Genomic DNA, 45,564 nt, shown 5'->3' on the forward strand with positions numbered 1-45,564 from the left:
TCAAGCAGAGCGAGGTGGTCGGCAAGGTGTTCGGCCAATTGTGCAGCGCCGAGGGCGGCACCGTGCAGCGGCGCGAGACCGTCACCGAGCAGGGCGAGGCCGTCAGCCGAGAAATCTGCACGGCCGGCACGACAGAGCCCTTGCGGCTGCAGCGCAGCGAGTTTGTCGGGCCGCAAGTCGGCTCCGAACTGGCACGCGACGGGGCGCTCGCACTCGCGGCGACGATCGCCGGCATCATGCTCTATTTGGCGTTCCGCTTCGAATGGAAGTTCTCGGTCGCCGGCATCATCGCCAACCTGCACGACGTCGTGATCATTCTCGGCTTCTTCGCCTTCTTCCAGTGGGAGTTCTCGCTCTCGGTGCTGGCAGCGGTGCTCGCGGTGCTGGGCTACTCGGTCAACGAGTCGGTCGTGATCTTCGACCGCATCCGGGAATCCTTCCGCAGGTTCCGCAAGATGACGACGCCCCAGGTGATCGACCACGCCATCACCAGCACCATCAGCCGCACCGTCATCACGCACGGGTCGACGCAGATCATGGTGCTGTCGATGCTGCTGTTCGGCGGCCCGACCCTGTACTACTTTGCGCTGGCCCTGACGATCGGCATCCTGTTCGGCATCTACTCGTCGGTGTTCGTCGCCGCGGCGGTGGCCATGTGGCTGGGCGTCAAGCGTGAAGACTTGGTCAAACCGACCCGCAAGGAAACCGATCCGGACGACCCGAACGCGGGTGCCGTGGTGTAGAGTGCCAGGAATTTCGCACCGCAGGCTACCTCCCAACCATGGCGATTTCCGCCGATCCGAAGGCACTCGCAGCCCAGGCGCGCAGAACTTATCTGAACGTGCTGCTCTACGGGGCGCCGAACGCGCTGGCGGCGGTCGAAGAAGGCGCCAAGGTGTTGGCGTCCCAGCCGGCACCGCCTGACCTGCTGCTGCGTCGCCGTGATGCCTGGTCGGACCTGCAGCGCTGGCGCGCAAAGTGGCAGCAGTCCCTGGCCGGGCGCCTGCAAGGCCGGCAGTCCAGCAGCCTGCAGGACCCGGGGCCCAGCGGCCCGGGTGCCCTGAGCCACCGCGGTGGTGAACTGTCACTGGTCGACGACGACACCATCGAACTCGAGATTCTCAGCTCCCGGCTGGCGCTGGCGACCATGGATCAGGCGTCGTCGGAGTTCACCGATCTGCGTTCGCGCATGACCGTGATGGAGCGGCGCGACGAGTTGTCGTCGGCCGACGTGCTGCGCCCCCATGTGGTCGCCCGCGAGGTACTGGAAGCCTGGCGCGCCGCCGCGCTCAGCGTCGAGGCGTGGCGCGCACTCCAGCCGGTGCTGCATGACGAGATCGGCCACCTGGTGGTGCTGGCTTATCACGAGACCAACAAGTGGTTGATCGCCCACGGCGTATTGCCGGAGATCGACCTGCGGCCGTTGATCCGCCGCACCCGCGATGTCGGCGTGTCGGCGCCCAGTCCCGCAGCCGGCACGCTGGCCGGCGGGGCGGCGGTGTCCGGCAGCCAGCATTCCGGGCCGGGCAGCCTGCGGCATTCCGTGGGCGAGGAAACGCGCCTGATGACACGCGCGTCCAATCTGTTGCGGGCCTCCGAACAAGCGCAGGCGGTGCTGGGCCGGCTGAACCGGCTGGTGGGGCGCCAAGTGCCCGACTTCGAGGCCACTACCAGCTACCATGCCTCGCCCAAGCTGGCCGCCGCGATCGCCGAGGCCGAGCGTGAGGTGGTGCAGCGCCTGCGCAGCACCCGGCCGGACCAGTTGGCGGTGCCCAGTGCACCGGCCCTGCTGGACAACCTGCAGGAGCAGAAGCAGGCGCTCAAGCGCGCCACCGAATCGCCGATCGAGCGGGCGACCATCGAAATCGTCGCACTGTTGTTCCAGAGCATCCTCACCGAAGACCGGCTGCCCGCTTCCGTGCGCGTGTGGTTCGCGCGGCTGCAGATGCCGGTGCTGCGGGTCGCGATCGGTGAGCCCGATTTCTTCGCGACGACCGACCACCCGGCGCGCAAGCTGATCGACCGCATGGGCGCCTGCGTGATGGGTTTCGACGCCATGACCGCCGGCGCGATGGGCGATGCGCTCGAAAAGGAAATCAAGCGCGTGGTGCAGGTGGTCGAGGCCTACCCCGACACCGGCCGCCGCGTGTTCCAGACCGTGCTGGTCGAGTTCGAGAAGTTCCTGGAGCACTATTTCACGAAGGAAAACGAGACTTCCCGCAAGGGCGTCTCGCTGGCGCAGCAGGTCGAGCAGCGCGAGATTCTCACCATCCAGTACACGATCGAGCTGCGCAAGATGCTCAACGAGGTGCCGGTGCAGGAGGGGGTGCGCGAGTTCCTGTTCCAGATCTGGGCCGACGTGCTGGCGATGACGGCCGTCAAGACCGGCGGGCAGAGCGACGCCACCAAGGCGATGAAGCGCGCCGCGGCCGACCTCATCTGGTCGGCCAGCGCCAAAGTGTCGCGCGAGGAGCGCGCCGAGGTCATCCGTCGCCTGCCGCCGTTGTTGAAGACGCTGCGCGACGGCATGGCAGGAGCCGGTGTGCCGGCCGACAAGCAGGACGAACATCTCCAGGCATTGAACAACTCGCTCGCAGCCGCCTTCACGGCCAAGGCTGCCGCCATTCCGACCGAGCGCCTGGATGAGCTGATGCTGAGGCTGGAGACGCTCGAAGAACTGCTGCCGGACACCGAGGTCGAGATCGACGAATCCATGGTGCTCGATCTGTCCGGTCGCGAAACCTCCGGCCTCGAGGTGGTGGCCGAAGGCGGTTCGATGCCCAGCCCCGCGATGGTCGCATGGGCGCGGGGTATCCAGGTCGGCAGCTGGTTCAAGCTCGACTACCGCGGCCGCAACGAGCCGGTGCAGCTGGCGTGGCAAGGGCTGCGCAAGCAGCTGAGCCTGTTCTCGTCGCCGGCGGGGCGTTGCGTGCTGTTCCAGCAGCACCGGTTGGCCGCCTTCCTGCAGGCCGGCCTCATGGTTCCCGCTGAAGAAGAGGCACTCACGGTGCGGGCGACGCGCAATGCGCTGGCCAAGCTCGACGCCGACCCGACTCGGCTGCTGAACTAGGACCACCCCCTACGCGCCTGCGGCGCGCCCCCTCAAGGGGGCGCCACTGGCGGACCGGCGGAGCCGGACCCGCGGTGGCACTCGATGTGTGGGGCAGTGGCGTGCTGGTCGGGAAAGCGCTGCACGCGGTGAAGGCTTCTGCAGGGGCGCGAGGTGCCGCCTCGGCTGCTGAACTAGGGCCACCCCCTACGCGCCGCAGGCGGACCGGCGGAGCCGGACCCGCGGTGGCACTCGATGTGTGGGGTAGTGGCGTGCTGGTCGGGAAAGCGCTGCACGCGGTGAAGGCTTCTGCAGGGGCGCGAGGTGCCGCCTCGGCTGCGAGTCAGTCAGTGGATCAGGCGGTCGGCGGCGTCGACGAAGAGTTCGTCGAGGATCAGCGCGTCGGGTTCTTCGCCCAGGCTCCAGAACACCATCAGCACAATGATCTTCAGGTCTTCGAGCGACATGGGGCTGCCGTCACTGACCATCGCGCGGTCGATCACGATCTCGCGCATTGGAGCGGGCAGCACGCCGGCGCTTTCGAGGAAGCTGATGAACCCCATCGATTCCTCGCCCAGTTGCTCCTGCTCGGCCTGCGTGAACACGCGCATGCTGTCGGGGCTCTGGGTGCCTGCGTGGGAGTTGGCTGCGTGACTGAGGCCTTCGAGCCAGGTCAGCGCTTCCTGTATCTCGTCGTTCTCGAACCCGACCGCAGAGAGCTTGCGCGTCAGTTGCGCATGGTCTGGGCAGGCGTCCGGCCGCCAGTAGTTTTCGTACAGGTAGACGAGCACATCGAACATGTGTCCGACTATACCCGAGCGCGCAATCCCCACAGTGATGAAAACGAGGGGTGGGCGCGGGGACGGTTTTCGGCCGTCCCGGACTGCTCAGCCGTGCGCTATGCGCTGGAACAACTGCCCGGGCAGCCGGGCCACCCGGCCTTCGAGCTCCAGTTCGAGCAGGCGTGCACTCAGCTCGGCCGCCGGCCAACCCGTCCGGGCCATCAGCGCGTCCAGCGTGGCAGGATCGTAACCAAGTGCGTCAAGAACCGGATCGGCAGGTTCGGCGGCTTCGTCTTCGGAGGACGGCGCCGGGGCGGCCGCGGCCGCGAGTGCGGGTTGCAGTTCTTCCAGGATGTCCCGCGCGCTTTCGACCAGCTTCGCTCCCTGCTGAATCAATGCATGACAGCCGCGTGATTGCGGCGAATGGATCGATCCGGGGATGGCAAACACTTCGCGGCCCTGTTCGGCGGCCAGACGAGCAGTGATCTGGGAGCCGGACTGCAGTGCGGCTTCCACCACCAAGGTGCCGCGTGACAGGCCCGAGATGATTCGATTGCGTCGAGGAAAATGATCGGGGAGCGGCGGCGTCCCGAGCGAGTATTCGCTCAGCAACAGTCCCTGCTCGCCGATGCGGCGCGCCAGCGCAAGATGCCGCTTCGGATACACGCGATCGAGTCCGGTGCCCACCACGGCCACGGTACTGCCCGGCCCTTCGAGCGCCCCTTCGTGCGCTGCGGCATCGATGCCCATCGCCATCCCGGACACGACGGTGAGACCGTCGCGGCTCAGGTGGGCGGCGAACGCACGGGCGTTGTCGATGCCCTGCGGCGTCGGGTTGCGGCTGCCGACGATGGCGATCGACGCCGCCTGCAGCAACCGGAGATGGCCGATCCCATACAGCACGAGCGGCGGGTCGGCGATGTCGAGCAGCAGGGACGGGTAGGCCGCGTCGCCGAGCGTCAGCACGTGGCGGCCGTCTGCATCCTGCAGCCATCGCCAAGTGGTCTCGACCAGGGAGGACAGGGTGTCGGCCGGGCGGCTCAGCGCTGCTGCCTGCGGGGCAGGCACCACCTCGCGCCAGGCATCCGCAGGGCACGCGAAGACGGCCTGTGGTGAGCCGAAGGCTGCCAGCAATTTGCGGGCGGAATCGAGCCCGAGCCCGGGCGTTTCGACCAGCCGCAGCCAAGCGGCCAGTTCTTCTCGGTCGATCACCGCCGCCGTGCCGGCGCCGCTCAAGGTTGCGTGAAGCGATCGCCGACCTGCACCGGCTCCTTCACGTTGAGGATCAGCGCGTAGGACATGCGGTCGAAGACACGGAACACGAACAGCAGGCCGTGGCGTTCGTCGGGCAGTTGGATCTTCTGCTTGCTGCCGTAGGTGGTGTCGGTCGCTTCCCGGCCTTGACGCCAGAGCGCCAGCACATGGCCGCGCTCGACGCCATCACGCGAGCCGCGGTTCAGGGCGACGATCTGGTTCTGGCCGGCGGTCAGCGCTTCACCATAGATCGAGGCGATCTGGCCATCGAGCGCGCCCTGCGGCGCGTGCGGCACGTAGCTGATGAACTCGCGGGCCGGCACCGGAGAGAGCCGGTCGCCGACACCGACCTCGAGCCGCGTCGATTGCACCTGGAAGCTGGCGGGAATGATTTCGCCGTTTTTGCCGGTGGCGCCCGGGCGCGTGTACTCGGCCGTGCCGAGGTAGGTCGCCTCGTAGCCGAGCACTTCCTTGGAGGCCGGATCGACCAGCGGCTTCGGGTTGCGGAACAGGCGCCAGTCGCGCAGGTTACCCAGCTCGCCGCGCACATAGGCGGTTTCGCCGCGCGACAGCAACACGCGGCCTTCCTGCGTGGCGACGACACGCGGCGCCTGCTCGAGCTCGTTGCTGTTGAAGATCACGGCCTCATTGAGGAAGGGCTCGATCAGGTGCAGCGGCACCGAGGCGATGGCGCCGTCGTCGAGCGCCTCGCTGCGCACGCGCGGCGAGACCTTGATCGTGCCGTTGCCCACCGGCTGGCCGAGGCGCAGGCGGGCGCGGCCGTTCACCGTTTCAAGGTAGAGGATCTGCCCGGGATAGATCAGGTGAGGGTTGCGGATCTGGTCGAGGTTCATGCCCCACAACTCCGGCCAGCGCCACGGGCGCAGCAGGAACATCGCGGAGATGTCCCACAGCGTGTCGCCACGCTTGACGGTGTAGGAATCGGGGGCGTTGGGCGACAGCTCCGACAGCGGGACACCGGCCTCGGCGACCTGTTGCGCGGTGGTGCGCTGCTGCTGGGTGATCGGATAATTGACAGCCGACGCTGCGGTGCCGAGCGCGATCAGGGTCGCTCCGACGAGCGCTTGCGAGCCGAGGGAAGCCAGGGTTGCCTTGGGACGGGCTCGCCACAACGCGGTTCTTGTCATGCAGGGTCTCCGCTCGCCGGACATGGCCTGGAAACTCGCGGCCATGACGCTATATGGTTAATGAGTTCTCGGCTCGCCGGGCAGCAGCAGTTCGGCGAGAATCCTCACATAGTTTCACAGATTCTGCCCCTAAACCCTTGATGCCGCAACGAAATTTGCTGGAGGTTACCGCGGCAGCGGCATTGCGTCACGGTTCACGCGTTGCCGTGCCTCCACAGGTGCACCGGGGCTTTGCTTCGACATGGCCAAACTGAACATCCTGCGTTATCCCGACCCGCGCCTGCACACCGTCGCCAAGCCGGTCGTGAAGGTCGACACCCGCGTCCAGCAACTGGTCGACGACATGCTGGAAACGATGTACGAGGCCAATGGCGTGGGCCTGGCTGCCACCCAGGTCGACGTGCACGAACGCGTGATCGTGATCGACACCTCCGACGAGCGCGACGACCCGCGGGTGCTGATCAACCCGGAGCTGGTGGCCACGAGCGACGAGATGATTCTCTGGGAAGAAGGCTGCCTGTCGGTGCCGACCTTCTATGACAAGGTCGACCGCCACGCCCGCGTGACCGTCAAGGCGCTCGACCGGGAAGGCCATGAGTACAGCTTCGACGCCGATGGTCTGCTGGCCGTGTGCGTGCAGCACGAAATGGACCATCTGGTCGGCAAGGTGTTCGTCGAATATCTGTCGCCCCTGAAGCGCAACCGCATCAAGACGAAGCTGCTCAAGCGCAACCGCGACGACGAGCGCCCCTGAGCGTGGCCGGCATGAAGGTTGTCTTCGCCGGGACGCCGGAGTTCGCCGAGGCGGCCCTCGCCGCCCTGCAGGCGGCGGGCTTCGAGATCTCGCTCGTGCTGACCCAGCCGGACCGCCCGGCGGGTCGCGGCATGAAACTGCACGCCAGCCCGGTGAAGCAGTTTGCGCTCGCTCGCGGCATCGCCGTCGCTCAGCCGCGCAGCTTGCGCCTGGATGGCAAGTACCCCGACGACGCCCGTGCCGCGCAGGAAGCGCTGCGCGCTGCCGCGCCCGATGTCATGGTCGTTGCCGCTTACGGCTTGATCCTGCCGCAGTGGGTGCTGGACCTGCCGCGCATGGGCTGCCTGAACATCCACGCGTCGCTGCTGCCGCGCTGGCGCGGTGCTGCACCGATCCACCGCGCGATCGAGGCCGGTGACGCCGAGACCGGCATCACGATCATGCAAATGGATGCTGGGCTGGACACCGGCGACATGCTGCTGGTCGAGAAGACACCCGTGGCGCAGGGCGACACCACGGCCTCGTTGCACGACCGGCTCGCGGCGCTTGGCGGGCGGTTGATCGTCGAGGCCCTCGAGCTCGCCGCCTGCGGCGGTCTGACGCGCACGCCTCAGCCCAAGGAGGGCGTGACCTACGCCCACAAGATCGAGAAATCCGAGGCCGAGATCGAGTGGACCGGGCCGGCCACGGGGATCGAACGCCGCATCCGCGCCTTCGACCCGTTTCCGGGGGCCGTCAGCCTGCTGGCCGGAGTGCCCGTCAAGTGCTGGGCCGCCGAGTTGGCGCCGGGCGAGGGCGCACCCGGCCAGGTGCTGGCCGTCGACGAAGCGGGGCTGCTGGTCGCCTGCGGCGAAGGAGCGCTGCGCCTGACGCAGTTGCAAAAGCCGGGGGGCCGACGCCTGGCGGCCCGGGATTTCCTGCAGGGCCATACGGTGATGCCGGGTATGGTTTTTGATCGCGGCACCGCTTGAATTACAAACGCAAGGCCGCAACTTTGTGGCGTTGTCGACTCTTGTAACGAGGCCCGCACGATGTTCAACCTGCTGAAGACCGCTGTCCTGATGGCGGCCATCACCGGCCTGTTCATGGCCATTGGTTCCCTGCTGGGGGGGCAGCAGGGAATGATGATCGCGTTGATCATCGCGCTCGGCATGAACTTTTTCAGCTACTGGTACAGCGACAAGCTGGTGCTGAAGATGTACAACGCGCGCGAGGTCGACGAGACCACGGCCCCGCAGTTCTACCGCATGGTGCGCGAACTCGCGCAGCGCGCCGAGCTGCCGATGCCGCGCGTCTACATCATCGAGGAAAACGCGCCGAACGCCTTCGCCACCGGCCGCAACCCGCAGAACGCCGCCGTCGCGGCCACCACCGGCATCATGCGCGTGCTGACCGAGCGCGAACTGCGCGGCGTGATGGCGCACGAGCTGGCGCACGTCAGGCACCGCGACATCCTGATCAGCACGATCAGCGCGACGATGGCCGGTGCGATCTCGATGCTGGCGAACTTCGCGATGTTCTTCGGCGGGCGCGACAGCGAAGGCCGCCCGGTCAATCCCATCGTCAGCATCGCGGTGATGATTCTGGCGCCGCTGGCGGCCAGCCTGATCCAGATGGCGATCAGCCGTGCCCGCGAGTTCGAGGCCGACCGGGGCGGCGCCGAGATCTCCGGTGACCCGCAGGCACTGGCTTCGGCGCTCGAGAAGATCCACCGCTACGCGCGCGGTATTCCGATGGAAGCGGCCGAACGCCACCCCGAAACCGCCCAGATGATGATCATGAACCCGCTGTCCGGCGGCGGGCTGCGGGGGCTGTTCAGTACCCATCCGAGCACCGAGGAGCGGGTGGCCCGCCTGATGGCCATGGCACGCGGCGCCGTGGCGCCCTGACCGAGACGCTTTCCGGCACCTGCCCAGCCGCAGCGAACAGGCACATATCGAGTGACGCCGCGGATCCGGCTTCGCCGGTCCGCTGGCGTCGCCCCTCGAGGGGCGGTCGAAGACCGTAGGGTGGACCCGTTTATTGCTCAAGTCGCACGGCGATCTGCCGAAGACCATGCACGGACTGTTTATCGTGCCATGCGTCACTCGTCTTCCATCGTTGCCGTTCTCTTGCTGATTGCCACGCTCGCGGGCTGCGATGCGCTGGGCCTGGAGTCGGCCGAGGCGGTCGCCGAGCGCCGGGACGCCGAGGGCCGTGCGCTGGGCGGCGCCTGCCGGCACGCCGGCCGGGCCATCGAGGACTGCTACACGCTCAACCCGCGTGCCGACAAGGCCGCCGTCTTCGCCGGCTGGCGCGAGATGAACGACTACATGCGCGAGAACCAGATCGAGGAAGTCGCGCCGCAACTGGCACGGGCGCCTCGCCGCACCACGCGGGGCCAGACGGCCGCGGAGCCAGAGGGCGACCCCAAGGTCGAGTGAAGCCCGCGCCGACGGCCTACACTGCCGCCATGACGGCAGCGCCCCATTCCCCTGCACACGACTACGCACAGCATTGCCTCGAGCTGCTGCACACGCTCGGGCATTGCAACGCCCGCCGCATGTTCGGCGGCTATGGCATCTATCTCGACGGGCTGATGTTCGGCCTGATCGCCTTCGAGCGCCTGTACCTGAAGGTCGACGCTCAGAGCGAACCCCGCTGGCAGGATGCCGGGGGCGAGCCTTTCGTCTATGACGGCAAGGGCAAGGCGGTGAAGATGAGCTATTACACGCCGCCGGCCGAGGCGCTGGAATCGCCCGAACTGATGCGCCCCTGGGCTCGCCTGGCCCTGGAGGCCGCACTGCGCGCCCGCGCGGCCAAGCCGGCCGGCGCGGGACGCAAGAAGGCGGTCAGGAGCAGCACTGCGGCGCCGGCGCCGCGGAAGACCGCGAAGCGCTGAGCGTACGCACCAGTCGCTGCAGCGATGCGATGGCGCCGGCTGCGTGCGGCACGGCGACCAGTTCGAAGCGGGCGCTGGGCCAGCCTTCGACGACGATCTCCTGGCCGGCCGCCAGCGGCAGTTGCTCGCCGGCCTGCAGGAACACGTCGCGCGAGGCGTGCGCGGCGGTGCTGGTCGGCGTGACCCACACGCGGCCCGCGCTGACCCGCAGCAGGCCTGCCGAAGCGGCGCGCAGCGTCACGGCCTCGCCCTTGCCGACACGGCCCGCGGTGCGGCTCGATTGTTGCGACGAGGGCATGAATGAGAGAGAGCTGGCGCGTTCCATGATGTCTTCCTTTCTGCTGAATCCGTAGGTGAATCCTAGGGTTCTCCCGGAACATGGTCCAATGAGACGTTTGCGCCAGATTGATGAGAGATCGGCATGAATCAAAACATCCGGCAGCGGCCCTTGACGGTCGGCCCGCTGCGCGCCTTCGAGGCGGTCGCCCGCCACCTCAATTTCCGCCAGGCGGCCGAGGAACTGCACCTGACCCAGTCGGCGATCAGCCGGCAGATCCAGGGCCTGGAAGAGGATGTCGGCGCGCCGCTGTTCTTGCGCGGCACCCGGCACGTCGAGTTGACGGGCGCCGGTGCCGCGTTGCTGCGGGCGGCGGCGCCGCTGCTCGACCGGCTCGACGCGACGGTGCGGCAGATCCGCCAGGCGCGCGGGCGCCGCACGGTCAGCGTGACCACCTTCGCATCTTTCGCGTCCCTGTGGTTGATTCCCCGGCTGGAAGCCTTTCAGCGCGAGCACCCCGACCTCGACATCCGCGTCAGCGCCAATGACGCGATGGTCGACGTGGACGGCGGCGAGGTCGACCTGGCGCTGCGTTACTGCACCCCCGAGCAGGCGCCGCCGGGCGCCGTGCGCTTGTTCGGCGAAGTCCTGACAGCGGTCGCCAGCCGCTGGCTGATCGAAGCCGGCGCCAGCGGCAACGGCAAGCCGTTGCAGTGCCCCGAAGACCTGGCGCAGCATGCGTTGCTCGAAGAAGACGATGGCCACCCCGGTCACGGCGTGCTCGGCTGGCGCTATTGGCTGACGTCGCACGGGCTGAAGGACTTCCAGCCGCAGCGCTGGGTCTATTTCAACTACACCTACCAGCAGGTGCAGGCGGCGCTGGCGGGCCAGGGCGTCGCGCTCGCGCGGCTGCCGATGGTGGCCGAAGCGCTCCGTGCCGGCGAGCTGGTCGAGCCTTTCGACCCCGCCCGGTACCGCGCGCCGCGTGAGCATGCGTACTGGTTGGTGGCGGCCCCTGCTGCGCGCCAGCGAGATGAGGTGGCGCAGTTTTGCAGCTGGGTGGAGCAACAGGCGCAGCTGACGCGCCAGGCGATCGGCGAAGTGCCCCAGGTCGAGGACACCCTGGGCGAGTGGGATTGATTCAGTCGCTCGGCGTGACGATCCCTCGCTCCGTGACCACCAGCATCAGGGGCAGGTCGTGCGGCAGCGGCGTGAACGCGACTTCGCTGTCGGCCCAGGCGATGCCCACCGCGGTCACGTGGGGGTGGGCGGCAAGCCAACGGTCGAAGTAGCCACCGCCGTAGCCCAGCCGATAGCCCTGCGGCGAATAGCCCACGCAAGGCACGAGCACCACGTCGGGCACTGTCACCGGACCTTCGGTGCAGGGAATGCCGCACTCGTCGCAGCTGTCGGGCTCGCCGCCGTCCCAGCGCCGGTACTCCATTTCGCGCGGGGTTTTCCGGGCCCATGGCAAGGCAAGCGCCACACCGGCCGTGGTCTTGTCGTCGCGCAGTGCAACCGCTGCGTTAAATTCAGATCGAATCGGCCAGTACACGCCGAGCAACTGCGGCTCCAGCAGCGCGAGCACCTGGCGCAGGTGGGCAGCGAGCGCGTCGTGCGCTGCCTGCCAGGCGCCGGATTCGGCAGCGGCTGCTGCCCAGCGCTCTCGCTCGGACAGCAGGTGGCGGCGCAGTGCAGCACGGTCGCGGGCCTCGATGGGTGGGGTCCAGGCCATCCGGAATACCAACAAGAGAACAAGTTGAAATCAGTATATCGACGCACCTTGGCGGCCCTGGTGGCCGCAGCGGGGCTAGGCCTGGCCTTCGTGCCACCGGTTGCGCACGCGCAGGCCGACCCGATCCTCGAAGCCCGCGACGCTTGGCAGCGCAGAGACGCGAAGCGGCTCGCGGCGGCCAAGGCGGCAGCCGTCGCGCGCAGCCACCCGCTCGCCATGTGGGCCGACTACTGGGAACTGAACAGCCGCCTGCCCGTGGCCACGCAGGAAGAGTTGAGCGCCTTCTTCGCGCGCTGGCCCGACACCTACGTCGAAGACCGGCTTCGCAACGACTGGCTGCTCGAACTCGGCCGGCGTCAGGACTGGGTCAATTTCGCGGCCGAGTTTCCGCGCTTTCGCATGCAGGACGACCGCGAGGTGGCTTGTTACGCGGTGCTGGTGCGGCACCAGGCGGGCGACGACGTGCGCGAGGCCGCACGCCGCGCCTGGATGGCGCAGACGGCCGCCGACCAGGGCTGCCGCCAGATGGCGAGCACGCTGCATCAAGCGGGCCGTCTGGCGGCCGCCGACCTGTGGCGCAAGGCGCGCGTGATGGCCGATCTGGGCCGGCGCGCCCAGGCGCAACAGGCGGTGGCGGCGATCGGCCCCGAGGCCGCGCAACGCTTCGACGAGATGTACGAGAGCCCGGTGCGCTACCTTGCACGCCGCGGCGGCAGCGGCAATCGCACCGATGCCGAACTGACCACGCTGGCGCTGGTGCGGCTGGCGGCGGCCGACCCTGAAGGCGCAGCCGTGCAACTGGAGGCCTGGTCGAAGCGGCTGCCGGCGGATCTCGCGTCCTGGGCCTGGGCCAGCGCCGGTCGCCAAGCCGCGCTGAGGCTGTTGCCCCAGGCGCCGGACTACTTCCAGCGCGCGGTCAAGGGTGCCGATGAAATCAGCTGGGCCGACGACACGCTGGGCTGGAAAGCCCGTGCGGCGCTGCGGGCGGGCCGCTGGCAGCAGGTGACACAGGCGATCAACGCGATGAGCCAGGCCGAGCAGGCCGAGCCGACCTGGATTTATTGGAAGGCGCGAGCGCTGCAGGCGGTCGCCCGCGATTCGCAAGATGCGGAGAAGCTGCGCCTGGAAGCGGCTCAACTGCTCGATTCCATCGCCGGGCAGCAGCACTTCTACGGCAAGCTGGCGGCCGAGGAACTCGGCCGCACGCTTGCGCTGCCGGCACGGCCCGCGCCGCTGACCGACGAAGAAAAAGAACGGGTGCGCCGCAATCCGGGGCTGATCCGGGCGTTGCAGCTGATCGAGATGGGCCTGCGCAGCGAAGGCGTGCGCGAATGGAACTGGACGCTCAACTTCACGAGCCAGGGGCGCATGAGCGACCGCGAACTGCTGGCCGCGGCCGATCTCGCGTGTGAGCACGAGGTGTGGGACCGCTGCATCAACACCAGCGACCGGACCCAGGCCGAGTTCGATATCGAGCAGCGCTTCCCGATGCCGTTCCGGCGCGACGTGGTTGCTCGCGCCCGTGAGATCGGCCTCGACCCGGCGTACGTCTACGGCCTGATCCGGCAGGAGTCGCGCTTTGTGATGGATGCCCGCTCGCATGTCGGTGCGTCCGGGTTGATGCAGCTGATGCCGGCGACCGCACGCTGGACGGCACGCAAGATCGGCATGCCCTTCACGCCGTCGCAGATCACCGACCGCGACACCAACATCGCGCTCGGCACCAGTTATCTCAAACTGGTGCTCGACGACATGGGCGGCTCGCAAGCCATGGGCGCAGCCGCCTACAACGCCGGCCCGGCCCGCCCGCGGCGCTGGCGTGACGGCCCCTTGCTGGAAGCGGCGATCTGGGTCGAGAACATCCCGTTCACCGAGACGCGCGACTACGTCAAGCGGGTGCTGTCGAACGCGACCTACTACGCCGCGCGGCTGAACGGCCGCATGCCGTCGCTGAAAGAGCGGTTGGGCCGCACGATCGGGCCGCGTCCACCCGATGCACCGTTGCCCGAGGCGGACCTGCCATGATCGGCAACATCGTGGTGCTCGGCGGCACCGGTTTTGTCGGCACGCACGTGTGCGAAAAGCTGGTCGAGCGTTCCGGCGGTGCCGGCGCCCTGGTGGTGCCGACGCGTCGCATCGGCCACGCGCGTCACCTGCAGCCGTTGCCCTCGCTGGTGCCGGTGCAGGCGGACGTGCACGACGACGCGCAACTCGAGCGGCTGCTGTCTACCGCCGATGCCGTGATCAACCTGGTGGCCGTGCTGCATGGCAGCGAGTCGCAGTTCCAGCGTGTGCATGTCGAGTTGCCGCGGCGGCTCGCACGTGCGTGCGCCACCACAGGTGTGCGGCGGCTGATCCACGTGAGCTCGCTCGGCGCGGCGCCCGACGCGCCGTCGCGCTACCAGCGCTCGAAAGCCGCCGGCGAAGCAGCGCTGCGCTCGGCGCCCGGACTGGAATGCACCATCCTGCGCCCGTCGGTCATCTTCGGCGAGCAGGACCGCTTTCTGAACCAGTTTGCGTCGCTGCAGAAGCGGTTGCCGCTGATGCCGCTGGCACGCGCTGCGGCGAAATTCCAGCCGGTGTGGGTTGAAGATGTCGCGCGCGCGATCGTCGCCTGTGTGGACCGGCGCGACAGCGTCGGTCAGACCTATGAATGTGTCGGCCCGCGCGTCTACACGCTGGCCGAACTGGTGCGGTGCGCGGGGCATTGGTCCGGTCATCCACGTCCGGTGCTGCCGCTGCCCGATGCACTGGGGCGGGTGCAGGCCATGCTGCTGGAGCTGCTGCCCGGCGAGCCGCTGATGAGCCGCGACAACCTCGACTCGATGCACATCGACAACGTCGCTACCGGGGGCCTGCCGGACTTGCACGCGCTCGGCATCGAGCCTATGCCGCTGGAGGGGATCGCGCCGCTCTATCTGGGCCGCGTCGGTTCGCGCAGTCACCTCAACCTGTTCCGCATGGGCGCACGCAGAGGCTGAACCTCACTTGCGGGCGGCGCATCAATGCGATGCAAAAACTGCAAAGCGCGCGCGGCCGGCCACGGCTAGCATCCCATTCCGTTCAAGACGTGCAGGAAGAAAGATGCAGCTCTACATCGGCAACAAGAATTACTCGTCCTGGTCTCTGCGGCCCTGGCTGCTGATGACGCACGCCGGCATTCCCTTCGAGGAAATCAAGCTGCGCCTGAGCTTCACCGAGGGTTCGGAATTCAAGAACACGCTGAAGAAGCTGGCGCCCACCGGCAAGGTGCCGCTGCTGGTCGACGGCGGCCTGGTGGTCTGGGACACGCTGGCCATCGCCGAGTACCTGGCCGAGAAATTCCCGTCCAAGCAACTGTGGCCAGCCGATCGCAAGGCGCGCGCGCATGCGCGCAGCGTCTGCGCCGAAATGCACTCGGGCTTCGGTGCGCTGCGCAGCCATTTCCCGATGAACATCGAGGCTTCGCTGCCGCACGTCGGCGCCGACGTGCTGCGCACGCAGCCCGAGGTGGTGCGCGACGTCGAACGCATCGTCGAGATGTGGACCGAGCTGCTGGTCCAGCACGGCGGCCCCTTCCTGTTCGGCGAATTCAGCGTCGCTGACGCCTTCTATGCGCCGGTGGTCACGCGCTTGCGCACGTACGGCGTGCCGGTGCTGGAAGCCGTCAACGGCTACATCGACCGCATGCTGCAGCTGCCGGCGATGCAGGCCTGGACGAAAGACGCACTGGCTGAGCAGGACTTCCTGGACTTCGACGAGCCCTATCGGACCGCGCGCGCCTGAAGCTGCGCCCCCACGGAAAAAGCGAGCCGAGGCTCGCTTTTTCTTTTCGGAGCTGAAGACCCCGCGTTGCGTTTACTGCTTGCGACGCCGGCGGGCCACGAAGCCGACCGCCCCGAGGCCGGCGAGCATCAGGGCATAGGTCTCGGGCTCCGGGATCGGTGCAGCGGTGAAGTCGACCGAGTAGGTGGTGGAGCCACGTGCGACACCTGTCACCGACAGCGTGTAGTCGCCGGCAACCAGCGTATCGGCCCCGGCCGCCCATTGGAAGCCGAGCGTGCCGCCGGACGAGAAGGCTTCCCAGCTGGCCATGTAGCCGCCGGGGCCGGTGAGTGACACCATGAAGTCGTCGATGAAGCCGGTGCTTTGCGTGTACACCGAGCTGACGAGGCCGGAGAAATCCGCCGGCAGGGGGCCGATCGAGAAGAACCAGTTGTCCGAGATCGATTCGCCGGGCGCGAACAGACCCGAGCCGTCCGAGAACGACGGGATCTCCGAGAGGTTGCCGATGTTGTAGTCAGCCGCAGAGGCGGTGCCGGCCAAAGCCGTCAATGCCACCGCGGCAGCCAATGCCTTCAATTGCATAAGGACTCCCTAAAGTAGGTCACGAAGGAAAGGAGGGCGACCGGGACGCAGCGGCACTGCGTCGTCAGCCGCCCACCGGTTGTACCGATGGCGAAGACGTGAAGTAATCCCACGCGCCAGGGGGCTGGCGGGCATGCCGGCTGCTAGACGCGCCGCCTCTGTAACCCCGGGCCAGGTACCGAAGGGCCGATACACTTGCCGGATGAAGGTCTACATGGTTGGGGGTGCCGTGCGGGACCGCCTTCTCGGGCTGCCGGTGCAGGACCGGGACTGGGTGGTGGTCGGTGCGACGCCCGAGGCGATGATCGCCGGCGGTTACACGCCGGTCGGCAAGGACTTCCCGGTTTTCCTGCACCCGCAGACGCACGAGGAATACGCGCTGGCGCGCACCGAGCGCAAGACCGCGCGCGGCTACCACGGCTTCGAATTCAGCACCTCGCCCGACGTCACGCTCGAACAGGACCTGCAGCGCCGTGACCTGACGATCAATGCGATCGCGCAGTCCGAGGACGGCGAGCTGATCGACCCTTATGACGGGCTGGCCGACCTGCGGGCCAAGGTGTTGCGCCACGTGTCGGATGCGTTCGCCGAAGACCCGGTGCGCATCTTGCGGCTGGCCCGCTTTGCCGCGCGCTTCGTCGAGTTCAGTGTGGCCGCCGAAACGCTGGTGCTGATGCGCCGCATGGTGGACAACGGTGAAGTCGACGCGCTGGTGCCGGAACGGGTGTGGCAGGAGCTGTCGCGTGGGCTGATGGAGCCTCGGCCGTCGCGCATGTTCGAGGTGCTGCGCAGCTGCGGCGCACTGGCGCGCGTGCTGCCCGAGGTCGACCGGCTCTGGGGCGTGCCGCAGCGGGCCGAATACCACCCCGAAGTCGACACCGGCATGCACCTGATGCTGGTGATGGACATGAGCGCCCGGTTGTCGGCCAGCTTGCCGGTGCGTTTTGCCTGCCTGGCACACGATCTCGGCAAGGGCACGACGCCGGCCGACATCCTGCCGCGGCACGTGGGGCACGAGGCACGCAGCGTCGAGCTGGTGCGTGAGGTGTGCCAGCGGCTGCGTGTGCCGACCGAGTGCCGCGAACTGGCCGAGGTGGTGGCGCGCGAGCACGGCAACGTGCACCGCAGCGGCGAACTCGGCCCCGCCGCGCTGGTGCGCTTGCTGGAGCGCTGCGATGCCTTCCGCAAGCCGCAGCGCTTCGCCGAGATCCTGCTGGCCTGCGAGTGCGACGCCCGGGGCCGGCTCGGCCTCGAGGGGCAGGCGTATGTCCAGCGCGACAGGTTGCTGGCGGTCCTGCAGGTCGCGCAGTCAGTGCCCACTGCCGAACTGGCGCAGCAGGCTCAGGAGCGCGGGCTCAAAGGGCCGCAGATCGCGCAGGCGATCCACGACGCGCGCATCCGCGCCGTGGGGGCGCTCCACTGATTTGGGGGTGCCGGGGCGGCGGGGGCGCTTGTTACACTGCCCGACCACCGCGCGGCCCGGGTCTGAAGGCCGCCGAGATCGTCAACAGGGACGCGCCGGCTGCGCGTCGAGGGAAGAGGGAAATGAAGAAACCATTGTTCGCGGTTGTCGGCCTCGTCGCCGCAGCCGCTGCCGCCTACGTCGGCGGCAGCTACTACGTGGGCGGCCAGGTGCAGCAGGAATTGCGGGCCCAGGCCGACCGGGTCACGACCCAGCTGCCTTTCGTGCGGATCACCGAACAGGGCTACGACAAGGGCCTGTTCTCGGCCACGCGCACCGTGACGATGAAATTCGGCTGCGAGCGCTCTCAGGAAGCGGCCGCCGCCGGCATGCCGCCCAAATCCTTCGAGCTCACCGTGCGCGAGCACATCCAGCACGGCCCGCTGATCGGCGGCTCGAGCTGGGGTGCGGCGTCCATCCAGTCGGAACTGGTGCTGCCGCCCGAGGCCGAGCAGGTCGTCGCGCAGATGTTCGGCAACCAGAAGCCGCTGACCGTCACCACGACGGTCGGCTTCGACCGTCACTACACCAGCCGCCTCGAGAGCCCGCGCGCGCGCCTCGAGGCGCCGACTGGCCAGCAGTTCGTGTGGCAGGGTCTGCAGGCCACGTTCAGCGGCGACAGCGACGGCGAGTCGGTGCGCTACGAACTCAACATGCCCGGCTTCGAAGTGTCCGACAAGAACCAGGGCGCGCGGGTCACGCTCAGCGAACTGCGCTGGAAGGGCGAGGGCCGCCGTGTCGGCGATTCCCTGTGGGTGATGGCCGGCAAGGACGAGGGCCAGATCGGCCTGATGGAAATGAGCATGCGCCTGCCGCTGACCGCGACCGGCGAGGTGCGGCCTTTCCTGTTCGCGCTGACCGACCTGAAGTTCGACGCGGAAGCGACCGTCGACCAGAACCTGCTGACGAGCAAGGCCACCGTGCTGGGCACCGGCAGCTTCGACGGCACCAAGCTCGACAAGCTCGAGATGGCCGCGTCCCTCAAGCGCCTGCACGTGCCGAGCTACCAGAACCTGATGTCCAACCTGATGAAGCAGTCGTTCTCGTGCGGCGAGGACGAGGACGTGGACCCGCAGGCCATGCTGGCGGCGATGCAGGCCGACCTGATGAAACTGCTGCCGCACGACCCCGAGTACGCGCTCGACAAGCTGGCCGTCGAATACGGCGGCAAGCGCGGCGAACTGTCGTACGCCTTCGGCGTCAAGGGTGTGACCGAGGCCGATGCCCAGCTGCCGCCGATGGCGCTGCTGATGACCAAGGGCCAGGCCCGCGCCGACGTCAAGCTGCCCATCGTGTGGATCGAGCAGTTGCTGAACCAGGCCCCGATCCGGGCCACCGGCACGGCGCCCGAACCTGAAATGCTGAACGCGATGATCGACCAGTTCGCCGACCAGGGTTACGTGGTGCGCGACGCCGAGCACGTCGCGGCCAGCGTGCGTTTTGCCGGCGGCACGCTCGAACTCAACGGCAAGCCGCTGCCGGTGGGGCGCCCGCCGGCGCAGTGAGCGCCAACCTTCGGGTTCGCATCGAAAGCCGGGCGCTGCCCGGCTTTTCTTTTGCTTGCGATCGGTGATGCCTGGCGACTTGGTCCGGCCGGTCCGCGGTGGGAAGATGCCCGGCATGGGTCGCGGGCTCCCTGGTTGCGCGGCCGGCGCGAGCGAAGGGGTGCGAGATGAAGGCGGCACAGACGATCCGGCGGCTCGGCTTCATGAAGTGGTACGAGCGTGAGCTGATCCAGAGCCACCTGCACCTCGTGCTGCTGCTGATGGCGGCGATCGGCCTGCTGGCGAGCGCGGAGGTCTACGGTGCGCAGCAGGACTGGGGCGACCGGCTCTTGACGGCGGCCTGTGCGTTCGCGAGCGCGGTCATCGGCGTGTGGGCGCTGCGCCGCTACCTCTATCTGCTGATGCACGCCGAGAACGTCGCTCACCAGGCGATCTGCCCGAGCTGCCAGACCTATGCGCGCTGGACGCTGACCGGCGAGGACGAGCGGACGCAACGGCTGCGCGTGCACTGCCGCGCCTGCGAGCACGACTGGGAGATCGGCCTGTAGCCGGGCCACAGCAGCGCCGTCAGAACAGCTTGCTGATCAGCATCGCCAGGAAGCTCAGCAGCACCGTGGTGGCGATCGGCAAGTGCCATTCGCGCCCGCCCAGCTTGAAGTGCAGGTCGCCGGGCAGGCGGCCCAGGCCGATCTTCTCGAGCCACGGGCGCAGCCCGTTGAACAGCACGAGCACGAGCACGACGACCAGCATCCAGCGCAACATCCGTGGCTTTCTTCAGAGGGTGTGGGTGCGGTCGCCGTCGGCGAAACCGAGCGCATCGTCGAGCGCCGCGCCGCGGCAGAAACCGATCACCTTGAACAGCTCGCCCATCTCATGCTCGGCGACCAGCTTCTGCACCGCCGCCACCTGGCGCAGCCGCGCGGCGTCCTGTGCCTCGGCAGGCGGCAGCAGGTCGAGCAGCCCGCAGTTGATCAGAAAGCGCGCCTGCGACGTGTAGCCGATCACCTGCAGACCGGCGTCCTGGCCGGCCAGCGCAACGCCGGTGAAATTGACGTGTGCGGTGATGTCCTTGTACCCCACGTCGGCCAGCGGGTCGGTGTCGGCGCGATGAGCGTGGTGGCACATCAGCGTGCCGCCGCTGCGCTGCGGGTGGTAGTACTCGCGCTCGGGGAAACCGTAGTCGAGGAAAAAGGCGGCGCCGCGCGTCAGCAGCGCGCCCAGCGTGCGCAGGAAGGCATCGGCCTGCAGGTGGACTTCGGTCGTCGTGCCGGGTGTGTGAGGGCCTTCGACCGGCGGGCGCAATGCCGTCGGCCGGTCGCCCCATGCGAAGCCGTTGTCGCCGTGCGCGACGACGCCGCGCTCCAGCCACTGCGAGCCGTCGAAGTGCAGCAGTTGCACCGGCATCGCGTCGAGCACCTCGTTGCCGACCACCACACCGCGTATCTCTTCCGGCAGGCGGTCGTGCCACTGCACACGCCCGGCGGCTTCGGGCGCCAGCCGGGCGATCGTCTCGCGCTGCCGCTCGCGCAGCACGCCCGACAGGTCGACGATGTGATAGCCGGTACAGGCGCTGCCCAGCGACTGCAGCAGCTGCGCTGCCAGCATGCCCGAGCCGGCGCCGAACTCCCACACCTGCGAGGTGCCGGTGGCCGTGAGCGCCTGCCGCACCTGGCGCGCCAGCGCCTGGCCGAACAGCGGCGTCAGCTCGGGCGCCGTGACGAAGTCGCTGCCCGAGCCGGGCAGGGCCCCGAACTTGCGGCTCGGGTTGGCGTAGTAGCCCAGCCCGGGGGTGTACAGCGCCATTTCCATGAACCGGTCGAACGGCAGCCAGCCGCCCGCATCGGCGATGGCCCGGCAAATACGCCCGGGCAACTCTGCCGAGGGGCTGGCCGGTACACTGACAGGTTCTTCGTGGTGCATTGCCGCATTGTAGAAAGCATGTCGTCGCCAACTCGCCCTGTCGTGCTCGTGACCGGTGCCGCCAAGCGGCTCGGGCGCGACATTGCGCTCGAGCTGGCGCGGGGCGGCTTCGACGTGGCGGTGCACTATCGCCATTCCGAGGCTGACGCGCGGTCCTGCGTTCAGGCGCTGCAGCAGCTGGGCGCGCAGGCCGACGCTTTCGCAGCCGACCTCGCCGACGAGGCTGGCTGCAAGGCACTGCTGCCGGCGGTGGTGCAGCGCTTCGGCCGTGTCGATGCGGTCGTCAACAACGCTTCGCTGTTCGAGTACGACGACATCGCCGGTTTCGGCCATGCCGCGATGGAGCGCCACTGGCGCGCCAACACCGCCGCACCGGTGCTGCTGGCGCAGGCGCTGCATGCGCATGTGGATGCCCGCGGCGCACAGGGGTGCGTCGTCAACCTGCTCGACCAGAAGCTCTGGAACCCGAATCCCGACTATTTTTCGTACACGCTGTCGAAGGCGGCGCTCGAAGCCGCCACGACGCTGCTGGCGCAGTCGCTCGCGCCCGCGCTGCGCGTGGCGGGTGTCGCGCCCGGCGTCACGCTCGTGTCCGGGCCGATGAGTCCGACGCAGTTCGACGCGGCGCACCAGCTGACGCCGCTGCGCCGCTCGTCGACCCCGGCCGATGTGGCACGCGCGGTGCGTTTCCTGATCGAATCGCCCGCCATCACCGGCACCACCTTGCTGGTCGACGGCGGCCAGCACCTCTGCGCGCAGCCGCGCGACGTGATGTTCCTCGCCGAAGGTGCCGCAGCACCGAAGGACGACTGATATGCAAAGCATGCTGAACCACCCGAGCCTGATGAATTGCAGGCGCCTGTTCCTGTCCAACTACGAGGTGTGGATCAACATCGGCGTGCACGACTTCGAGAAGCGCGGAGAGCAGCGCGTGCTGATCAACGTCGATCTGTACATCCCGCTGGCCTACTCGACGCCGAAGGACGATCAGCTCGAAGAAGTGGTCGACTACGACTTCATGAGGCGCAGCATCGCTCAGCGCATCAAGCAGGGCCACGTGCACCTGCAGGAAACGCTGTGCGACGACGTCGCGCGCCTGATGCTGGCGCACCCGCACGTGAAGGCGGTGCGCGTGTCGACACAGAAGCCCGACGTCTACCCCGATTGCGACGCCGTCGGCGTCGAGGTGTTCCACTTGAAGACGGAGGCGCAGCCATGAGTGCCGTGCTGCAGGACCCCACCCACGGCAGGAAGGCCGACAAGGAGGCCTTCGAGAACCACAAGCTCGGCAAGCGGCTGCACCGCCTCGTCGGCCAGGCGATCGGCGACTTCAACATGATCGAGCCGGGCGACAAGGTGATGGTGTGCGTCTCGGGCGGCAAGGACTCGTACGCGCTGCTCGATATCCTGCTGAGCCTGCAGCAGCGCGCGCCGGTGCACTTCGACCTGGTCGCCGTCAACCTCGACCAGAAGCAGCCGGGCTTTCCCGAGCACGTGCTGCCCGACTACCTGAAGGGCCGCGGCGTGCCCTTCCACATCGAGGAGCAGGACACCTATTCGATCGTCAAGCGCGTGGTGCCCGAGGGCAAGACCATGTGCAGCCTGTGCTCGCGCCTGCGCCGCGGCGCGCTGTACCGCGTGGCCGGCGAACTGGGGGCCACCAAGATCGCGCTGGGCCACCACCGCGACGACATGCTGCAGACCTTCTTCCTCAACATGTTCTTCGGCGGCAAGCTCAAGGGCATGCCGGCCAAACTGGTCAGCGACGACGGCAAGAACGTGGTGATCCGCCCGCTGGCCTATGTGAACGAGGTCGACCTCGAGCGCTGGGCAGCGCACCGGCAATTCCCCATCATTCCGTGCACGCTGTGCGGCAGCCAGGAAAACCTGCAGCGCAAGCAGATCAAGACGATGCTGCGCGAATGGGACAAGAAGTTCCCGGGCCGCGTCGAGAACATGTTCAGTGCGTTGCAAAACGTCGTGCCTTCGCATCTGATGGACCGGAACCTGTACCCCTTTGCCGGCCTCCAACCCACCGGCACGCCGGATGCTGCGGGTGACAAGGCATTCGACGATGACGACGATTGCGCCCCGCCTTCGACGTCGGTGGTGCGCCTGAAGCTCGACGAATGACTGACCGGGAGACCTGAGATGCCGATCTGGAAGACGCTGCTCGCGGCGACGGCCGTGGCCGTGATGGCCGGTTGCTCCACCGTGCGGCTGGTCGAAAGCGACGTGCGCAGCTACACCGAGTGGCCCGAATCGCGCCAGCCCGGCAGCTTCACGTTCGAGCGCCTGCCGTCGCAGCAGGCCAATCCGGATGCGCAGGCCAAGATCGAAAAACTCGCGTTGCCGGCCTTGCAGCAAGCCGGCTTCAAGCTGGCCGGGCAGGGCAGCGGCGACGTCACCATCCAGGTCGGCCTGGGCCAGACCTACTACGACCGCGCCCCCTGGGACGACCCTTACCCCTGGGGCTACGGCAGCAGCCTCTTCTATGGCCGTGGCATGCGCTCGGGCGTCGGCATCGGCCTGGGCTGGAGCATGCCTTCGCCTTACTACGTGTTCGACGCGGCGGTGCTGATCCGCGACGCCAAGACGCAGAAGGTGCTGTACGAAACCCACGCCAAGCACGACGGCCGCTGGGCCGACGACCCGATCCGCGCCGCGCTGTTCGAGGCCGCGATGAAAGACTTCCCGCGGCCGGCGATCAGCCCGCGGCGGGTGCGCATCGAGATCCAGCCCAACGCAGACAAGGCCGCGGCTGCGGCAAGCGCGGAGCCGGCCGCTAGCGCTCCAGCGCGCTGAGCTGGTCGCCCTTGCGCGGCGTGCCGCCGACGCGCGCGTCGGTCTCGGCCAGCGCGCGCAGGTCGCTTTCCCAACCGCGCAGACGCTCGACCGCCGTGCGCCGCTGCTCGGCCGATGTGCGGTTGTGCAGCTGCGCGACGAACTCGCAGTTGTAGGCCGTGAGCGCTTGTGCATAGCTGCGATAGGCCTCGTTCGGTGAACTCACCGTGCGCCGGTAGACGTCGCGTATCGCCTCGCGTGCCTGCTCGGGGGTCGCCCGCTGTTGCTGCAGCGAGCGCAGCGTGTGCACGATGTCTTGCTGGCGGCGCTGACGCTCCTGCAGCCACAGCTGCGGGTCGAAGGGCGAGGCGGCGAGCTTCTGCGCCACCCAGTGCCGCTGGGTGTCGTCGAGCCGGCCGTAGAAGCGTTCGGCCCGTTCGGCCGTGCGCTTGAGCGCTTCGCGGCGGCGCACGTCCGGGTCGGCCTGCAGAAACTCGTCGCGGAACTTGCGGTTGGTCTTTGCGTAGTGCTGTTGCAGGTGGTCGATCTGGGCCGGCGTCAGCGTCAGCGCCAGTTCGGCGGCCTTCGGCAACACCTGCTCGAAAGCGCCGTCGCGCCACTGCTGCACTTCGTCCCACCAGCGGCAGGCTTGCGCCGCATGGCCGTCCTGGGCCGCGTCGCGCTGCGCGCGCGACAGCGCTTGCGCATACAGCGGCAGCTGCGTGCGGCGATGCCACTCGAACCACTGCGCCAGGTCGTGCCGGGCCTGCTGCTTTTGCGCGTCGTTGAAGTCGACGTAAGGGTCCAGCCACCAGTAGGCCAGGCGCGGGCCCTGCTCGTAAGCCAGGCGCAGGGTACTGCACCCGGCCAGCAGCGCGGCGGCCAGCACCGCAAGCAGGGGGGCCACCCGCCCACGTGGGGCGCCGATAATGCCTGCCAGGAAACCGCCGGGCCGTCCGGGCGTTTCCCGGTTCCCCCGGGGGGATCGACACGCGTTTGCAACGACTGATTTCAACGAACACCTCCAAACACCGGCATGGCACTCGACGTCGTCATCATGGCCGCGGGCAAGGGCACCCGCATGAAGTCCACCCGCCCGAAAGTGCTGCACACCGTGGGGGGACGCTCCTTATTGCAGCATGTCGTGCAGACCTCTGCGAGCGTGGGGGCAGACCGCATCCTGGTGATCACCGGCCATGGCGCGGCGCAGGTGGAAACCTCGATCCGGGAGTCCTTGCAATTGCCGGGCCTGCACTTCGTGCGCCAGGAGCCGCAGCTCGGCACCGGCCATGCGGTGCAGCAGGCGGTGCCGGCGCTCTCGGCCGCAGGCACCACGCTGATCCTCAACGGCGACGTGCCGCTGATCGAGCCCGAGACCGCCCGTGCGCTGGTCGAGGCCTGCGCCGGCAAGCGCCTGGCGCTGCTGACCCTCGCACTGGACGATCCCACCGGCTACGGCCGCATCGTGCGCCGCGGTGATGCCGCCGACGGCGACGTGCTGGGCATCGTCGAGCACAAGGACGCCACGCCCGAGCAGCGCCGCATCCGCGAAATCTACACCGGCATGATGGCGGTGCCCACCGAGCGCCTGAAGCAGTGGCTGGGCCGGCTGCGCAACGACAACGCACAAGGCGAGTACTACCTGACCGACGTGGTGGCGATGGCGGTGGCCGACGGCGTGCCGGTGGTGGCCGCCCACCCGCGCAGCGAAACCGAGGTGCTGGGCGTCAACAGCCCCGCGCAACTGGCCGACCTGGAGCGGCGCTATCAGCGCCAGCAGGCCGACCGGCTGATGGAAGCCGGCGTGCGCTTGGCCGACCCGGCCCGCTTCGACCTGCGCGGCACGCTGCAGTGCGGCACCGACGTCGACATCGACGTCAACTGCATCTTCGAAGGCACCGTCACCCTGGGCGACGGCGTTCGCATCGGCGCGCACTGTGTCATCAAGAACGCCCACATCGCCGCGGGCGCGGTGATCCATCCGTTCACGCACATCGACGGCGAGCAGCAGGGCGCCAAGGTGGGCGAGGGCGCGCTGGTGGGCCCGTTCGCCAGGCTGCGCCCCGGGGCCGACCTGGGCGCCGAGGTGCACATCGGCAACTTCGTCGAGGTGAAGAATTCCACCCTGGCGCGCGGCGCCAAGGCCAACCACCTGGCCTACCTGGGCGACGCCACCGTGGGCGAGCGCGTCAACTACGGTGCCGGCAGCATCACCGCCAACTACGACGGCGCCAACAAGCACCGCACCGTGATCGAAGCCGACGTGCACGTCGGCTCCAACTGCGTGCTGGTGGCGCCCGTCACCATCGGCGCCGGCGCCACCATCGGCGGCGGCAGCACGATCGCCAAGCACGCCCCGGCCGGCGAGCTGACGGTGGCACGGGCCAAGCAGGTCACGTTGCCCGGCTGGAAGCGGCCGCAGAAGGCGCCCAAGGCAGGTTGAGCCATGGGCGAGCCTGTGCCGGCCGACGCCGTGGACCCGACGTGCTGCCCCTTGTGCGGCGCGTCCAACCAGTGCGTGATGGCCGGCTCGCCCGGCGCCGCTGACCCGGCGCTGCCGTGCTGGTGCACGCAGGCCACGATCGACCGGGCGCAGCTGGCGCGCATCCCCGAAGCGGCGCGCCGTCGTGCCTGCCTGTGCCCGGCCTGCGCGGCCGTGCTGCCCGCTGACCCGCCCGCAGGCAGCGGGCAGTCGCAATAGGCAGACACACCTCGGGGCCCGCTGCTTTACGTGTGGGACATCATCGGGCATGGGTTTTCAGCCATCCTGTGCGGGTGACTGAAATGCGTGGGAGCGCCAGATGATCAGCAGACGCCGTTGGCTCTTCGGCAGTGCGGCCCTGGCCGCAGCCGGGCCGCTGGGGGTGCGCCCCGCCACCGCAGCCAGCAGCCCCCTGGCGCTCGGCGAGCGCGCCTGGCATGCGCTCAACCGCCTGGCGTTCGGGCCCCGCCCGGGGGACGCGGCAGCGGTGCACGCGCTGGGCCCCGAGCGATGGCTGGGACGCTTCATCGAAGAGCAGCTCGAACCCGACCGGCTGGCACACCCGGTTGCGCTGCAAGAGCGGCTCGCGCTGCTGGACACGCTGCCGCTCGGCCAGGCCGAGCTGATCGGCCGGTATCGCGAGGCACGCCGCGCGGTGCAGGAAGAACGCCGCAAAGCCCAGCCGCAGGGCCGCGACATGGCGGCTCCGGTGAAGGCGGGCGGTGTCGGCGCTTCGGTGCGCCCGGTGCTGCTGCAAGCTGCGACCGCACGCTTCGCGCGCGCACTGCACAGCCCGGCGCAACTGGAAGAAGTGCTGGTGGACTTCTGGTTCAACCACTTCAACGTCTTCCACAACAAGGGCCTCGTGAACGCGCTGGTGGGCAACTACGAGCGCGAGGCGATCCGGCCCCACGTGCTCGGCAGCTTTCGGGCCATGCTGGGCGCGGTGGCACACCACCCGGCCATGCTGGTCTACCTCGACAACAACCGCAGCGTCGCGCCGGGTTCGCCGTCGGCGCGTTCGGGCCCGGCCGGCTTGAACGAGAACTACGCGCGCGAATTGATGGAGCTGCACACGCTGGGCGTCGACGGCGGCTACCGGCAGCAGGACGTGACCGAGCTCGCCCGCATCCTGACCGGCTGGACCGTGGACCCCGACGGCACCCGCACCGGGGCCGGCGGCTCCGCGTTCCGGTTCAATGCGAAGCGCCACGACCGGGGCGTCAAGCACTGGCTGGGGCACACGATCGAGCCGGCAGGCGAGGCGGAAGGTGAGAAGGCGCTCGACATCCTGGCGGCTCACCCTGCCACGGCGCACCACCTGAGCTACAAGCTCGCGCAGGCTTTTGTGGCCGACCAGCCGCCGCCCGCGCTGGTGCAGCGCATGGCGCAGCGATACACCGCCAGCGGCGGCCAGCTGAAGGCCGTGATGAAAGAGATGCTCTCGGCCGACGAGTTCTGGCAACCGCAGGCCTGGGCGGCCAAGTTCAAGACGCCTTACCAGTACCTGCTGTCGTCGCTGCGCGCCGTGGGCGCCGACTTCAGCGACGTGCAGCCGCTGCTCGGGTGGCTGAAGCAGGCCGGCATGCCCTTGTACGGCGCCACCACGCCCGACGGCTACAAGAACACCGCGGCTGCCTGGATGAACCCCGAAGGGCTGACCCAGCGCGTGCAGTTTGCGCGCGCTCTGGCGCGGCGCCACCCGGCCATGCCGGCTTTGCTGGACACATTGGGCCCCACCGTGGGCCCGGCCACGCGCGCCGCCGTCGCCGCCGAGCCGCCCGCCTTGCAGACGGCGCTGCTGCTGGCCAGCCCCGATTTCATGCGCTGCTGAACCGGGAGCCCCCATGCAACGACGCGAACTCTTGATGCGCTCGGCCGCGCTGGCCGGATGGAGCCTGCTGCCGCTTGGCGCGGCCGCCGCTGCAAGCGACGGCCGCCCCCGCAAACTGGTGGTGGTGATGCTGCGCGGCGCCGTCGACGGGCTCAGCGTGGTGGTGCCCTACGCCGACCGCCAATACGCCGAGGCACGCCCCACGCTGGCGCTGCCGGCGCCCGGCGCCGAAGACGGCGTGCTCGCGCTCGATGCGCACTTCGGTCTGCACCCCGCGTTGAGCCGGCTCAAGCCCTATTGGGACCAGGGTGCGCTGGGCTTCGTGCATGCCAGCGGCTCGCCCGACAGCACGCGCTCGCATTTCGACGCCCAGGAATACATGGAAACCGGCACGCCGGGCCGCAAGGCCACCCCCGACGGCTGGATGAACCGGCTGCTGGCGGCGCTGCCGGGCCCGAGCGCGCCGACGCGCGCGGTGAGCATGGGGACCGTCCCTGCTCGCATCTTTTCCGGACCTGGCAGCGTGGCGTCGCTGGGCACCGGCCCGCGGGCCCTGCAAGAGCGGGCCATCGACGATGCCCGGATGCAGGCCGCGCTCAGCCGGTTGTATGCCAACGATCCCGTGCTGGGCAAGGTCTATCGCGACGCCACCGGCAGCCGCAGCGAGATGAAACGCAGCCTGGCGCAGGGCGAAGCCGATTCGAGCGCGGCGATGGGGCCGCCGATGGCCGGCGAACGCTCGATGGACCCGAATGCCGACAACGGCGCACCGCCACCGCGCAGCTTTGCCGCCGACGCCTTCCGCCTGGGTCGTCTGATTCGCAACGACGCTCACACGCAACTGGCCTTCACGTCGGTGGGCGGGTGGGACACGCACGCCGCGCAAGGCGCCAGCCGCGGGCAGCTCGCCACCAAGCTGGGTCAGCTGGGCGATGGCCTGGACGCGCTGGCGCGCGGCCTGGGCGACGCCCTGCAGCACACCGTGATCGTCGTGATGAGCGAGTTCGGGCGCACCGTGGCCCAGAACGGCACCGGTGGCACCGACCATGGGCGGGGCAACGTGATGTGGTTGCTGGGCGGGGCCGTGTCGGGCGGGCAGGTGCTGGGCGACTGGCCCGGGCTGGACCGGGCGGCCCTGGCCGACGGCCGCGACCTGGCGGTGACGACCGACTTCAGGCATGTGCTGGGTGCCGTGCTGGAGCGGCACCTGGCCGTGGGCGACGACGCGCTGTCGCGCGTGTTTCCGGGGTTCGACGGGCCATGGGCCCCTGCGTCACGGCTGCTGCGCAGCACGTGAGCCGGGCCGGGGCCCTGCCCGGGCCTTACCGCTGATCGGCCTACAGCGAGCGAAGGAACGCCAACACGGCCTCCCGATCCTCTGGGGACAGCGATTGGAACCGCTGGCGGCTCACGGTGGCCTCGCCGCCGTGCCAGAGGATGGCTTCGACCAGCGTGCGCGCGCGGCTGTCGTGGAGATACCCGACCGGCGCATTCTTGCTGGCCGCCACCGCCTCCGTGTAGCCGATGCCCCACAGAGGCGGGGTGCGCCACATGTTGCCGGTGGCTCGGCCCTCGACGAAGTTGTCGGCCAGATCGGGCCCCATGTCGTGCAGTAGCAGATCCGTGTAGGGCTTGATCGTCTGGTTGCGCAGTTCGGCCATTTCCGACAGGTTGCCCGTTCGCATGGAGCTGACATGGCACGCCGTGCAGCGCATGGTGTCGAAGACCCTCGCACCGGCGGCGACCTGGGCGGGGTTGACGTCCAGATACCAAAGCGGCGCCACGCCGTTCGGAAAGCCGCTGGCCACGCTGCGTTGCGCCGGCACCGCCAGCAAACGGAGGTAGCGGGTGATCAAGGTGAGGTCTTCTTCCGACAGCCCCTTTTCAACCTTCGCCGGCGTGCAGTTGGCCGGCCCGGCCAGGCAGTCGCGGTTCGGGTAGACCGGCGAGGTGACCGACATGTCGAGCAGCGCGGCCGATGCAGCCTGGTGGCGCAGGCTGACCTTGGACGCCTTCCAGCCGAAGCGACCCAGGCGCACGGCACCGGTCTCGGGGTCGTAGGCATAGTTCGCCTGGCCCTTGACGCCGTCCTGGTCCGGGGTGGAGCGAACGCGGGAAAGGATCTCGGCGTCGGTGACGGCTTCGAGCAGGCCGACGCCGATCATCGGTTGCGCGCTGCGCAGCGAATACCGCTGCGGCAGCGGGCCGTCGAACGAGACCCTGGGTTTGCGCAGCTCTACGGCGGTGCCGTCGGCCAGCGTGACGGTCTTGACGTCGAACCCCGACACGCGAACGCTGGTGCCCCAGTCTTCGAGCTGGCCGGTGGTGACGGACCGCGCATTCATCTGTGCCGCCAGGCCGTAGATCGGGTGAGGCTGCTGCTTGCCGCTGCCGTCGACGGTCGCCGTGCGCACGGCCATGGTGTCGAGCCGCTGGTTGATGACGCTGGGTGCAACGCTGCGCCCGTTGTTGATGTGGCACGCAAAGCAGGACGTCTGGTTGAAGCGCGGCCCTTGCAAGCGAACGGCCGCGTCGTTGCGGTCATTGCCGGGCTCGGTGTGGTCGCCGGTCCAGAGGTTGGTGTGGATCCAGCGGCGGCCTTCCATGAAGCGCTGCATGTTCTGCATGCCGATGTGGTTGAGCGGCTGCTGGAACATGAACTGCGCGTTGTCGGCATAGTCGTACGACACCGAGCCCAGCCCGCCCGACAAGGTGTCGAGCGGCAAGGGCGCGTTCATCAGCCGCGGTTGCACGCCGTACCACGGCCTGAGGCCTTCGCCCACCACGTAGGTCAGCTCGTTGGTGTAGTAGCGAAAGGCACCGCTGTCGCCGAGCGCGTCCATCGCTGCTCGCGTCGAGAAGAACGAGCTGGAGAACTCGATGACGTCGCCGGCCCTGAGCGCGCGCGACGGCACGTTCACGCCATTGGGCACGAGAACGCCGTTGGCATCGGGGGCGATGGCGGTGTGCCCGGGGTAGTTGTCGAACACCACGCTGCAGCCGTCGTTGGCGCCGATGACCCCGTTGTAGCCGCTGCTGGGGCGACGCAATGCCCCGGCCGGTGGCTTGGGTACGACGGGGCAGGCCGCAACGTTGTTCAGCCCCGCGGTGTAGGTCGAGTCGTCGAGCAGGTCGCCCGGGGACATCCAGCCGAAGCCGGTGACGTTCGGGGAATCGAAGCGGCGAACGAAGACCAGGCCGCCGCCCCGTTGTGCCTGCGGAAAGTATTGGTTGACGATCAGCTTCGGGCGGGTCACGCCGGCCACTTTGCTGTCGTCGATGAACTCCACGCCCCAGGTGCGGTTCTTGAAGTAGTTCGCCACGAAGTTCAGGTGCGCCCCGGGCCCCTTGTCGACCGGCCTGCCGGAGGCGTCGACGGTGTCGTTCGGGCCGTAGCCGGCTTCGTTCCAGTCTTCGCCGCGCTCGCGTGCGTGGCGCGACCGGCCCACCATGCCGAAGCGGGTCACCAAGGCCCCGTTGGGCAACGAGAACTGCACCATCTCGAGCGGCGCCCCTGCGGCAGGCTCGGGCGCCAGCGCGGCCCCGACCGGGGGGTACCTTTCAGGCGAGGTGGCCAGCGCACGCAGCGAGTTGCCGCTGCCCGGGCCCTTGAACGCGACCTCGAACAGCGAATAACCGTATTGCGTGCCCCGCTGGGTGCCTCGTACACGCACGTAGCGGACGTTGGCATCGAGGTTGTAGAACTCTTCCGTGCCGCCCTTGGCGCCGGTGACGTAGCGCAGCTGGTACCAGGTGCTGCCGTCGTCGGACGTTTCGATCGCATATTCCTTCCCGTAGGCCGCCTCCCACACCAGCTTCATGTAGCCGAGCTGCGTCTTGCCACCGAAGTCGAACTGGATCCATTCGTTGCCGGTGTGGGCGCTTTCCCAGCGGGTGGCCGTGCTGCCGTCGATCGCCTTGGCAGCGCTGTTGCCCTGGTTCGCGGTGGACGATGCGGTGGCGGCGACCGGCTGCACCGCCGCGCCGGGGCGGCTCAGGTCGACGCTCAGCGGCAGGCGTTGATCAGGCGGCAACGGCGGCGCGGCTGCGGCACCGCTAGAGGGCAATGCAGGCGAGGGCGCAGGCGCCGGCGTCTCGAGCACCGGCTCGTCTGTGCCGGCGCCGGGGGCCGGAGCAGGTGCAGGCGGGGCCGGTGCAGGGGTGGGAGCAGAGCCACCGGTTTCGTGCTCTGAGCCACCCCCACCGCTGCCCCCGCAGGCGCTCAGCGCAGCGACCGCGAAGGCCAGGGTGATGAAGGTCGAGACCCGGCGTGTCGAGGTCTGGCTGGCGGCTGCTGTGCGGGTCACGCGTGGGTACTCCTGGTTGTTTTCTTGTGGGCGATGCCGGTGTGGCGGCATGCCGGGACGGTCAGCGGTTCGCTGGGGCCGGGTCGGCCATCAAGCAGTGTCCATGCCAAGCCGGGGGTGGATGCTGAAGAGAACATCCACGGGTGGCGTTACAGAGGCGAAGCGACCGATGCGCAAGCGAAGAGAGATTCGACTCGTTACGCTCGACGTTTCATTTGCGCCGTTGGCCACCAGTTTTCGTCGCCCAAACGCGTGAGCCGTGCCGCCGGTTCACCGGCCCCGTGCGGCCAGCGCCCGCGCCGGGTGGGCCGCACCGGGGGGAGTTCAAGGCCGGGCCGGCAGCGCGATGGCCGGCTCGAACTTCGCGCGCTTCACCGAAAAGTAGGTTTTGACGTTGCGCACGTTCGCGTCGCTGGTGAACAGCCGCCGCACCAGCGCGTGGTAGGCGTCCATGTCGCGCACCTGCACCACCAGCACGAAGTCGGGCCCGCTGGACGTGCGGTAGCACTGCTGCACGGCCGGCTCTGCCGCGGCGCGCGCCTCGAAGGCTTCGAGGCGGTCGGCGGCCTGGTGGTCCAAGGTGATTTCAACGATGGCGATCAGCCCGGCGCCCAGCCTGTCGGGCGACAACAGCGCCACTTGGCGCTCGATGACGCCGCTGTCCACCAGCCGCTTCACGCGCCGCAAACAGGTGGCCGGCGACACGTGCACTTTTTCGGCCAGGGCCTGGTTGCTGAGCGAGGCGTCGCGCTGCAGCTGTTCCAGCAGGCGCAGGTCCAGGGCATCCAGTTGAGGGGGTGGGGTGGCGTTTTGTTGCACAACAAGAACAAAAATGAATGAAACACGCGCCAACGTAAGGTGGTGATTGATTTCACCGTGAACGATGGAATTTTGCAAGAAAATTTCCGTGCCCCCTGCCTACCATCGCGCCACTTCGCATCCATTTCGTCTTTTTCCGCAGGAGCCCCTTATGTGCGGCATCGTCGGCGCAGTCAGCCAGCGCAACATCGTCCCCATCCTCATCGAAGGCCTGAAGCGCCTGGAATACCGCGGCTATGACTCGTGCGGCGTGGCCGTGCACCAGGCGGGCGAACTGCGCCGATCGCGCAGCACGTCTCGCGTGGCCGAGCTGGACACCCTGGTGGCCGCCGACCGCGTCGAAGGGTTCACCGGCATCGCCCACACCCGCTGGGCCACGCACGGCGCGCCCGCGGTGCACAACGCCCACCCGCACTTTTCGCATGGCCCCGGCGAAGACGCCTATACCGCGCGGCCCGGCCGCATTGCGCTGGTGCACAACGGCATCATCGAAAACCACGACGAGCTGCGCGCTGAACTGAGGGCCAAGGGTTATGTCTTCACCAGCCAGACCGACACCGAGGTCATCGCCCACCTGATCGACCAGCTGTACGACGGCGACCTGTTCGACGCCGTGAAGCGCGCCACGCTGCAACTCAAGGGCGCTTACGCCATTGCCGTGTTCTGCCGCGACGAACCGCACCGTGTGGTGGGTGCGCGCGAAGGCTCGCCGCTGGTGCTGGGCGTGGGCACCATGGAAGGCGCGACCGAAAACTTCCTCGCTTCCGATGCGATGGCGCTGGCCGGCGTGACCGACCAGATCATCTACCTAGAAGAAGGCGACGTGGTCGACCTGCAGCTCGGCAAGTACTGGATCGAATCGGCCCACGGCGCCGAGGTGCGCGGCCGGTATGCCCGCGTCGAGCGCCCGGTGCGCACCGTGCAGGCGCACACCGGCGCGGCCGAGCTAGGCCCGTACCGTCACTACATGCAGAAAGAGATCTTCGAGCAGCCGCGCGCCGTGGGTGACACGTTGTCGGGTGTCGAGAGCATCACCCCCGAGCTGTTCGGCGACGGCGCCTATGCGGTGTTCAAGGACATCGAGCAGGTGCTCATTCTGGCGTGCGGTACCAGCTACTACGCCGGCTCTACCGCCAAGTACTGGCTCGAGTCGATCGCCAAGATCCCCACCAGCGTGGAGATTGCCAGCGAATACCGCTACCGCGACAGCGTGCCCCACCCCAAGACGCTGGTGGTCACCATTTCGCAGTCGGGTGAGACGGCCGACACCATTGCCGCGCTGAAGCACGCCCGCGCATTGGGCATGCCCCACACGCTGACCATCTGCAACGTGGCCACCAGCGCCATGGTGCGCGAGTGCAAGCTGGCCTACATCACCCACGCCGGCGTGGAGATCGGCGTGGCGTCGACCAAGGCCTTCACCACGCAACTGGCCGGCCTGTTCTTGCTGACGCTGGCACTGGCCCAGGTGCGCGGCCACCTGACCGACGAGCAGGAAGCCGCCCACGTGAAGGCCATGCGCCACCTGCCCGTGGCGCTGCAGGCCGTGCTGGCGCTGGAGCCCCAGGTGATCGCCTGGGCCGAAGAGTTCGCCCGCAAGGAAAATGCGCTGTTCCTGGGCCGCGGCCTGCACTACCCCATTGCATTGGAAGGTGCGCTGAAGCTCAAGGAAATCAGCTACATCCACGCCGAGGCCTACCCCGCCGGCGAGCTGAAGCACGGCCCGCTGGCCCTGGTGACCGCCGCGATGCCGGTGGTGACCGTGGCGCCCAACGACACGCTGCTGGAAAAGCTGAAGAGCAACCTGCAGGAAGTGCGCGCCCGCGGCGGCGAGCTGTTCGTGTTTGCCGACGCCGACACCCACATCGAGAGCGAGCCCGGCATTCATGTGATCCGCATGCCCGAGCACTACGGCCCGCTGTCGCCCATCCTGCACGTGGTGCCGCTGCAGTTGCTGGCGTATCACACGGCGTGTGCGCGGGGGACGGACGTGGACAAGCCGCGGAACTTGGCGAAGAGCGTGACGGTGGAGTGAGGGGGGCGTCGTTCGATTCATTTTTGTGCGCGGGAAACAGTCGCGCTTACTGCAAACGAAGTTGCTTACCGCGGAACAAAGCCGTTTACTGTGAGTCCGGGGTGGCGAAACATAGGCGCTAACCAAGCTGCAAGCGGGGCGGCTTCTAAGCACCGTGCCTTTACGCAGCGACCCCCCGTTCTAAGACGGCTCCCGCCAACGCTCCCTTAAGCCTGTCGCTTCCGACATTGCTGCGGTTGCCAAGTACAGCTTGTTCATGAGCCCGGAGGTGCCTGTGTCGTCGCGCACTGCCCGCAATTGGAAGTGTCGAACTCCGCGGGGACGTGTCGTGCGGGCCGGAGAAGGCTGGCACCGGCGAAGGCATGAGGCTGGTCAAACCTCCATGCTGAAAAAGTTCGGCCTTGCCTTTCTGTGCGAAACAGGGCCGCTTGTAAGGTTGCTTGTCGGTACCTATACTGTACAAATAAACAGATATGGCCGCCTCAGCTGCGGCCTGGGCAAGGAGAGGGCGCATGCGAAGAACGTCAACGTCACTTGCTGTTTCGTCGCCGATTTGCTGCTTTTGCGGACGCTCGTGGCTGCCAGAAGAAGGTGTGGCAGCTAGTCAAGCCTACTGCTACCACTGCGCTGAGGGGCGGCGAGCCGCGGCCTTGAAGGCGTTTGGGGGCCGTACGCCAGCTGTTTTCGACCCGTCGGGTGCCTACTTGTTGCCGCGACACCTACGGCCGAGTCGGCGCTAAGCCCGCTCGAAGAAGTCTTCGAGTTCGCTGAGAGTCTTACTGCGCGCCTGGGCGGCAGAAGAGCCGCCCAAGGTTCTCTTCCTCCCCGTTGTGCCTAGTGGTTCGGACCACGCGGTCCATTCGTGCTTTCGTGGCGATTGCCAGGACCACTCCACCACCTTCAAGCGGTCGCCTATCGCAAGCTCCCAGCGGACCCAGTCAGTATCGACCTTCGCGGTCCATCGCGGCGTCTCCAAGGTCGAAAGTGCGCTGAGCACCTGCTGTGCGGATTGGTAGCGCCGGCTGGTGTCGTCGTTCAGCATTTTGCGAATCATCCGCCTCCAGCCAGCGGGGATGTGAGGAAGCCAGCACAGTTTGTTGGCATAGCCACCGGCGGGCACAGTTGCGGCGGGAGACTGCCCTGCTTCGTACCACTCCTGTCCATGCAGCAGGCGATAAAGGGTCATGCCCAATGCCCAGATGTCCGACTTGGCGCTTGTTACCCAAGTCGACCATACCTCGTAAGCAATATGGTCCTTGTAGCCAGCTATCGAGCCGTAGCCATGGAGAAGACGGTCTGTGACTAAGCCGAAATCGCCCAGCAGAGCGACGCCGCTCGCATTCCGCAGGAGGTTGCCTGGCTTGATGTCCCGATGCAGCATCCCCCTTGAGTGGAGGGCATCCAAGCCGAGTGTCACGTTAGTTGCGATTTCGCGGACGGTGTCCAGCGGTAGAGGCCCTTTTTCGTATGCGTCCTGCAGGGACCCGCCAGCGCAGAACGCCATGCAAAGCTGGATGCTGTCGCCAGCAGCGTCCTCGGAGATGCTGTGCACTCGAACAACGTTCCTGTGTTCGGCAGCCGACAGGCGTTGACCCTCGGCAAGCAGGCCAGCCTTACGCTGGTGCCAGTCAGCCGCACTCTCGCCAGAGGCGCGCGTCATGACCTTGACGGCGACACGACCATGGACGCTGTCTTGCCCTTCGAACACCTCGCCAAATGCACCGGCGCCAAGCTTGCGCCCGAGCGTCAGGGGCGGGACGACGGTCGCCATCAAGCCTCCCGGGAGGCGATGATGAGCATTGCTGCCTCGCGGCTTCCTTTGCGCAACCCGCTGCCAGTCACCTTGTCTTGCCAGAACGTGTCGTCTCTCAGGTACTCGTCGACCTTGCGGTCGCCGTACGTTCGGCTGACGACCCCCTTCGCAAGGGACTGAATCTGCGCTTCTGACGCAGCTGCCGCCATGATGACGCCGCGAACCTCGGCACTTTGAAGCAGGGCAAGGGTGGCCATGGAGCGCGGAGCCGCACTCGCTTTCAAGACAACAGACCTAATTTGCTGTTCCTTGAGAAAGCCTGCGCAGCGTTGATGCAGCACGTGCAAGGCTGGCTCCCTTGCGCCCGACTGCAGATTCCAGGTCTGGTCGTATTCAATGCAGATGGGGTCGTTCAGGTCCGCCGGGACCTGCGCCACGACAACGCCTACGGACTCTCCGGATACCACGAAGCTAGCAATTTTGGTCATCTTCTTCTCCTCCGTTGGCGGAATTGTAACAAGAGGCCTCGCATTTAATCGGCTGGCCCTCGTCTGGTGAACTTGAGCGGGCCGAAGTCCCGACGGAGCGCTCTTGGAGGTCACTGGCCGGAACTAAGATTGAGCTATGCGCTCCCCGCCCAGCCCGCTTTTCCTTGTTGTGGTTCATGGCATCGACATCGTTGACGTGCCGGAGTACGCGCGCATGCTCAACGCGACGATGAAGGCGCACCTGAAAACAATTTTCACCCCTCAGGAACTCGAAGAGTGCGGCGACAATGAGAGAACAGCCCAAAGGCTGGCCGGCCGCTTCGCCACCAAGGAAGCCGTCCTTAAAGCGCTGGGCCTTCCGTTCGGAGACGGAGTCGCCTTTCTTGACGTCGAGACCGTCACCGCCGACACCGGCGCGCCGGCCGTTGTCACCCATAGGAAGGTCAGCGAGCGCGCCTCTCAACTAGGTGTTCAGAACTGGCTTGTGAGCACAAGTCATACGTCAATGTCAGCCGTGGCCAGCGTCATAGGGGTTCGGGCTGCAGTTGCTGTGTAGAAGCGGCGGTGCACTCCATACTGCGGGCGTCCAGGTCTATGTGAATGACGCCGCCGCGGCTTGCGCGAATTTGCCTCCACACTCTGAAGCCGTTCAAGATGGCGTCCTGCCAGTCCTTCATTGTCCGCTCGCTGACTTGAAGGTGAGCCGTCAAACCCTTGACCGTCTTAAGCAGTTCGTAGTCGAGGTGGTCGACGCCGTCGAGCCACCGATGGTGTCGCGCGTATTCAAAGACAAGTGCAGACACTGCTTCATCGACCACCTGGGCTCGCCCTCCGTCCTCGACCTCATCCTTGAGCGGGTCGCTTCGACGCTTGCGTCCCATAAGTTTGCGAACCACGGGTGACCAGCCAAGGTAAGCTACGTAGGCGAGATGGAAGACGTCGTGGAAGCGATACCCGTCGTCGTCGTACGCGTTATCGGTCAGGTCATCCCCGATGGTCACACCATCCATCGAACAGCGAATCTTCGTCTTGCCTCCGCTATGCACCTCGGCCAGCTCGATGCTGAAGCGCCTTGGAAACCGTTCTTGCTCTATAGCGCCGTCATCGAAGGGCAAAGGTAGCGAATGACTGCCCGACCAGCGGTCCGCCGTCTTGTCGAGGTTTGCAGAAGCCACCTTGCTCATACTCAGACCAAACTTGGTAGCGATGTTGGCAACGTACCAGAGGATGTCACCAAGCTCCTCCTGCACGCGCTCGGGAAAGAGGATGTGAGCATCCCTGTCACGGAGATGCTTCTTGAACTCGGTCAGGAGGCCACCGGCCTCGCCAGCGAGGCCTAGAAACGGCACCATGAGCTCGACCTTGTCTTGGCCAGTGCTCCCGGAGGGAACGCGGTCGGTCTCCTGAGCGCGCTGCTGATAGTCGTCAAGGTCCATGGGTCCTACTCCAGTGCTAGGTCGAACTGCTTCAAGGTCCGCTCGCCGCGCTTCGCGCACTCCCGCGAGCCGCGAACCTGCACATCAGCATCAATCTTCTCGTTGATGCCCCATTTGGGCGGATACCAGGGACGTGGAACATCTCCGGAGGAAGCGAACTTCTGCTTGATTCGACTGCGACCCGAAATGCCGGCAACTTCGGGATGAGCAACTCGCGCGTACTTGTCGACCTCGCAGAACAGGTTTTGACAGTCAATGAGCTGGAGCGGCCGTCCCCAGAGTGAATCGAAATTGAGGCCGAGTCTCTCGAACTCGCGTTCCTGATGGTCCGCCATCAAGCGAATCAACTCCGGCTCACTAAGTCCTGCACTGTCCGAGAAGCATTTACGCAGGCCATCTTTCGCGCCAGGCCCGGGCACCACGAACTCCGTCTCAGGGAAGTCCGTAAGCTCCGTGTAGTTGATGTCGATGATGAACTGATAGGCTAGGAAGTCACCGATGGTGGGATAGCTCTTCAGCAGCTCAAAACCCGCTTGCATCTTTCGCAGTTTTCCAAGCTTGGTCGCCAAGCCGTCGGACAGCATCTGTTCGAGCAAACGCAGATGGTTCTGGTGCTTCAGCTCATGCCCGTATGCGGAGCCCCCGGGCGGCATGATGTAGGCAGCGGAGTAAATGCGCTCGCCGGAGTTCTTGGTGCCTGTCAGCACCCGGTCGTATCTTGTGAAGTCGTAGTCCGCAAGCGTCACAGCGCCGAACGTCCGCTCAAGCATTTCCCAAGTCTCAATCTTGTTGAAAAGCTTAAAGAGGAGCGTTCGAAAAAGCACCTCCTCCGCGGACTTCGGAAGGTCATCTCGATAGATGACGTTCCGAATGAGGTACTGACTCACGCGGTCGGAGGCCCGGTATGCGTTTGTGAACTTGTGAACCGAAATGACCGGGTCGTTCGTCCACGGCGCCGGAAGTCCCGCTACACGCTGCATGTAGACACGCTGGCGCTCAGCCGCGAAGCGCCAGTAGGTGTCGTAGACAGGGGTGACGCGCAGCGGGGCAAGGTGGGAGTGGTCACCTGCGGGCTGCGCGTGAACTACGTTCTCCGAGACCACGGAAGACTGTCCTGACGTGATGCAGGGTCCGACTCCAGCGGCCTTGCGAGGAAGCGTCCACACTTTGCCTTTTGGCTTGACCGTCTTCATGCTGCTGCCACGGCCTTGCCTTCGCGCGCCGTACCTGGCCGCGCCGCCTGTTCGGCTGCGTCTTCGGCGGAGACACAAGCGCGTGCAGCGGCAGTCAGCAAGTCGAGCTTGCGGCTCGTCTTGGGCATGCCATCGAGCTTCTCTACTCCGGCCGTTAGATTGAGCTGAACGAGCGGCATTCCCATCTCATGCGCCATAAAGGCGCCCAATTGCGCCAGACCCAGGAAGTTTCCATACGCGCGATAGAGAAGTTGCTGCGTCGCATAGAAGGCGTTCATAGCAAGGCCATTCTTAGTGGGAAGGAAACTCACGTGCTGCAGGCAAGGAAAGACCACCTGGGCCTGCGCCACGTGGTCGCGTGCCGGGTCAAACACGCTCGCCTGCAGCATCGACCTACGGATTGCAGGGCTCTTCTCGTACTGACTCAGAATCCATTCAAGCTGGTTACCACTCTCCGGCCCCGACCCGAACTTCACGAGCCGCTCGAAGTAGAGGCCACGTCCGTTCAGCTTCCGATTGCTCTTTTGGTATGACGGGAATGCCCAATCGCAGTACATCTGGAACAGGCGCTTGCGGTCGCCCCGGGCCATGAGCCAAAGTCGCTGGGGGAAGATAGTGAAGGCAGCGTCATCAACACTCACTGCCTCCATCCCAGTAAGCACGGCGTCCAGGGCGGCTCGCACACTTGCGTCTTCCTGCGGTCTCCCATCCTTGTCGAAGCCCGTAATGCTGACGATGAGCGGCGAGATTTCCTTGCCGGGGTGGTCAAGGATGTGCAGGTACACGCGCGACCAGGCCGCGCTCAGGTTGTCGCTGGTAATGAAAAGTGGAGTCACTCGTCGTCCTCGTCGTCGTTATCTTCAAGATGGCGGTAAGCGGCCATGCCCACGTACCTCTCACGGCACACGCGGATGAACGTCGCCCAACCGTTGGGCCCGTGCGCTCGCCGAATTCCTGTGGCGACCGCGCAGTAGAGAACCTGAGAGCCGTTCTCTGCAATCGGTTCCATCACGCCCTCAGCGACCGCGACAGTCTTGGGCAGCAGCAGGTGCGAACCAACCTCGATGTCCAGAGTCTTGGCACTCCATTGCCCGTCAGCAACCACCAGCGGAGCGTCGCTTGGCTTGCCTAAAAGCTGTGCGCGGATGGTCTTAGGCGAGCTCTTGAGGAGTTCAGTCGCACGAACGGGCAAGAGGTCGTTCATGCCGTACGCCAAGTGGTTCACCAGCGTGGAGTAACCCACTCCAAAGTTGCAGGCTACGCCGAAAATCTGTACGGGCGTCGCCGTGTTGGCGGCCAAGTGCCTAGAGGCGAAGGCATGGCGCACGCCGACCGTGGGCATCAGGGTGAATGCCGCAAACGAGTTGGCTAAGATTTCCTCCGGCCGCTCGCTGTCGTCCTTCGACCGGTCGTCTTCAAGTTCATCCACCGTCGAGCCGTGCCCGAAGACGTGATGGCCAAGCTCGTGCGCACAGGTAAAGGCGCGGCGCGCCACGGGGCGCTTTGCCGCCACCATGATGCGAGGGTCCGCGCCTCGGCGGTACATGCCCTCTATGTTGATGTCGACGAATCGAACCTTGATGCCGAGCTTGTTGCACAGCTCGTAAATGCACAAGGGCTCGTTTGCGCCCATTCCAAACTGCATGCGCGTTTGGATGGCGGCCATCATGCCTTCGCGCGAGAGCGAGCGGCGATTCGCTGGTGTCAACATAAGAGGACGTGCACCCATATCAATCCCCTGAGGGGTCCGATTGCCTCATCGCCGCCAGGAGGCGAAGAACGCGGTCGAAGTCTTGCGTTTTGAGCTTGCTGAGCTCGCGTGCGGCCAGCTCGAGTCGCGGGTCGTTAGCTGCAAGCTTCTCGGGGCTTTCTCCCACGAGCCAAGTAACGCTGACGTCGTAGATTTCCGCGAACTTGCCAAGCTCCTCGGCGCTGACCTTGCGGTTACCCTTTTCGATTTCGGTGACGGTCGGTCGGTGCATGTCGAGCATCTCGGCAACCTTGCCCTGGGAGAGGCCTGCGAGTTTTCGAGCCTCGCGCAGCCTTGTTGCAAGTGCTTGGCGAGGGTCTTCAGAGCCTGTCGTCATGCGGTCTCCTTCGCGAGAGCCGGCGTCGCCGTGAGCGCCGGCGAGGAAATGGGGGTGAGGGGCTTAGTCTGGATGGCCTTGAGGATGGCGGTCACGGTCTGGTCAATGGTGTTAGGAATCTTGGTTTTTTCCTGTCGGAACACGTTGATGTCGACCGCCACCGCAACCTTCAGCTTCTCGCCCACCATCCCATAGGCGACGGGCCAGACCTTGCTGTCGAACATCGGCAGCTCGTTGATGGGAACCGTCGTGCCACCGAGGGGTGGGCAGGTCTGTCCCATCAGGTCTTGAACCTCCATGAGGGTGGCAAGTAGCGCTTCGAGAACGAGAGTTCGGTCCACATTTGCTCCGGCGACGAGCATCTTACGCTCGGTAAGGAAATCTTACCAAGGCCGCGCCGCCGATGTCAATGGGGTGCTTGCGTTTACGTACGACGAAGCCCTCCGTCTTCGGCAGACGGCGCTGTCTGGCACGGGTCTTTTGGTGGACTGCGCGACGCGGGCGTCCACTTCCGTGAGCGGTACACCACCAATCGGACTGCTACGTTGGTTCCGAAGCGCTGTTGCAGCGACCGCAGAGCAGACGCGAGCGGAATCCACGAGCGGGCACGCGTCTCGGGAACAAATTCACGTCGAAAGTTAGTGCGATTTGGCACTTAGTCCTGAATCGACCCGGATTCCCTAGACAGTCCTGAGCCGTTGAGAATGACGTCGCTCGAACTCTACCGGCGAAGTCCCGCCGGCAGTGCCGTGACGACGCTTGGCGTTGTAAAACATTTCGATGTAGTTGAAGACGTCGGACCTCGCTGCGGCGCGCGTCGCGTAGATCTGCCGACGAATGCGTTCGCGCTTGAGCAACTGGAAGAAGCTCTCGGCCACTGCGTTGTCGTGGCAGTTGCCTCGGCGGCTCATGCTCGATACGAGGTTGTGCTCGCGCAGGAAGTCCTGCCACTCGTGGCTCGTGAACTGGCAGCCCTGGTCCGAGTGCAGCATGACCGAGGATTGGGGCCGTCGCCGCCACAGCGCCATGAGCAACGCGTCGAGGACCAATGTCGTGTCGATGCGGCTGCCCATGGACCACCCGACGATCTGCCGCGAGAACAGGTCCACGACTACCGCCAGATACAACCAGCCCTCGTGCGTGCGGATGTAGGTGATGTCGGTGACCCACGCCTGGTTCGGCTCGTCGACACAGAACTGTCGCTGCAGATGGTTTGGCGCGACCACGGTGGGCTTGCCGCCGCGCATGCCAGGCCGACGACGGTAGCCCGTCTGCGAGCGCAGTCCTTCGCGCTTGAGCAGTCGCGCCACGCGATGCTTGCCGCAGCGCTCGCCGAGGTCCCGCATGTCGAGCGTCAGCTTGCGGTACCCATACACGCCGCCACTCTCCAGCCATGCGTGCTTGAGGAGCCCGAGCAGCCTGCGGTCGTCATGCTCGCGCGGACTCGCCGGCTCCGCCTTCCACGCGTAGAAGCCGCTCGGGTGAACCTGCATGACTTTGCACATGCGCCGCACGCTGTGCTGCTGCTCGTGATCCTTGATGAACGCGTACCTCACCCGGACTGCTTGGCAAAGTACGCTGCGGCCTTTTTTAAGATGTCGCGCTCCTCGGTTACCCGCTTGAGTTCGGCCTTCAATCGTCGCAGCTCTTCAGCCTGCGAGTTGGTCGCCTGCCGCTCGGCCGCCGGCACGCCATAGGCCTTGATCCACTTGTACAGGCTGTGCTGACTGACGCCGATTCGCGCCGACACCTCCGCGACCTTGTGCCCACGTTCGGTGATCTGCTTGACCGCCTCGATCTTGAGTTCTTCCGGGTAGTGCTGGTTCGTTTTCATGGCACCTCCTATTGGGCCTCAGTTTGAGGCTCGGAGATGTCTAGCAAACCCGGGGCGATTCATCCATCTACTTGCTGTCGCTGGCAAAGTGATGGGTGAGAGGGTTGTGACGCCTGCCGCAGCAGGGCCCAGGGGTCCAAGGTAAATGTCACCCGCGAGAGCGGAGAGTTCTCCAGAAATTGAACAGCCGCAGATGGCTGTCGGCCGCCGGCTGAAAATTCACACCCGCCAAGTGCAGCAGTGGAGTGTTCCAAAGCGTGGTTTCGACGCAGGGGATGCTCATGCTTGCTGCAAATTCGCTGCCAATACAACGCTCGCTGCCTCCGGTCGGCGGCAAGCTCTCCAGCCCGCCAATCCGCCTCGGCGCAGCTGACTTCCGCCCGCGCTTGCGGGGCAGCATCGAAGATGAGTCGATGGACCGTCCCCATGTGGAAGCACGGAGACCATGACCCGTCTGCGCTACGTCTTCGACGAGGCTCGGGTTCAACGCTTCATCGCGGAAGGCCGCGGGCAAGGGCTTGGCGCGGACTTCAGCCCCTGGCTGCAGATTCAGGACGTGCCTTCCAGTGGGCGGTCGCATCGTCCCTACGGCATCAAGTCCCGGCGCGTTCATCACCTGCTCTCGGACGGTGAGTGGAAGTGCTTTCTGAAGTTCGAAGGCGCCCAGGATGTGGTCGAAATTCAGGAGCAGTTTCCGCTGGACCGCATGGAGACCTTCCGCATCGCGCGCCGCCTCGGGTTCAAGCACCCCCGGACGCTCGATGGCACGCCGTACGTGATGACGCTGGACTTCCTGGTCACGACGACTGGGCCTGCGGGCAGTTGGAAAGTTCCATACACCTTCAAATATGACCCCGAGACGCTGACTCCGCGCGAGCAGGAGTTGATGGACATCACCCGCGAGTTCTGCCGGTCCAACGGCATGGAGCTCCAGGTCCTCGACCAGCGATTCTTTAACGAGCCGTTCAACATCAACTACGACTCGGTCAGGGCGTATCACGACATCTCGCAGCTGGCCTTCTATGACCAGACCGACATCGCCGGTATCACGCAGGCCATGTCGAGCGAGATTGCCGGCGGGAGCGGTGACACACTGCTGCGAGCCTGCCGATGGTTGGCCGGCAGCTTCGATACGACACCCCTGGTTGTCTACCAGGTTGCGATGCACATGGTGTCGCGCGGCGTGCTCCGCGTCGACCTCAGCAGCACTGTCGGGCTGGAGCGCTTGCCGCTGAGCGCCTACTCGCTGGGGACACCGCCTGCTCTTCCGGTGAATCGCCCCGTGTTTCGCGGAGGCCGATTGGTTTAAGTCAGGGCTCCGCCATGGAGGCCTGATTGGCGAGATGCCGCCAGTAGTTTGCCTCAGCCTCGGCTGGCGGGATGTAGCCGATGGGCTCC

45 protein-coding genes (1 of these 45 only partly in view) are annotated in these 45,564 nt (G+C 66.8%); 25 read left to right on the forward strand and 20 right to left on the reverse strand.

Annotated features, from left to right (window positions below):
• Window positions 1–743, forward strand: the 3' portion of a protein-coding gene (gene secF / locus M8A51_RS07190) for a protein translocase subunit SecF (RefSeq protein ID WP_251777510.1). 289 nt of this gene lie to the left of the window's left edge; the window shows 743 of its 1,032 coding nt (coding positions 290–1,032); its start codon lies off the left edge, out of view; it ends in the stop codon at window positions 741–743.
• A gap of 38 nt (window positions 744–781) precedes the next feature.
• Window positions 782–3,070: a DUF1631 family protein gene (locus M8A51_RS07195; RefSeq protein ID WP_251777511.1), complete on the forward strand. Its 2,289-nt coding sequence runs from the start codon at window positions 782–784 to the stop codon at window positions 3,068–3,070.
• Window positions 3,071–3,396: 326 nt separating this feature from the next.
• On the opposite strand, the gene M8A51_RS07200 is transcribed toward M8A51_RS07195, so the two are convergent.
• From M8A51_RS07200 to M8A51_RS07210, 3 genes are all read right to left on the reverse strand, one after another.
• Window positions 3,397–3,849 carry a DUF494 family protein gene (locus M8A51_RS07200; protein WP_251777512.1) on the reverse strand — a complete coding sequence of 151 codons (453 nt, stop codon included), beginning with the start codon at window positions 3,847–3,849 and terminating at the stop codon, window positions 3,397–3,399.
• Between the two features lie 87 nt (window positions 3,850–3,936).
• Window positions 3,937–5,040 (reverse strand): DNA-processing protein DprA, encoded by a 1,104-nt coding sequence (dprA, locus tag M8A51_RS07205; RefSeq protein WP_251777573.1) that lies wholly within the window; start codon window positions 5,038–5,040, stop codon window positions 3,937–3,939.
• Window positions 5,041–5,063: 23 nt separating this feature from the next.
• Window positions 5,064–6,233 carry a LysM peptidoglycan-binding domain-containing protein gene (locus tag M8A51_RS07210; protein ID WP_251777513.1) on the reverse strand — a complete coding sequence of 390 codons (1,170 nt, stop codon included), beginning with the start codon at window positions 6,231–6,233 and terminating at the stop codon, window positions 5,064–5,066.
• A gap of 241 nt (window positions 6,234–6,474) precedes the next feature.
• On the opposite strand from M8A51_RS07210, the gene def reads away from it, so the two are divergent.
• The 5 genes from def to M8A51_RS07235 all read left to right on the forward strand — a co-directional run bounded on the left by def (window position 6,475) and on the right by M8A51_RS07235 (window position 9,868).
• Window positions 6,475–6,987 carry a peptide deformylase gene (gene def, locus M8A51_RS07215; protein ID WP_251777514.1) on the forward strand — a complete coding sequence of 171 codons (513 nt, stop codon included), beginning with the start codon at window positions 6,475–6,477 and terminating at the stop codon, window positions 6,985–6,987.
• A gap of 11 nt (window positions 6,988–6,998) precedes the next feature.
• Window positions 6,999–7,958, forward strand: coding sequence for a methionyl-tRNA formyltransferase (gene fmt / locus M8A51_RS07220; RefSeq protein ID WP_251777515.1), 960 nt, complete (start codon window positions 6,999–7,001; stop codon window positions 7,956–7,958).
• Between the two features lie 60 nt (window positions 7,959–8,018).
• A complete protein-coding gene (gene htpX, locus M8A51_RS07225) occupies window positions 8,019–8,876 on the forward strand; it encodes a zinc metalloprotease HtpX (protein WP_251777516.1) in 858 nt (285 codons plus the stop codon).
• 189 nt (window positions 8,877–9,065) lie between these two features.
• On the forward strand, window positions 9,066–9,410 hold the full coding sequence (locus tag M8A51_RS07230) for a hypothetical protein (RefSeq protein ID WP_251777517.1): 345 nt from the start codon (window positions 9,066–9,068) through the stop codon (window positions 9,408–9,410).
• A 29-nt stretch (window positions 9,411–9,439) separates the two neighbouring features.
• Complete coding sequence (locus M8A51_RS07235; protein WP_251777518.1) at window positions 9,440–9,868, forward strand: TfoX/Sxy family protein; 429 nt, start codon at window positions 9,440–9,442, stop codon at window positions 9,866–9,868.
• On the opposite strand, the gene M8A51_RS07240 is transcribed toward M8A51_RS07235, so the two are convergent.
• On the reverse strand, window positions 9,819–10,193 hold the full coding sequence (locus tag M8A51_RS07240) for a DUF2917 domain-containing protein (RefSeq protein WP_251777519.1): 375 nt from the start codon (window positions 10,191–10,193) through the stop codon (window positions 9,819–9,821). The two genes, M8A51_RS07235 and M8A51_RS07240, sit on opposite strands and share 50 nt — an antisense overlap.
• A gap of 96 nt (window positions 10,194–10,289) precedes the next feature.
• On the opposite strand from M8A51_RS07240, the gene M8A51_RS07245 reads away from it, so the two are divergent.
• Entirely contained in the window at window positions 10,290–11,285 is a 996-nt protein-coding gene (locus tag M8A51_RS07245; RefSeq protein ID WP_251777520.1) for a LysR substrate-binding domain-containing protein, read from the forward strand.
• 1 nt (window position 11,286) lies between these two features.
• Here M8A51_RS07245 and M8A51_RS07250 read toward each other — a convergent pair whose 3' ends face one another.
• Window positions 11,287–11,880, reverse strand: coding sequence for a 5-formyltetrahydrofolate cyclo-ligase (locus M8A51_RS07250; RefSeq protein ID WP_251777521.1), 594 nt, complete (start codon window positions 11,878–11,880; stop codon window positions 11,287–11,289).
• Window positions 11,881–11,904: 24 nt separating this feature from the next.
• On the opposite strand from M8A51_RS07250, the gene M8A51_RS07255 reads away from it, so the two are divergent.
• From M8A51_RS07255 to M8A51_RS07265, 3 genes are all read left to right on the forward strand, one after another.
• Window positions 11,905–13,905 (forward strand): lytic transglycosylase domain-containing protein, encoded by a 2,001-nt coding sequence (locus tag M8A51_RS07255; protein ID WP_251777522.1) that lies wholly within the window; start codon window positions 11,905–11,907, stop codon window positions 13,903–13,905.
• Window positions 13,905–14,861 (forward strand): complex I NDUFA9 subunit family protein, encoded by a 957-nt coding sequence (locus M8A51_RS07260; RefSeq protein ID WP_251777574.1) that lies wholly within the window; start codon window positions 13,905–13,907, stop codon window positions 14,859–14,861. The genes M8A51_RS07255 and M8A51_RS07260 overlap by 1 nt, the downstream gene beginning before the upstream one ends.
• A gap of 103 nt (window positions 14,862–14,964) precedes the next feature.
• Window positions 14,965–15,645, forward strand: coding sequence for a glutathione S-transferase family protein (locus M8A51_RS07265; protein WP_251777523.1), 681 nt, complete (start codon window positions 14,965–14,967; stop codon window positions 15,643–15,645).
• 72 nt (window positions 15,646–15,717) lie between these two features.
• On the opposite strand, the gene M8A51_RS07270 is transcribed toward M8A51_RS07265, so the two are convergent.
• A complete protein-coding gene (locus M8A51_RS07270; RefSeq protein ID WP_251777524.1) occupies window positions 15,718–16,227 on the reverse strand; it encodes an FxDxF family PEP-CTERM protein in 510 nt (169 codons plus the stop codon).
• Between the two features lie 202 nt (window positions 16,228–16,429).
• On the opposite strand from M8A51_RS07270, the gene M8A51_RS07275 reads away from it, so the two are divergent.
• The 3 genes from M8A51_RS07275 (at window position 16,430) to M8A51_RS07285 (ending at window position 19,742) form a co-directional block, all read left to right on the forward strand.
• Entirely contained in the window at window positions 16,430–17,650 is a 1,221-nt protein-coding gene (locus M8A51_RS07275) for a multifunctional CCA addition/repair protein (RefSeq protein ID WP_251777525.1), read from the forward strand.
• Window positions 17,651–17,772: 122 nt separating this feature from the next.
• Window positions 17,773–19,194 (forward strand): YdgA family protein, encoded by a 1,422-nt coding sequence (locus M8A51_RS07280; RefSeq protein WP_251777526.1) that lies wholly within the window; start codon window positions 17,773–17,775, stop codon window positions 19,192–19,194.
• A gap of 167 nt (window positions 19,195–19,361) precedes the next feature.
• On the forward strand, window positions 19,362–19,742 hold the full coding sequence (locus M8A51_RS07285) for a hypothetical protein (protein WP_251777527.1): 381 nt from the start codon (window positions 19,362–19,364) through the stop codon (window positions 19,740–19,742).
• Between the two features lie 19 nt (window positions 19,743–19,761).
• Here M8A51_RS07285 and M8A51_RS07290 read toward each other — a convergent pair whose 3' ends face one another.
• Together M8A51_RS07290 and M8A51_RS07295 are read right to left on the reverse strand one after the other, a co-directional pair.
• Window positions 19,762–19,956, reverse strand: a complete 195-nt coding sequence (locus M8A51_RS07290) for a DUF2905 domain-containing protein (RefSeq protein WP_251777528.1) — start codon at window positions 19,954–19,956, stop codon at window positions 19,762–19,764.
• Window positions 19,957–19,968: 12 nt separating this feature from the next.
• Window positions 19,969–21,114: a class I SAM-dependent methyltransferase gene (locus M8A51_RS07295; RefSeq protein ID WP_251777529.1), complete on the reverse strand. Its 1,146-nt coding sequence runs from the start codon at window positions 21,112–21,114 to the stop codon at window positions 19,969–19,971.
• 18 nt (window positions 21,115–21,132) lie between these two features.
• Here M8A51_RS07295 and M8A51_RS07300 point away from each other — a divergent pair, with 18 nt between their 5' ends.
• The 4 genes from M8A51_RS07300 to M8A51_RS07315 are packed head-to-tail and all read left to right on the forward strand — an operon-like array spanning window position 21,133 to window position 23,919.
• On the forward strand, window positions 21,133–21,927 hold the full coding sequence (locus M8A51_RS07300; RefSeq protein WP_251777530.1) for an SDR family oxidoreductase: 795 nt from the start codon (window positions 21,133–21,135) through the stop codon (window positions 21,925–21,927).
• Window position 21,928: 1 nt separating this feature from the next.
• Window positions 21,929–22,333 carry a dihydroneopterin aldolase gene (locus tag M8A51_RS07305; protein WP_251777531.1) on the forward strand — a complete coding sequence of 135 codons (405 nt, stop codon included), beginning with the start codon at window positions 21,929–21,931 and terminating at the stop codon, window positions 22,331–22,333.
• Entirely contained in the window at window positions 22,330–23,247 is a 918-nt protein-coding gene (ttcA, locus tag M8A51_RS07310) for a tRNA 2-thiocytidine(32) synthetase TtcA (protein WP_251777532.1), read from the forward strand. Before M8A51_RS07305 ends, ttcA begins: the two co-directional genes overlap by 4 nt.
• Window positions 23,248–23,265: 18 nt before the next feature.
• Window positions 23,266–23,919, forward strand: coding sequence for a DUF4136 domain-containing protein (locus M8A51_RS07315; protein WP_251777533.1), 654 nt, complete (start codon window positions 23,266–23,268; stop codon window positions 23,917–23,919).
• Here the strand turns inward: M8A51_RS07315 and M8A51_RS07320 are convergent.
• Window positions 23,900–24,805 carry a DUF6279 family lipoprotein gene (locus M8A51_RS07320; protein ID WP_251777534.1) on the reverse strand — a complete coding sequence of 302 codons (906 nt, stop codon included), beginning with the start codon at window positions 24,803–24,805 and terminating at the stop codon, window positions 23,900–23,902. The genes M8A51_RS07315 and M8A51_RS07320 overlap by 20 nt on opposite strands.
• A 129-nt stretch (window positions 24,806–24,934) precedes the next feature.
• Here M8A51_RS07320 and glmU point away from each other — a divergent pair, with 129 nt between their 5' ends.
• The 4 genes from glmU (at window position 24,935) to M8A51_RS07340 (ending at window position 29,511) form a co-directional block, all read left to right on the forward strand.
• Window positions 24,935–26,341, forward strand: a complete 1,407-nt coding sequence (gene glmU / locus M8A51_RS07325) for a bifunctional UDP-N-acetylglucosamine diphosphorylase/glucosamine-1-phosphate N-acetyltransferase GlmU (protein ID WP_251777535.1) — start codon at window positions 24,935–24,937, stop codon at window positions 26,339–26,341.
• 3 nt (window positions 26,342–26,344) lie between these two features.
• Window positions 26,345–26,599, forward strand: a complete 255-nt coding sequence (locus tag M8A51_RS07330) for a cysteine-rich CWC family protein (protein ID WP_251777536.1) — start codon at window positions 26,345–26,347, stop codon at window positions 26,597–26,599.
• A 100-nt stretch (window positions 26,600–26,699) separates the two neighbouring features.
• On the forward strand, window positions 26,700–28,214 hold the full coding sequence (locus M8A51_RS07335; protein WP_251777537.1) for a DUF1800 domain-containing protein: 1,515 nt from the start codon (window positions 26,700–26,702) through the stop codon (window positions 28,212–28,214).
• Window positions 28,215–28,227: 13 nt separating this feature from the next.
• The gene (locus tag M8A51_RS07340; RefSeq protein WP_251777538.1) at window positions 28,228–29,511 is read left to right on the forward strand and encodes a DUF1501 domain-containing protein; all 1,284 of its coding nucleotides are present in this window, start codon (window positions 28,228–28,230) and stop codon (window positions 29,509–29,511) included.
• A 40-nt stretch (window positions 29,512–29,551) separates the two neighbouring features.
• Here M8A51_RS07340 and M8A51_RS07345 read toward each other — a convergent pair whose 3' ends face one another.
• Window positions 29,552–32,521, reverse strand: coding sequence for a di-heme oxidoredictase family protein (locus tag M8A51_RS07345; RefSeq protein WP_251777539.1), 2,970 nt, complete (start codon window positions 32,519–32,521; stop codon window positions 29,552–29,554).
• 324 nt (window positions 32,522–32,845) lie between these two features.
• A complete protein-coding gene (locus M8A51_RS07350) occupies window positions 32,846–33,340 on the reverse strand; it encodes an Lrp/AsnC family transcriptional regulator (RefSeq protein WP_251777540.1) in 495 nt (164 codons plus the stop codon).
• Between the two features lie 151 nt (window positions 33,341–33,491).
• On the opposite strand from M8A51_RS07350, the gene glmS reads away from it, so the two are divergent.
• The gene (gene glmS, locus M8A51_RS07355) at window positions 33,492–35,375 is read left to right on the forward strand and encodes a glutamine--fructose-6-phosphate transaminase (isomerizing) (protein ID WP_251777541.1); all 1,884 of its coding nucleotides are present in this window, start codon (window positions 33,492–33,494) and stop codon (window positions 35,373–35,375) included.
• Window positions 35,376–36,111: 736 nt separating this feature from the next.
• Here glmS and M8A51_RS07360 read toward each other — a convergent pair.
• Together M8A51_RS07360 and M8A51_RS07365 are read right to left on the reverse strand one after the other, a co-directional pair.
• Window positions 36,112–37,146, reverse strand: coding sequence for a serine/threonine-protein kinase (locus M8A51_RS07360; RefSeq protein ID WP_251777542.1), 1,035 nt, complete (start codon window positions 37,144–37,146; stop codon window positions 36,112–36,114).
• On the reverse strand, window positions 37,146–37,616 hold the full coding sequence (locus M8A51_RS07365) for a hypothetical protein (RefSeq protein WP_251777543.1): 471 nt from the start codon (window positions 37,614–37,616) through the stop codon (window positions 37,146–37,148). The genes M8A51_RS07360 and M8A51_RS07365 overlap by 1 nt, the downstream gene beginning before the upstream one ends.
• 136 nt (window positions 37,617–37,752) lie before the next feature.
• On the opposite strand from M8A51_RS07365, the gene acpS reads away from it, so the two are divergent.
• A complete protein-coding gene (gene acpS / locus M8A51_RS07370; RefSeq protein ID WP_251777544.1) occupies window positions 37,753–38,172 on the forward strand; it encodes a holo-ACP synthase in 420 nt (139 codons plus the stop codon).
• Here the strand turns inward: acpS and M8A51_RS07375 are convergent.
• From M8A51_RS07375 to M8A51_RS07405, 7 genes are all read right to left on the reverse strand, one after another.
• A complete protein-coding gene (locus M8A51_RS07375) occupies window positions 38,141–39,052 on the reverse strand; it encodes a nucleoside triphosphate pyrophosphohydrolase family protein (RefSeq protein WP_251777545.1) in 912 nt (303 codons plus the stop codon). The two genes, acpS and M8A51_RS07375, sit on opposite strands and share 32 nt — an antisense overlap.
• A gap of 5 nt (window positions 39,053–39,057) precedes the next feature.
• A complete protein-coding gene (locus tag M8A51_RS07380; RefSeq protein WP_251777546.1) occupies window positions 39,058–40,245 on the reverse strand; it encodes a nucleotide kinase domain-containing protein in 1,188 nt (395 codons plus the stop codon).
• Window positions 40,242–41,081, reverse strand: coding sequence for a thymidylate synthase family protein (locus M8A51_RS07385; protein WP_251777547.1), 840 nt, complete (start codon window positions 41,079–41,081; stop codon window positions 40,242–40,244). Before M8A51_RS07385 ends, M8A51_RS07380 begins: the two co-directional genes overlap by 4 nt.
• A complete protein-coding gene (locus tag M8A51_RS07390; protein ID WP_251777548.1) occupies window positions 41,078–41,911 on the reverse strand; it encodes an ImmA/IrrE family metallo-endopeptidase in 834 nt (277 codons plus the stop codon). Before M8A51_RS07390 ends, M8A51_RS07385 begins: the two co-directional genes overlap by 4 nt.
• A gap of 64 nt (window positions 41,912–41,975) precedes the next feature.
• Entirely contained in the window at window positions 41,976–42,332 is a 357-nt protein-coding gene (locus M8A51_RS07395; protein ID WP_251777549.1) for a helix-turn-helix domain-containing protein, read from the reverse strand.
• On the reverse strand, window positions 42,329–42,694 hold the full coding sequence (locus tag M8A51_RS07400) for a hypothetical protein (protein ID WP_251777550.1): 366 nt from the start codon (window positions 42,692–42,694) through the stop codon (window positions 42,329–42,331). The genes M8A51_RS07395 and M8A51_RS07400 overlap by 4 nt, the downstream gene beginning before the upstream one ends.
• Before the next feature lie 318 nt (window positions 42,695–43,012).
• Window positions 43,013–44,166, reverse strand: a protein-coding gene (locus M8A51_RS07405; RefSeq protein WP_251777551.1) for an IS3 family transposase whose coding sequence is annotated in 2 segments (ribosomal slippage) — window positions 43,013–43,929 and window positions 43,929–44,166 — 1,155 coding nt in all. Because the reading frame shifts where the segments join, the coding sequence is not laid out codon by codon here.
• Window positions 44,167–44,611: 445 nt separating this feature from the next.
• Between M8A51_RS07405 and M8A51_RS07410 the strand changes: the two genes are divergently transcribed.
• On the forward strand, window positions 44,612–45,475 hold the full coding sequence (locus M8A51_RS07410; RefSeq protein ID WP_251777552.1) for a TnsA endonuclease N-terminal domain-containing protein: 864 nt from the start codon (window positions 44,612–44,614) through the stop codon (window positions 45,473–45,475).
• Window positions 45,476–45,564: the final 89 nt, after the last annotated feature.

The organism is Caldimonas mangrovi, from assembly GCF_023721835.1.
GTDB classification, from domain to species: domain Bacteria; phylum Pseudomonadota; class Gammaproteobacteria; order Burkholderiales; family Burkholderiaceae_C; genus Caldimonas; species Caldimonas mangrovi.

Bases quoted from the DNA above. Each gene is read 5' to 3' on its own strand.
- M8A51_RS07195 (WP_251777511.1), top strand. From the start codon at position 782: ATGGCGATTTCCGCCGATCCGAAGGCACTCGCAGCCCAGGCGCGCAGA.
- M8A51_RS07200 (WP_251777512.1), bottom strand. From the start codon at position 3,849: ATGTTCGATGTGCTCGTCTACCTGTACGAAAACTACTGGCGGCCGGAC.
- M8A51_RS07210 (WP_251777513.1), bottom strand. From the start codon at position 6,233: ATGACAAGAACCGCGTTGTGGCGAGCCCGTCCCAAGGCAACCCTGGCT.
- def (WP_251777514.1), top strand. From the start codon at position 6,475: ATGGCCAAACTGAACATCCTGCGTTATCCCGACCCGCGCCTGCACACC.
- fmt (WP_251777515.1), top strand. From the start codon at position 6,999: ATGAAGGTTGTCTTCGCCGGGACGCCGGAGTTCGCCGAGGCGGCCCTC.
- htpX (WP_251777516.1), top strand. From the start codon at position 8,019: ATGTTCAACCTGCTGAAGACCGCTGTCCTGATGGCGGCCATCACCGGC.
- M8A51_RS07230 (WP_251777517.1), top strand. From the start codon at position 9,066: ATGCGTCACTCGTCTTCCATCGTTGCCGTTCTCTTGCTGATTGCCACG.
- M8A51_RS07235 (WP_251777518.1), top strand. From the start codon at position 9,440: ATGACGGCAGCGCCCCATTCCCCTGCACACGACTACGCACAGCATTGC.
- M8A51_RS07240 (WP_251777519.1), bottom strand. From the start codon at position 10,193: ATGGAACGCGCCAGCTCTCTCTCATTCATGCCCTCGTCGCAACAATCG.
- M8A51_RS07245 (WP_251777520.1), top strand. From the start codon at position 10,290: ATGAATCAAAACATCCGGCAGCGGCCCTTGACGGTCGGCCCGCTGCGC.
- M8A51_RS07250 (WP_251777521.1), bottom strand. From the start codon at position 11,880: ATGGCCTGGACCCCACCCATCGAGGCCCGCGACCGTGCTGCACTGCGC.
- M8A51_RS07265 (WP_251777523.1), top strand. From the start codon at position 14,965: ATGCAGCTCTACATCGGCAACAAGAATTACTCGTCCTGGTCTCTGCGG.
- M8A51_RS07270 (WP_251777524.1), bottom strand. From the start codon at position 16,227: ATGCAATTGAAGGCATTGGCTGCCGCGGTGGCATTGACGGCTTTGGCC.
- M8A51_RS07275 (WP_251777525.1), top strand. From the start codon at position 16,430: ATGAAGGTCTACATGGTTGGGGGTGCCGTGCGGGACCGCCTTCTCGGG.
- M8A51_RS07280 (WP_251777526.1), top strand. From the start codon at position 17,773: ATGAAGAAACCATTGTTCGCGGTTGTCGGCCTCGTCGCCGCAGCCGCT.
- M8A51_RS07285 (WP_251777527.1), top strand. From the start codon at position 19,362: ATGAAGGCGGCACAGACGATCCGGCGGCTCGGCTTCATGAAGTGGTAC.
- M8A51_RS07290 (WP_251777528.1), bottom strand. From the start codon at position 19,956: ATGTTGCGCTGGATGCTGGTCGTCGTGCTCGTGCTCGTGCTGTTCAAC.
- M8A51_RS07295 (WP_251777529.1), bottom strand. From the start codon at position 21,114: ATGCACCACGAAGAACCTGTCAGTGTACCGGCCAGCCCCTCGGCAGAG.
- M8A51_RS07300 (WP_251777530.1), top strand. From the start codon at position 21,133: ATGTCGTCGCCAACTCGCCCTGTCGTGCTCGTGACCGGTGCCGCCAAG.
- M8A51_RS07305 (WP_251777531.1), top strand. From the start codon at position 21,929: ATGCAAAGCATGCTGAACCACCCGAGCCTGATGAATTGCAGGCGCCTG.
- ttcA (WP_251777532.1), top strand. From the start codon at position 22,330: ATGAGTGCCGTGCTGCAGGACCCCACCCACGGCAGGAAGGCCGACAAG.
- M8A51_RS07315 (WP_251777533.1), top strand. From the start codon at position 23,266: ATGCCGATCTGGAAGACGCTGCTCGCGGCGACGGCCGTGGCCGTGATG.
- glmU (WP_251777535.1), top strand. From the start codon at position 24,935: ATGGCACTCGACGTCGTCATCATGGCCGCGGGCAAGGGCACCCGCATG.
- M8A51_RS07330 (WP_251777536.1), top strand. From the start codon at position 26,345: ATGGGCGAGCCTGTGCCGGCCGACGCCGTGGACCCGACGTGCTGCCCC.
- M8A51_RS07335 (WP_251777537.1), top strand. From the start codon at position 26,700: ATGATCAGCAGACGCCGTTGGCTCTTCGGCAGTGCGGCCCTGGCCGCA.
- M8A51_RS07340 (WP_251777538.1), top strand. From the start codon at position 28,228: ATGCAACGACGCGAACTCTTGATGCGCTCGGCCGCGCTGGCCGGATGG.
- glmS (WP_251777541.1), top strand. From the start codon at position 33,492: ATGTGCGGCATCGTCGGCGCAGTCAGCCAGCGCAACATCGTCCCCATC.
- M8A51_RS07360 (WP_251777542.1), bottom strand. From the start codon at position 37,146: ATGGCGACCGTCGTCCCGCCCCTGACGCTCGGGCGCAAGCTTGGCGCC.
- M8A51_RS07365 (WP_251777543.1), bottom strand. From the start codon at position 37,616: ATGACCAAAATTGCTAGCTTCGTGGTATCCGGAGAGTCCGTAGGCGTT.
- acpS (WP_251777544.1), top strand. From the start codon at position 37,753: ATGCGCTCCCCGCCCAGCCCGCTTTTCCTTGTTGTGGTTCATGGCATC.
- M8A51_RS07375 (WP_251777545.1), bottom strand. From the start codon at position 39,052: ATGGACCTTGACGACTATCAGCAGCGCGCTCAGGAGACCGACCGCGTT.
- M8A51_RS07380 (WP_251777546.1), bottom strand. From the start codon at position 40,245: ATGAAGACGGTCAAGCCAAAAGGCAAAGTGTGGACGCTTCCTCGCAAG.
- M8A51_RS07390 (WP_251777548.1), bottom strand. From the start codon at position 41,911: ATGGCCGCCATCCAAACGCGCATGCAGTTTGGAATGGGCGCAAACGAG.
- M8A51_RS07395 (WP_251777549.1), bottom strand. From the start codon at position 42,332: ATGACGACAGGCTCTGAAGACCCTCGCCAAGCACTTGCAACAAGGCTG.
- M8A51_RS07400 (WP_251777550.1), bottom strand. From the start codon at position 42,694: ATGCTCGTCGCCGGAGCAAATGTGGACCGAACTCTCGTTCTCGAAGCG.
- M8A51_RS07410 (WP_251777552.1), top strand. From the start codon at position 44,612: ATGACCCGTCTGCGCTACGTCTTCGACGAGGCTCGGGTTCAACGCTTC.